Below are 55240 nucleotides of genomic sequence, written 5' to 3' on the forward strand. Positions count from 1 at the left end.
TGATCGTGACCCAGGAGCAGGGCTTCCACGGGGCGGTCGAGTTCACCAACCGCATGCTGACGTACGTGCTCAGCGCGGCCGTCGGCTGGTGCATCATCGCGGCCCGCTCGGCCAAGCCCCTGCGCCGTTCGCTGACGAAGCTCGGCTGGCTCCAGTTCTTCATCGTGATGGGCAACGCGGTCCTCGGCGGCATCACCGTCCTGACGGGGCTCAACCCGTACAGCGTGGCCGGGCACTTCCTGCTCGCCACCGCGCTGATCACCGTCACCACCGTCACCTGGCAGCGCACCCGCGAGGGTGACACCGCTCCCCGGCCGCGCGTGCCCGGCCCCGTGCGCAAGCTGTCGTGGGGCCTGATCGCGACGACCCTGCTGCTGATCGCGGCGGGCACGGTGGTCACCGGTTCCGGTCCGCACGCCGGCGACAGCAGCGAGATCAAGCGGATGCCGTTCGACTGGTCGGCCACCGCCCACGTCCACGCGATCTCCGCCTGGGTGGTGTGCGCGCTCGCCGTGGCCATGTGGCTGGTGCTGCGCGTGGTGGACGCCCCGGCCGACACCCGGGCACGCGCCCGCGACCTGCTGGTCGTCCTGCTCGCCCAGGGCGCCGTCGGCTACGTCCAGTACTTCACCCACGTGCCCGAGGCCCTGGTCGCCACCCACATGCTCGGCTCCTGCCTGGTGTGGATCGCCGTGGTCCGCGTGGCGCTGAGCCTGCGCGAGCGCACGGCGGACGCGGCGGCCCCGGCCCCGGCGCCCGAGGACGCCCGACTCTCGACGGTCTGACCTGAGAAGGGGCGGGCCGGGTGGACCCCGCTCAGCCGCGTTCGTCCAGCCGGTAGACCCGGCGGGCGTTGCCGGCCGCGAGCATCGCCGCCACCCGGTCCGCGTCCCGCCAGGACCACGACCCGTCGGCGACCCAGCCGCCCAGCACCCGGCCCAGCGCCTCCTTGAACACCAGGGCGCCGACCGCGTGCAGCTCCGGCAGCCGCCGGCCGCCGCTGGAGAACAGCAGCTTCCCGAACGGCGCGAGCTCCAGCAGCTCGGCCAGCACCGCCGCCGCCCGCGCCCCGGTGTGCGCGAGGGCCAGGCCGAGATCGGCGTGCACGTGCGGGAAGGCGGCCGCGAGCCGCGCCGCCTGGCGGTGGTGGGGGGATCCGCCGAGCAGCACCAGCCGCGTCCCCAGGCCCGCGGTCGCCCGCACGAACTCCGTCAGCCGCTCCGGATCGCCGCGCTCCGGCCGCGCCCCGAGCCCCGCCTCCCCCGCGCCCGTGTGCAGCTGGAGCGGCAGCCCGGAGGCCACCGCGCTCCACAGCAGGTGCCGCAGCAGGACGGGATCCCGTACCGCCCCGCCCTTGGTCCGCCCGGCCAGCCACCTCCCGGCGGCGCCCCGCACCTCGCCGGGGCCGGGCGGTTCGGGCGCGAGGGCGAGGGCGGCGGCGTATCCCGCGTCGGGACCGCAGGTGAAGGCGACCGCGCCGGTGGCGGCGTGGTGGACGGCCCCGGCGAGGTTGGTGAGGAACGCCGCCACCGTCCCGGAGGTGTCGGCCACCTGCTCGGCCAGTAACTCCAGCCGTACGAGTTCGTGCGCCTCGGCGTCCCCGGCGCGGGCCAGCTCCTTGGGGCCGGTGAGGTCCCCGGGCTCCCCGGTGTCGACCAGGTAGGCGGCGATCCCGGAGCCGCGCAGCAGTCGGCGCCCGGTCTCGACCACGCCGAGCTCGCGCCGCCGGGCCAGATAGCGGGCCGGCGCGCAGTGCGGCTCCAGCCCCAGCAGCGGCGGGCACCAGCGGCGCACGGCGAAGCCGGTCTGGGTGTCGAAGAAGGTGGTCCCGGCGGCGGGCGGGCCCACCGAGGGGATCAGCTGGGCCTCGAAGGTGGCGAGTCCCAGCTCCGTACGGAGCACTCCGTGGCAGTACTGGTCCACCAGGGGCGGCGTTTCGATCATCCGGGCATCCCGTTGCGGACGTGAGGAAGGGGCTTCCACACGTCCTAACGGGTGAGCGGGGTGTGAGGTGTTGCTCGCGCTGTTGACCGAGCAGCACGAACCACGCGGTGCGGCCGGATCAGGCGGCCTTGTCCTGGGTCCCGCCGAGCTGGATGCCCGCCATGCGGTTCCACTCGTACGGGCCCGTCCTCACCTTCGCGGCGAACTCGCCGTCGAACTCATCATGGAGGGTCAGCCCGGCCTTCTCGGCGGCCAGCACGGCGGTCGCGTACTGCGGGGCCACCAGGTCGCCCCAGGCGCCGTCCGTACCGACGAGCACGATCCGGGTGCCGGCCTGGCCGATGTGCGCGAGGTGGCCCTCGACGCCGCCGTGCTCCTTGCCGAACGCGCCGATCTGCTTGGCCAGCTTCGCGGCCTTGCGCTCCTGCTTCTTGGCCGCGGCGCCTGCGGTGCCCTCGGTGTCTGCGGTCTCTGCCGTGGTGTCTGCCATGTACGGCATGCTACCGGCGAGTAATCAGCGGAGGAAGGGATCCACGGCCACGGCGACGAAGAGAAGCGACACATAGGTGATCGACCAGTGGAACAGCCGCATCTCCTTGAGCTTCCCGCCCGTCACGCCGGCCTTGGCCCGCGCGTTCAGCGCGTGCGCCTCCCACAGCCACCAGCCGCCCGACACGAGCGCGACCGCCGTGTAGAACCAGCCCGTGTACCCCAGCGGGGTCAGCAGCAGCGAGACCGCCACCATCACCCAGCTGTAGACGACGATCTGACGCGCCACGGCCTTGTTGCCGGCCACGACGGGCAGCATCGGCACGCCGACGCGCGCGTAGTCGTCCTTCACCTTCATCGACAGCGGCCAGTAGTGCGGCGGCGTCCAGAAGAAGATGACGAGGAAGAGGATGACGGCGGCCCAGGAGACCTCGTTCTTCACCGACGACCAGCCGATGAGCACCGGCATGCAGCCCGCGATGCCGCCCCAGACGATGTTCTGGGTGGTGCGCCGCTTCAGGAGCATCGTGTAGACCACGACGTAGAAGAGGAGCGCGCCGAGCGACAGGGCGGCCGACAGCCAGTTGATGAGCAGGCCGAAGAACAGGGTGGAGACCACGCCGAGGGTGATGCCGAAGACCAGGCACTCGCGCGGGCTGACCATGCCGGTCACCAGCGGCCGCTGTGCGGTCCGGTCCATCAGCGCGTCGATGTCGCGGTCGATGTACATGTTCAGCGCGTTGGCGCCGCCCGCGGACAGGTAGCCGCCGAAGCAGGTCGCGAGAACCAGCCACAGCGAGGGCACGCCCTGCTCGGCGAGGAACATCACCGGCACTGTGGTGATCAGCAGAAGTTCGATGATCCGCGGCTTGGTCAAAGCCACGAAAGCCATGACCCGGGCCCCGAACGGCCGGTGGACGGGGCTCGTCCCGAGCACCCCCGCTGGACGGGATTCGACGGCCGTCACGCACACCCCTGAGAGAGAATCCAGCAAGCTCCGACTCGGACCCCCTCAAACATGAAGGCCCGGTAAAGGCTTGCGCGTACCACGCCACTCTAGACGTTGCGCTTACGTCGCCCCGCGCGGGGGTCGGCTCGTGTTGGGCCGATCGGACACCGCACGTGCGGGGTGTCAGGTGAGAGGGCCGGAGCCCGTATGAGCACTGGGCTCCGACCTGATGAAGCACGTGTCGATCTCGAATGGCCGCACACCTTTGCGGGGGTAGGCTCGGAATCGCGCCGGTGCACCGTTCGTCACCGGGAAACGACATGTGGAGAGGAGCCCTGACTCACGGTGAGCACCAAGCCGACGACCACAGAGCTCGAGTGGACCGAACTGGACCAGCGGGCCGTCGACACGGCCCGCGTCCTGGCCGCGGACGCGGTCCAGAAGGTCGGAAACGGCCACCCCGGTACGGCGATGAGCCTGGCCCCCGCCGCCTACACCCTTTTCCAGAAGGTGATGCGGCACGACCCGTCCGACCCCGAATGGGTCGGCCGTGACCGCTTCGTGCTCTCCGCGGGGCACTCGTCCCTCACGCTGTACACGCAGCTCTACCTGGCCGGTTTCGGCCTGGAGCTCGACGACCTGAAGGCGTTCCGCACCTGGGGCTCCAAGACCCCCGGTCACCCGGAGTACGGCCACACGGCCGGCGTCGAGACCACCACCGGCCCGCTGGGCCAGGGTGTCGCCAACGCGGTGGGCATGGCCATGGCCGCCCGCTACGAGCGCGGTCTCTTCGACCCGGAGGCCGCCCCGGGCGCCTCCCCGTTCGACCACATGATCTACGCGATCGCGGGCGACGGCTGCCTCCAGGAGGGCATCTCCGCCGAGGCGTCCTCGCTGGCCGGCCACCAGAAGCTCGGCAACCTGGTGCTGCTGTGGGACGACAACCACATCTCCATCGAGGGTGACACGGAGACGGCCGTCTCCGAGGACACCATGAAGCGCTACGAGGCGTACGGCTGGCACGTCCAGCGCGTCGAGCAGCAGCCGAACGGCGACCTCGACCCGAAGGCGCTGTTCGCCGCCCTCCAGGCCGCCAAGGCCGAGACGGAGCGCCCGTCCTTCATCGCGATGCGCTCGATCATCGCCTGGCCGGCCCCGCACGCCCAGAACACCGAGGCCGCGCACGGCTCGGCCCTCGGTGACGACGAGGTCGCCGCCACCAAGCGCGTCCTCGGCTTCGACCCGGAGAAGGCCTTCGAGGTCTCCGACGAGGTCATCGGGCACACCCGCAAGGCGCTGGACCGCGGCCGCGAGGCCAAGGGCGCCTGGGAGAAGGAGTTCTCCGCCTGGCGCACCGCCAACCCGGAGCGCGCCGCCGAGTTCGACCGCATCAACGCCAACGAGCTGCCCGCGGGCTGGGAGGACAAGCTCCCCGTCTTCGAGGCCGGCAAGGGTCTCGCCACCCGCGCCGCGTCCGGCAAGGTGCTGGAGGCGCTCGGCGCCGTCATCCCGGAGCTGTGGGGCGGCTCGGCCGACCTCGCCGGCTCCAACAACACGACCATCGACAAGAACTCCTCGTTCCTGCCGAAGGGCAACCCGCTGCCGGAGGCCGACCCGTACGGCCGCACCATCCACTTCGGCATCCGCGAGCACGCCATGGCCGCCGCCATGAACGGCATCGCGCTGCACGGCCACACCCGCATCTACGGCGGCACCTTCCTGGTGTTCTCCGACTACATGCGCAACGCCGTCCGCCTCTCCGCGCTGATGCACGTGCCGGTCACCTACGTGTGGACGCACGACTCCATCGGCCTCGGCGAGGACGGCCCGACCCACCAGCCGGTCGAGCACGTCGCCTCGCTGCGCGCCATCCCGGGCCTGAACGTGGTCCGCCCGGCCGACGCGAACGAGACGGCCGTCGCCTGGCGCGAGATCCTCAAGCGCCACACCAAGGTGTTCGGCAAGGGCGCCCCGCACGGTCTGGCGCTGACCCGCCAGGGCGTGCCGACGTACGAGCGCAACGAGGACGCCGCCAAGGGCGGTTACGTGCTGTTCGAGGCCACGGGCCCCCAGGGCGAGACCGCTGACGCCCAGATCGTCCTGATCGGCACCGGCTCCGAGGTCCAGCTCGCCGTCGCCGCGCGCGAGGCGCTGCAGGCCGAGGGCATCCCGGCGCGCGTCGTCTCGATGCCGTCCGTCGAGTGGTTCGAGGAGCAGGACCAGGCGTACAAGGACAGCGTCCTGCCGCCGGCCGTCAAGGCGCGCGTCGCGGTCGAGGCCGGCATCGGCCTGACCTGGCACCGCTACGTGGGCGACGCCGGCCGGATCGTCTCGCTGGAGCACTTCGGTGCCTCGGCCGACGCCAAGGTGCTGTTCCGCGAGTTCGGCTTCACCCCCGAGGCCGTGACCGCGGCCGCCAAGGAATCGCTCGCCGCCGCCGCGCGCTGACGCCGGTACAGAACCAAAGTAGGAGATGTAACCCCATGACAGACGCACTCAAGCGCCTCTCCGACGAGGGCGTGGCGATCTGGCTGGACGACCTGTCCCGCAAGCGCATCACGTCCGGCAACCTCGCCGAGCTCATCGACCAGTCGCACGTGGTCGGTGTCACCACCAACCCGTCGATCTTCCAGAAGGCGATCAGCAGCGGCGACGGCTACGGCCCGCAGCTCGCCGACCTCGCCGCCCGCAAGGTCACCGTCGACGAGGCCATCCGCATGATCACGACGGCGGACGTCCGCGACGCCGCCGACATCCTGCGCCCGGTCTACGACCGCACCGACGGCCAGGACGGCCGCGTGTCGATCGAGGTCGACCCCCGTCTGGCCCACGACACCACGGCGACCATCGCCGAGGCCAAGCAGCTCGCCTGGCTGGTGGACCGCCCGAACACGCTGATCAAGATCCCGGCGACCAAGGCCGGCCTGCCGGCGATCACCGAGGTCATCGGCAAGGGCATCAGCGTCAACGTCACGCTGATCTTCTCGCTGGAGCGCTACCGCGCGGTCATGGACGCGTACCTGGCGGGTCTGGAGAAGGCCAAGGCCGCGGGCCTGGACCTCTCCCTGATCCACTCGGTCGCCTCCTTCTTCGTGTCCCGCGTGGACTCGGAGATCGACAAGCGCCTGGACGCCGTCGGCACCGACGAGGCGAAGGCCCTGAAGGGCAAGGCGGCGCTCGCCAACGCCCGTCTGGCCTACGAGGCGTACGAAGAGGTCTTCTCCTCGGACCGGTGGAACGCCCTGGAGCGGGTCGGCGCCAACAAGCAGCGTGCGCTGTGGGCCTCGACCGGCGTCAAGGACCCGGCGTACAAGGACACCCTGTACGTGGTGGACCTGGTCGCCCCGAACACGGTGAACACCATGCCGGAGGCCACCCTGGAGGCCACCGCCGACCACGGCGAGGTCGCCGGCGACACCGTCCGCGGCGGCTACGAGCAGGCGCGCGCCGAGCTCGACGCGGTCGCGAAGCTGGGCATCTCGTACGACGATGTGGTGCAGCTGCTCGAGGACGAGGGCGTCGAGAAGTTCGAGGCGTCCTGGAACGACCTGCTGAAGTCGACCGAGGCGGAGCTCGCGCGCCTTGCCCCCACGGAGGCCTGAACACCTTGTCTGTAAACGGAGCGAACCCGCTTCGTGACGCACAGGACCGGCGGCTCCCGCGTATCGCGGGGCCGTCCGGCCTGGTCATTTTCGGCGTTACGGGTGACCTGTCGCGCAAGAAGCTGATGCCTGCCGTCTACGACCTCGCCAACCGCGGGCTGCTCCCGCCGGGCTTTTCGCTGATCGGCTACGCCCGCCGGGAGTGGGAGAACGAAGACTTCGCCAAGGAGGTGTACGAGGCCGTCAAGCAGCACGCCCGTACGCCCTTCCGCGAGGAGGTCTGGCAGCAGCTGGTGCAGGGCTGCCGCTTCGTCCAGGGCGACTTCGACGACGACGCGGCCTTCGAGAACCTGAAGGCGACGATCGACGAGCTCGACAAGGCGCAGGGCACGGGCGGCAACTTCGCCTTCTACCTGTCCGTCCCGCCGAAGTGGTTCCCCAAGGTGGTCCAGCAGCTCAAGGACCACGGTCTGGCGCAGAAGGAAGGCTCCTGGCGGCGCGCCGTCATCGAGAAGCCCTTCGGCCACGACCTGAAGAGCGCCGAGGAACTCAACAAGGTCGTCCACGAGGTCTTCCCGCGTGACGAGGTCTTCCGGATCGACCACTACCTCGGCAAGGAGACCGTCCAGAACATCCTGGCGCTCCGCTTCGCCAACACGATGTTCGAGCCGATCTGGAACCGGTCGTACGTCGACCACGTGCAGATCACCATGGCCGAGGACATCGGCATCGGCGGCCGGGCCGGTTACTACGACGGCATCGGCGCGGCCCGCGACGTCATCCAGAACCACCTGCTCCAGCTGCTCGCGCTGACGGCGATGGAGGAGCCCGGCTCCTTCCACCCCAAGGCGCTGGTGGCGGAGAAGCTCAAGGTGCTCAGCGCCGTCGAGATCCCCGAGGACCTGGGCAAGCACACCGTGCGCGGCCAGTACGCGGCGGCGTGGCAGGGCGGCGAGAAGGTCGTCGGGTACCTCGAAGAGGACGGCATCGACCCCAAGTCGAAGACCGACACCTACGCGGCCATCCGGCTGGAGATCAACAACCGCCGCTGGGCGGGCGTCCCGTTCTACCTGCGGACCGGCAAGCGCCTGGGCCGCCGGGTGACCGAGATCGCGGTGGTCTTCAAGCGGGCCCCGTACCTCCCGTTCGAGTCGGGCGCGACCGAGGAGCTGGGGCAGAACGCCCTGGTCATCCGGGTCCAGCCGGACGAGGGCGTGACGGTGCGGTTCGGCTCCAAGGTGCCGGGCACCTCGATGGAGGTGCGGGACGTCACGATGGACTTCGCGTACGGCGAGTCCTTCACGGAGTCCAGCCCCGAGGCCTACGAGCGGCTCATCCTCGACGTCCTCCTCGGCGACGCGAACCTCTTCCCGCGTCACCAGGAAGTCGAGCTGTCCTGGAACATCCTCGACCCGATCGAGGAGTACTGGGACAAGCACGGCAAGCCCGCGCAGTACCCGGCGGGCACCTGGGGGCCGGTCGAGGCGGACGAGATGCTCGCACGAGACGGACGGAGCTGGCGTCGGCCATGAAGATCGACCTCACGGAGACCACCTCCAGCAAGATCAACGCCGCGTTGGTGCAGGCGCGCCGGGACATCGGCACGCCGGCCATCGGCATGGTCCTCACGCTGGTGATCGTGACCGACGAGGAGAACGCGTACGACGCCCTCAAGTCGGCGAACGACGCGTCCCACGAACACCCCTCGCGGATCGTCGTCGTCGTCAAGCGGGCGGGCCGTTCCGTGCGCAGCCGCCGGGACGCCCGTCTCGACGCGGAAGTCCGCGTCGGGGCGGACGCCGGCAGCGGCGAGACGGTGGTGCTCCGCCTCCACGGTGAACTGGTCGATCACGCCCAGTCCGTGGTTCTCCCGCTCCTGCTGCCGGACGCCCCCGTGGTCGTCTGGTGGCCGGACGGTGCTCCGTCGGACCTGGCGGGCGACCCGCTGGGCACGCTGGGGCAGCGCCGGATCACCGACACGTACGCGTGCGAGGACCCGATCGGGTCCCTCTCCGCGCGTGCGGCGGGGTACGCGCCCGGTGACACGGACCTGGCCTGGACCCGGATCACGCCCTGGCGCTCGATGCTGGCCGCCGCACTGGACCAGCAGACCGTCACGACCGTCACCTCGGCGGTCGTCGAGGGCGAGGACGAGAACCCGAGCTGCGAGCTGCTGGCCATGTGGCTGGCGGACCGCCTCCAGGTCCCGGTCCGGCGGACGCTCTCCGCCGGACCCGGCCTGACCTCGGTGCGGCTGCGCACCAAGGACGGGGAGATCGTCCTGGACCGCCCGGACGGGGCGCTGGCCACGCTGTGCATGCCGGGGCAGCCCGACCGCGCGGTGGCGCTCAAGCGCCGCGACACGGCCGAGCTGCTGGCGGAGGAGCTGCGCCGGCTCGACCCGGACAACACCTACGAGGCCTCGCTGAAGTTCGGCGTGGCCCGGCTGGAGGCCTCGGCGGAGACGGCTCCGGAGGCCGCTCCTGCCGCTGCGGCCAAGGCGGCGGCCGCGGACTCCCCGGAGACCGCGACCGGCCCCAAGGCCGTCGCCGCCCCCGCGAAGCCGGCCCCGAAGCCGGCGAAGAAGGCCTCGACCAAGTAGCCCGCGGCCCGACCCTTCCCGAACCGGGGCTCCGCCCCGGACCCCCGCGCCTCAAACGCCGGCGAGCTGGATGTTGCCGCGCAGCGGCACTTGCCGGCCCGTCCGGCGCTTGAGGACCGGGGGTCCGGGGCAGAGCCCCCGGTTTCGGGAAGGGGCGGGTAGGGGACCAGGCACCGCGCAGCGGCACCCCCACCCACCGCACAACCAAAAAGGCGGCAGCACATGGGTATGACGACTCCCCAGGTCGTCGTCCACCGGGACAAGGAGCTGATGGCGCAAGCCGCGGCGGCCCGGCTCATCACGAAGATCGTCGACGCACAGGCGGCCCGCGGCAGCGCCTCGGTCGTCCTGACCGGCGGCCGCAACGGCAACGGCCTGCTCACGGCCCTCGCCACCGCTCCCGCCCGGGACGCGGTCGACTGGGCGCGCCTCGACCTCTGGTGGGGCGACGAGCGCTACGTCCCCGCCGACGACCCCGAGCGCAACCACGTCCAGGCCCGCGAGGCGCTCCTGGACTCCGTCCCGGTCGACCCGGCCCGCGTCCACGTGATGCCGGCCTCGGACGGCCCGTACGGGGCGGACGTGGACGCGGCCGCCGCGGCGTACGCGGCGGAGCTCGCCAAGGCCGCCGGCCCGGAGGACCACGGCCCGGTCCCCCGCTTCGACGTCCTGATGCTGGGCGTCGGCCCGGACACGCACGTGGCGTCCCTGTTCCCCGAGCACCCGGCCGCACGCGAGACGGAGCGCACGGTGGTCGGCGTACACGGCGCGCCGAAGCCGCCGCCCACCCGGGTCTCGCTGACCCTCCCGGCGATCCGGGCGGCCCGCGAGGTCTGGCTGCTGGCGGCCGGTGAGGACAAGGCCGGCGCGGTGGCGATCGCCCTGGGCGGCGCGGGCAGCGTCCAGGCCCCGGCGGCGGAGGCCTACGGGCGCTCGCGCACCCTGTGGCTCCTGGACCGCGCGGCCGCCGCGAAGCTCCCGGTCGGCCTGTACCCCCCGGCCGCTTCCTGACGAATGCCCCCGCGGGGTCCGGAAGCAATGCTTCCGGACCCCGCGGGGGTTCGGGTCAGTCCCGGCCGCGCAGCGACCGGTACGCGGCGACCAGCGCCTGCGTGGACGGGTCCAGGCCCTCCACCCGCGAGCCCTTCAGCGCCGGCTCGACCCGCTTGGCGAGGACCTTGCCGAGCTCCACGCCCCACTGGTCGAACGAGTCGATGTTCCACACTGCCCCTTGCACGAACACCTTGTGCTCGTAGAGGGCGATCAGCTGGCCCAGGACCGAGGGCGTCAGCTCGGCGGCCAGGATCGTGGTCGTCGGGTGGTTGCCCTGGAAGGTCTTGTGCGGGACCAGCGCCTCGGCCACGCCCTCCGCCCGCACCTCCTCGGCCGTCTTGCCGAAGGCCAGCGCCTGCGTCTGCGCGAAGAAGTTCGCCATCAGCAGGTCGTGCTGGGCCTCCAGGGCGGGCGGCAACTCGCCGACCGGCCGCGCGAAGCCGATGAAGTCGGCCGGGATCACCTTCGTGCCCTGGTGGATCAACTGGTAGTACGCGTGCTGCCCGTTGGTGCCCGGCGTGCCCCAGACGACCGGCCCGGTCTGCCAGTCGACCCGGTTGCCCTGCCGGTCCACGGACTTGCCGTTGGACTCCATGTCCAGCTGCTGCAAGTACGCCGTGAAGCGGGAGAGGTAGTGGCTGTACGGGAGGACCGCGTGCGACTGCGCGTCGAAGAACGCCCCGTACCAGATGCCCAACAGGCCCATCAGCAGTGGCGCGTTCTCCTCCGGCGGCGCCGTGCGGAAGTGCCGGTCCATCTGCGCGAAGCCGTCCAGCATCTCCCGGAAGGAGTCCGGGCCGATCGCGATCATCAGCGAGAGCCCGATCGCGGAGTCGAAGGAGTAGCGGCCTCCGACCCAGTCCCAGAACCCGAACATGTTGGCCGGATCGATCCCGAACTCGGTGACCTTCTCGGCGTTGGTGGACAGCGCCACGAAGTGCCGTGCCACGGCCGCCCGGTCACCGCCCAGACCCGCCAGCAGCCACTCCCGGGCGGAGGTGGCGTTGGTGATGGTCTCGATCGTCGTAAAGGTCTTCGAGGCGATGATGAACAGCGTCTCGGCCGGGTCCATCCCCCGTACCGCCTCGTGCAGGTCCGCGCCGTCCACGTTGGAGACGAAACGCAGCGTCAGGTCCCGGTCGGTGAAGGCGCGCAGCGCCTCGTACGCCATCGCCGGACCCAGGTCGGAGCCGCCGATGCCGATGTTGACGACGTTCCTGATGCGCTTGCCGGTGAAGCCGGTCCACTCCCCCGACCTGACCTGGCGGGAGAAGGCCGCCATTTTGTCGAGGACCGCGTGGACCCCCGGGACGACGTCCTCGCCGTCCACCTCGACGACCGCGTCGCGCGGCGCGCGCAGCGCGGTGTGCAGGACCGCCCGGTCCTCGGTCGTGTTGATCTTCTCCCCGCGGAACATGGCCTCGCGCAGCTCGGCCACGCCCGTCGCCGCGGCCAGTTCGCGCAGCAGTGCCAGCGTCTCGTCGGTCACGAGGTGCTTGGAGTAGTCGATGTGCAGGTCGCCGACCCGCAGGGTGTAGCCGGTGCCCCGGCCCGGATCCGTCTCGAACAGGTCCCGCAGATGCGTCTGCCCCAGCTCGTCCCGGTGCTTTCCGAGTGCCTGCCACTCGGGGGTCCGGTTGAGCCTCGCACGGCTTTCTGCGTTCATCTCGGACATCAGCCCTTCCATCCTGTCGTGCCCCGCCGGTCACCAACCTAAGGGATCAGAAGGGGGGCAACGGACACAAAGAGGCCCGGCCCGCAGGAGGATTCCTGCGGGCCGGGCCTCGCTCACACGCTCATTCGGATGTTCAGATCTCACCGCGGAGTTTGGCGAGCGCCTCGGCGAGGATCGCCTCGCCGTCGGCGTCGGTGCGCCGCTCCCGTACGTACGCCAGGTGCGTCTTGTACGGCTCGGTGCGCGGCGGCGCGGGCGGGTTGTCCCTGTCCTGGCCGGCCGGGAACCCGCAGCGCGGGCAGTCCCAGGTGTCGGGCACCTGCGCGTCGCTGGCGAAGCTCGGCTGCGTCTCGTGCCCGTTAGAGCACCAGAAGGAGATGCGCAGGCGGGGCGCGGACTCGCCGCGCTCGGCCTCACCCATCGGCCCCGCTCCGACCCGGCTACCACGGATCGCGTTGCCACTTGCCACGGTCGTAACTCCCTGCGTGATGGTGCCGCGGAGCGTGAGTGGAATTTCCGCTGCGGGCGCCCCAGTCTACGTAAGGCCCAACGCACGTCCATGGAGCGGAGTTACTCGCTCCGGGGTACGTGCGCCGGTCCCCATGATAGGCAGGGGCGAGCCTGGCGGACGGCCGGAATGGCCAGAACCGTCAGCTTCCCGACTTCATCAGCAGGCCGAGCGCGACGATGCACGCGAACCAGAGCAGACCGATCACGACGGTGATCCGGTCCAGGTTGCGCTCCGCGACCGAGGAACCTCCGACGGACGACTGCATACCGCCGCCGAACATGTCGGAGAGGCCGCCGCCCTTGCCCTTGTGCATCAGCACGAGCAGCATCAGCAGGGCGCTGAACACGATCAGGGCGATCGAGAACCCCATAATCACGGCTGATTCCTACTTTCTGGCTTTCCGGCTCTGCTGGGATGTGCGCGGGGGCCAGTGGCTGGTGGTCCAGCCCCTGGCCCCCGCAAGGGTACGACGGATCCGCCCTACCGCATACTCACTGGTCGCGGAAGCGGACGATCTTGACGAAGTCGTCCACGTCCAGCGCCGCGCCGCCGATCAGGGCGCCGTCGACGTCGGGCTGGGCCATGATCGCGGCGATGTTGCCGGACTTGACCGAGCCGCCGTACTGGATGCGGACCTTGTCGGCCAGCTCCTGCGAGTAGAGCTCGGCGAGGCGGCCGCGGATCGCCCCGCAGACCTCCTGCGCGTCCTCGGGGGTGGCGACCTCGCCGGTCCCGATGGCCCAGACGGGCTCGTACGCGATCACGATGGACTCGGCCTGGTCGGCCGGAAGGTCCTTGAGCCCGCCGTCGACCTGCGCCAGCGTGTAGGGGACCTGCTCGCCGGCCTTGCGGACGTCGAGGCCCTCGCCGACGCACAGGATCGGGGTGACCCCGTGCTTGTAGGCGGCCTTCACCTTGGCGTTGCAGAGCTCGTCGCTCTCGCCGTGGTACTGGCGGCGCTCGCTGTGGCCGACGGCCACGTACGAGCAGCCCAGCTTGGCCAGCATGGCGCCGGAGATCTCGCCGGTGTAGGCGCCGGAGTCCTGCGCCGAGAGGTCCTGGGCGCCGTACTTGATCTTCAGCTTGTCGCCGTCGACCAGGGTCTGGACCGAGCGCAGGTCGACGAAGGGCGGCAGGACCGCGACCTCGACGGCGTCGTAGTCCTTGTCGGCCAGGGCGAAGGAGAGCTTCTGGACGTGCGCGATGGCCTCGAGGTGGTTGAGGTTCATCTTCCAGTTGCCCGCCATCAGCGGGGTACGGCCGTTCACAGTGGTCATAAGGGTTCAGCCCTCCAGGGCGGCGAGGCCGGGGAGCGTCTTGCCTTCGAGGTATTCGAGGCTGGCGCCGCCACCGGTCGAGATGTGGCCGAAGGCATTCTCGTCGAAGCCCAGGATGCGGACGGCGGCGGCACTGTCTCCACCGCCGACGACGGTGAAGGCGCTGCTGTCGACGAGCGCCTGCGCGATGGCCTTGGTGCCGTTCGCGTAGTCGGGGTGCTCGAAGACACCGACCGGGCCGTTCCAGAAGACGGTCTCGGCGTCGGAGATCTTCGAGGCGTACAGCTCACGGGTCTTGGGGCCGATGTCCAGACCCTCCTTGTCGGCGGGGATCTTGTCCGCGTCGACGGTGATGAACTCGGCCGGGGTCTTGCCCTTGAGGTCGGGGAAGTCCGCGGAGGCCAGGATGTCCACCGGGAGGACCAGCTCGACGCCCAGCTTCTCGGCGCGCTCCATGTACTCCAGGACCACCGGGATCTGGTCCTCCTGCAGGAGGGAGATGCCGATCTCGTGGCCCTTGGCCTTCAGGAAGGTGTAAGCCATGCCGCCGCCGATGAGGATGCGGTCGGCCTTGCCGAGCAGCTGGTCGATGACGGCCAGCTTGTCGGAGACCTTGGCGCCGCCGAGGACGACCACGTACGGGCGCTTGACGTCGGCGGTGAGCTTCTTGAGGACGCCGACCTCGGTGGCGATGAGGTAGCCGGCCGCGTGCGGGAGGCGCGCGGGGAGGTCGAAGACCGAGGCGTGCTTGCGGTGCACGGCGCCGAAGCCGTCGCCCACGTAGACGTCGGCCAGCTCGGCCAGCTGGTCCGCGAAGGCGCCGCGCTCGGCGTCGTCCTTCGAGGTCTCACCGGCGTTGAAGCGCAGGTTCTCGATGACGGCGACCTGGCCGTCGGCGAGGGCCGCGACGGTCTCCTTGGCGGAGGAGCCGACGGTGTCGGTCGCGAAGGCGACGTCTTGGCCGAGCAGTTCACCGAGCCGCTTGGCGGCGGGTGCCAGCGAGAAGGCCGGGTCCGGGGCGCCCTTGGGGCGGCCCAGGTGCGAGGCCACGATCACGCGGGCGCCGGCCTCGGCGAGCTTCGCGATGGTCGGCTGCACGGCGCGGATGCGGCCGTCGTCGGTGATGGTGTCGCCCGCGAGCGGCACGTTGAGGTCGGCGCGGACGAAGACCCGCTTGCCGGAGACGCCCTCGGCGAGAAGTTCGTCGATCGTCTTCATTGCTTTTCTCTACTCCTTATACCGGTCCAGGCTGTTGCCCGTCCCGGGCGTGAGGAACGAACAAGCAACAGGGCCCGTGCCGCGCTCCATCGCGCTGCCGGACCCTGTGCTCACATCGTGCTGCCTTGCCCTGGGACTATTAGAGCTGACCGCCGACGAATTCGGTGAGGTCGACCAGACGGTTGGAGTATCCCCACTCGTTGTCGTACCAGCCGACGACCTTCACCTGCGTACCGTCCTGAACCATGGTCAGGGAGGAGTCGAAGGTGCAGGAGGCGGGCCAGTTCACGATGTCGGAGGAGACGATCGCGTCCTCGGTGTAGTCGAGGATGCCCTTGAGCTGGCCCTCCGCGGCCTTCTGGAAGGCGGCGTTGATCTCTTCCTTGGTGGTCTCGCGGGCGAGCTCCAGGACGAGGTCGGTGACCGAGCCGGTCGGGACCGGGACGCGCATCGCGATGCCGTCCAGCTTGCCCTTGAGCTGCGGGAGGACCAGCGCGGTGGCCTTGGCGGCACCCGTGGAGGTCGGGATGATGTTCTCGGCGGCGGCGCGGGCGCGACGCAGGTCCGAGTGCGGGAAGTCCAGGATGCGCTGGTCGTTCGTGTAGGCGTGGACCGTGGTCATCATGCCCTTGACGATGCCGAAGTTCTCGTCGAGGACCTTGGCCATCGGCGCCACGCAGTTGGTGGTGCAGGAGGCGTTGGAGATGACGTGGTGCTTGGCCGCGTCGTACTTGTGCTGGTTGACGCCCATCACGATCGTGATGTCCTCGTCCTTGGCCGGAGCCGAGATGAGGACCTTCTTCGCGCCCGCCGCGATGTGCTTGGCGGCGTCGGCCTTCTTCGTGAAGATGCCGGTCGACTCGATGACGATGTCGGCGCCCAGCTCTCCCCAGGGGAGGTTCGCGGGGTCGCGCTCGGCGAACGTCTTGAAGGTCTTGCCGCCGACGGTGATGGTGTCGTCGGTGTGGGAGACCTCGGCCTTGAGGCGGCCCAGGATGGTGTCGTACTTCAGCAGGTGCACCAGAGTGGCGTTGTCAGTCAGGTCGTTGACACCGACGATCTCGATGCCCGCTCCCTGCTCCAGGAGCGCCCGGAAGTAGTTGCGGCCAATTCGGCCAAAACCGTTGATGCCTACGCGGATCGTCACGAACCGATCTCCTCGTATGTGCGCCGGTAAGTCCGCCGGCGAGCTGTATGGGATGTCCCCGACCGCTTACGACCCTACCTCTCCGTGAGCTTCGGAGTGACATCGGTCGAGGCCTGACACTCCCCCGACTGCCTGGGGGGACCCCGCGACGCCCTGTACCAATCGCTGCGGAACAGGGCGCCCGGAACCTTGGGCCCCGTCACGCTCGGTGAGCAGTGACGGGGCCGGTGCTCAGTGGTTCAGCGAACGGAGGGCCTTACCGACGAGTACGGCTCGATCGGCCGCGGCCGGCACGTGCTCCAGGCCGAAGCCGAGGAGAACCGTGTTACGCGTAGTGATGGACGCGTAGGACGTGAACAGCTCTCCGGTACGGGACCAGTCGCCCGGAACCGCGGGGCTTCCGGCCGGTGCGCCCTGGGCGGACCAGCTTCCGAGGGAGGTCTCGAAGCCCTCCGCCGCCTGGTCGGTGCCGCCGACGGACAGCCGCACGTCGTCCGCGAAGACCCCGCGGCCGCCGGAACCCGGGTCGGTGATGGAGGACAGGGACACCTCCACCTTCTTGCCCGCGTACGCGCTCAGGTCGAAGGAGACCTGCTTCCAGCCGCCGGAGGAACCGGTGAAGCTGTTCCACTTGCCACTGGTGCCCTGCGGGGCGCAGCCGGCGGGGTCGAGCGTGAGGTAGCTGCGCAGGAACGGGTGGCCGGTGACGAAGAACCCGGCCTCGCACTCCTCCGGGACGGTGGTGCTGGTCAGGCCGCCCGCGTCGGGCAGCGTCGTCCAGTCCTCGGCGCCCGTCGTGTGCGCCTCCAGGACGACGTGGTCGTAGCCCTCCTCGGTGTTCCAGTTGAGGGCCGCCTTCAGCTGCGGCTTGTCGGCGGCGGTGACCGCGGTCAGGTCGATCGTCCGGACCAGCCGCTTCCAGTCGTTGTCCTCGTGGAGCGCCGAGGCCATCCCGGTGCCGGCGAAGGGGGCGTACGGGTTCACGACCCCGGCGTACTGGCCCGCCTGCGCGCTCTTGAACTGCGGGAACTGCGCGGCGGCGAGGGTGGCGGAGGTGGCGGTGTAGGAGCCGGGGGCGTTGAGCGGGTTGTCCGCCGCGTCCCCGAGACCGCCCTTGGCCCCGTTCAGGGAGCCCGCGCCGGTGAAGCCGGTGGCTCCCTTGACGCTCGTACGGCTGTAGGCGCCGAGGTAGTACTGGCTGAAGTCGTTGGTCACGGCCCGGCCGACCTGGGCGTTGCCGCCCGCCAGTTCACCGGTCTCGATCAGCTTGCCGCCCTCGTTGAGGAAGTCCCGTACGGCGAGCTGGGTGTCGCCGCCGGGGGTCTTGGCGCCGGTGTAGTGGACGGCCGTACGGAAGTGGGAGAGCACGCCGAGGTGGTGCGGGACGCCCTGGGTGGCCACGTCCCAGACCGCCGCGGACTTGCCGTTGGCGCGCAGGGCGTCGACGTACTCCTTGGCGTGCTGCGCCTTGGCGCCCTCCTCGGCGATCACCAGGACGTCCGCGCGCGGCCGCTCGGCCACCGTGTACGTGAAGTGCTCGCTGGAGACCTCCTTGCCCGAACGGTCGCGGCCGGTGAACCACACCTCGACCTTGTCGCCCGGCTTGGTGCCGTCCACCTTGGCCCGGTACTCGTCGAACCAGTTGTTGTCCTCGCCGCCGTAGACGTCGCCGCCCTTCCAGGCCCTGAGCCCGTCGTCGTGCGTGCGGCCGCCGTTGACGCGGAACTTGAGCTGCTTGTCGCGCAGCGCCTTGCGGGCCGTGACGGAGACCGTCTGGTCCTCGCCCTTGGCCACGTAGGAGGTGGTGAAGGGGTCGGTCGTGAAGTCGGCGGCGCTCAGACCGACGCAGGACTTCGGCTGGTCCGGGTGCGCGGCGCTCTCGCCGACGGACAGCGCGAAGGCGACGTTCTTGGCGAACTCCTCCTGGATCAGCTTCTCGTCGTCCGGGAAGTTGAAGCCGGAAGCGCAGTCCTCGGGCTTCCACCGGTCGTCGGGGTCGGCGGCGGAGGCCGTCTGGCAGGTGGTCATCTCCGGCGTGAACATCATGATGCCGTTGGCGTTGGCGGCGTGGCCGTCGGCTTCGCCGTTGGTGGTGTAGAGCTCGGAGGAGAGCTGCGGGTAGTAGCCCGGGACCGCGGGGTTCTCCGGGGTGCCGGCGAGCGCCTTGTAGGCGACGTCGTCCGGGGTCGGGGTGGCCACCTGCCAGCCCACGCCGTAGAGCAGCAGCTCGGAGGCGGAGTGGTAGTTGATGGCGTACGCGAAGCCGATGCGCTTCTCGAACGTGTCGAGGGCCACGGTCTCGGGCTCGGAGGACGCCTTGGTGCCGCGGTAGGTCTCGTTCGACGGGCTCGGGGAGGAGCCCTCGTTGTCGTAGCCCCACTTGTAGGCGAAGTTGCGGTTGAGGTCGACTCCGTCGCCGGCGGTGATCTTGCCGTCGCCGTTGTTGTCGCGCAGGTTCTTGCGCCAGAGCCGCGCGCCGTCGGGGGCGTGGGTGTAGTCGTACCCGTCGGGGTTCGCGGAGAGCAGGAACCACAGCTCGGTGGAGTCCACCAGCTTGGTGATCCGCTCGTCCTTGCCGTAGTTGTCCAGGGTGTGGTGCATCAGCCGCCGGGTCATCTCGGGGGTGATCCACTCACGGGCGTGCTGGTTGGACATGTAGAGCACGGACGGCTTGTCGCCGTCGCGGGTCTTCTTCGCGTCCTTGGTGACCTTGAGCGCGAGGATGTCCTTGCCCTGGACGGTCTTGCCGATGGAGACGACCTTGGTGAGGCCGGGGTTCTCCTGGCCGGTGCGCAGGATCTCCTCCTGGAGGCCGCCCTTGCCGCTGTACGGGCGGAAGACCCCGTCGCCGGCGGCCTGGGAACGGGCCGTGGCTTTGGCGGGAACCTTGCGCTCCGCGAGCCTCACGCCCTTGGCCGCGAGCTCCTTGGCCTGGACCTTGGTGAGGAAGAGCTCGACCTTGGCCGTCCCGGTCTCCGGGGCCCGCTCGGTGAGCTCGTGGGCGTCCTGGCCGGCGGCGAGGACGAGCGGGACCTGGTCGCGGGTGATGTCGGCGTCGTAGACCCGCACCTCGTCGGCGTCGGACCCGGCTGTGGACGAAGGCTGTGCCTGGGCCGCGACGGGCAGCGCGGCCAGTGTGGTTCCGAAGACGAGTGCGCTTGCGGCGAGGATCGATCTCGCGCGGTGCCTCATGTGCCCCCCTGGGCGTCGTCTGCAACCAAAGCGTTCGCCGACAGGCTCACGATCAGCCCATGCTCATGTCAATGGGGCATGCCGAAAGGGGCCCGCACGAGTGATCGTGCGGGCCCCTGTCCGGCGTACGTCGGCTACGCGCCCGGGCGCGGCGGCTGCTGAGCCGCGGCCGGCGGCTCAGCCGGCCATGTTGTCGGCCAGCTCCTCGCTCAGGTCGAGGTTCGACTCCGTGCCCGGGATGCCGAGGTCCTGGGCCCGCTTGTCGGCCATCGCCAGCAGGCGGCGGATCCGACCCGCGACCGCGTCCTTGGTCAGCGGCGGGTCCGCGAGCGCGCCCAGCTCCTCCAGGGAGGCCTGCTTGTGCTCCATGCGCAGCCGGCCGGCCGCGGCGAGGTGCTCGGGGACCTCCTCGCCGAGGATCTCCAGCGCGCGCTGCACCCGGGCCCCGGCGGCCACCGCGGCCCGCGCCGAGCGGCGCAGGTTGGCGTCGTCGAAGTTGGCCAGGCGGTTGGCGGTGGCGCGCACCTCGCGCCGCATCCGCCGCTCCTCCCAGGCCAGCACCGACTCGTGCGCGCCGAGCCGGGTCAGCAGGGCGCCGATCGCGTCGCCGTCGCGGACGACGACCCGGTCCACGCCTCGCACCTCGCGCGCCTTGGCGGCGATGGAGAGCCTGCGGGCGGCGCCCACCAGGGCCAGGGCGGCCTCCGGACCGGGGCAGGTGACCTCCAGCGAGGAGGACCGGCCCGGCTCGGTGAGCGAGCCGTGGGCCAGGAAGGCGCCGCGCCAGGCCGCCTCGGCGTCACAGGTGGCCCCGGAGACCACCTGCGGGGGAAGACCCCGGATCGGACGGCCCCGGCCGTCCACGAGCCCCGTCTGGCGTGCCAGCTGGTCACCGCCGGCCACGACCCGGACCACGTACCGGCTGCCGCGGCGCAGTCCGCCGGGCGCCATCACCACCAGGTCCGAGGAGTGGCCGAAGATCTCCAGGATGTCCTTGCGCAGGCGCCGGGCCGCGATCCCGGTGTCCAGCTCCGCCTCGATGACGATGCGGCCGCTCACCAGGTGCAGCCCGCCCGCGAACCGAAGAATCGCCGAGACCTCAGCCTTCCTGCAGCAGGTCCGGGTGACGGGGAGGCGGGAAATCTCATCCTTCACCGCGGGCGTCATCGCCATGGGCCGATCCTTCCATGCATCCGAAAAATACGGTCGTACGCGGCGGCCAGCAGCTCCGGATCGTGCTTCGGAGAGCCGTCCTGCCTGGCCACGGGCGCCAGCTCGACCGCGGCACCGAACCGTTTCGCGGCATCGGCGAGGGACTCGCGGTCGGGCACGGCGGCCTCGTCGGCCAGCACCACGTCCAGGGCGAGTTTAGGGGCGTGTCGGGCCAAAACCTCCAAATGACGCTGCGGAGAGAACCCCTCTGTTTCGCCGGGCTGCGGAGCGAGGTTCAGCGAGAGGACCCGCCGGGCCTTCGTCTCCATGAGCGCGTCGAGCAGTTCCGGCACCAGCAGGTGCGGGATCACGGAGGAGAACCACGATCCCGGGCCGAGCACCACCCAGTCGGCGTCCAGGACGGCCGCGACGGCCTCCGGCACGGCCGGCGGGGCGCTGGGCACCACCTGTACGGAGAGCACCTCGCCGGGGGTGAGGGCCACCGTGGCCTGCCCCCGTACGGTGTCGACGTCGTCCGGGCGCGCCGGGTCGTGGCCCTTGACCAGGGCCTGGAGCTCCAGCGGCACGGCGGACATCGGCAGCACCCGGCCCTGCGCGCCGAGCAGCCTGCCGACCAGGTCGAGGGCCTGGACGGGGTCGCCGAGCTGTTCCCACAGGGCGACGATCAGCAGGTTGCCGACCGCGTGCTCGTGCAGGTCACCGGCGGACTGGAAGCGGTGCTGGATGACGCGGGCCCAGGTCTGGCCCCAGTCGTCGTCCCCGCACAGCGCGGCCAGCGCCTTGCGCAGGTCGCCGGGCGGCAGCACGCCGAGCTCCTCCCGGAGCCGGCCGCTGGAGCCGCCGTCGTCGGCGACGGTGACCACGGCGGTGAGGTCACCGGTGATCCGGCGCAGGGCGGTGAGGGAGGCGGAGAGCCCCTGTCCACCGCCGAGCGCCACCACCTTGGGGGTGGCGCCGCGACGCCGGGTGGTGCGGGCGCCGCCGTCCTCGCCCCGGGCCGGGGCGAGCCGACGCAGGCGGCGCAGCCGCAGGGTGCGTCCGGTCACTCGCGCCCCATGTCCCGGTGTACGACGACGGTCTCGACTCCCTCGGAGGCAAGGCGGGCGGCGAGCTTCTCGGACATGGCGACACTGCGGTGCTTGCCGCCGGTGCAGCCGACCGCGATGGTCACGTACCGCTTGCCCTCGCGGCGGTAGCCGGTGGCGATGAGCTGGAGCAGCTCGGTGTAGCGGTCGAGGAACTCCTTGGCGCCGGGCTGGCTGAAGACGTAGCCCGACACCTCCGGGTTGAGCCCGGTGAAGGGGCGCAGCTCGGGGACCCAGTGGGGGTTGGGGATGAACCGGCAGTCGACGACGAGGTCGGCGTCGACGGGCAGACCGTACTTGTAGCCGAAGGACATGACGGTGGCCCGCAGCTCGGGCTCCTCGTCGCCCGCGAACTGGGCGTCCATCTTGGCGCGCAGCTCGTGCACGTTCAGGCTGGAGGTGTCGATCACCAGGTCGGCGTCGCCGCGCAGCTCGCGCAGCAGGTCGCGCTCGGCGGCGATGCCGTCGACGATGCGGCCGTCGCCCTGGAGCGGGTGCGGGCGGCGCACCGACTCGAAGCGGCGCACCAGCGCGTCGTCGGAGGACTCCAGGAAGACGATGCGCCGGGTGACCCCGCGCGCCTCCAGGTCGGCCAGGGACTCGCGCAGCGCGTCGAAGAACTGGCGGCCGCGGACGTCGACGACGACGGCGATGCGCGCCACGTTGCCCTGGGAGCGGGCGCCCAGCTCCACCATGGTGGGGATGAGGGCCGGCGGCAGGTTGTCGACGACGAACCAGCCCAGGTCCTCCAGGCACTTGGCCGCCGTACTGCGGCCGGCTCCGGACATGCCGGAGATGATCACCAGCTCGGGGATGGCCGCCTCGGCGGCCTCGCCGGGCTCCACTGTCGTGCCCGTACTCACCTGTGCTCCGTCTCGGTCGTGCGCGGCGTCTCGGTCGTGCGCGGTCTCGTGCTCGGTCATTGCTCGGTCCCCCGTTCGAACGATGTTCCCGCATGCGCGGGCGTCTCATCCTCAATGATCTCTCCTGTCGCCGTATTGACGGCAGGACCGGCGGGGACCGCCCCGGCGAGGGCCGCGGCCACGGCCTCGGCCGTCTTGCGTCCTATGCCCGGGACCTCGCAGATCTGGTCGATTGTCGCCTGTCTCAGCTTCTTCACCGAACCGAAGTGCTTCACCAGGGCCTGCTTGCGGCTCTCGCCGAGGCCGGGCACCTCGTCGAGCGGGCCGGACTTCAGCCGCTTGCCGCGCTTGTTGCGCTGGTACTGGATGGCGAAGCGGTGGGCTTCGTCACGCACCCGCTGGAGCAGGTAGAGGCCCTCGCTGGTGCGGGGCAGCACGACCGGGTCGTCCTCGCCGGGCAGCCAGACCTCCTCCAGCCGCTTGGCCAGGCCGCACACGGCCACGTCGTCGATGCCGAGCTCCTCCATGGCCCGCTTGGCGGCCGCCACCTGCGGCTGGCCGCCGTCGACGACGACGAGCTGCGGCGGGTACGCGAAGCGCTTCGGGCGCCCGTCGTCCTCGGCGAGGGGGTCCTCGCCCTCCTCCGGGGACCACTCGCCCGTCTTGAGCTTCTCCTGGAGGTAGCGGCGGAAGCGCCGGGAGACCACCTCGTGCATGGAGCGGACGTCGTCCTGCCCCTCGAAGGACTTGATCTGGAAGCGCCGGTACTCGCTCTTGCGGGCCAGCCCGTCCTCGAAGACGACCATCGAGGCCACGACGTCGTCGCCCTGGAGGTGCGAGATGTCGAAGCACTCGATGCGCAGCGGGGCGCTGTCCAGCTCCAGCGCCTCGGCGATCTCCTCCAGGGCCCGGGAGCGGGTGGTGAGGTCGCTGGCGCGCTTCGTCTTGTGCAGGGCCAGCGACTGCTGGGCGTTGCGGTGGACGGTCTCCATGAGGGACTTCTTGTCGCCGCGCTGCGGAATGCGCAGGCTGACCTGGGCGCCGCGGCGCTCGGCGAGCCACTGGCTCAGCGCGGGCGTGTCCTCGGGGAGCGCCGGGACCAGCACCTCCTTGGGGACGGCCTCGCCCTTCTCCTCGCCGTAGAGCTGCTGGAGGGCGTGCTCGACGAGGCCGGCGGTGTCGACGGCCTCGACCTTGTCGGTGACCCAGCCGCGCTGGCCGCGGACGCGGCCGCCGCGTACGTGGAAGATCTGGACGGCGGCTTCGAGCTCGTCCTCGGCGACCGCGATCAGGTCGGCGTCGGTGGCGTCGGCGAGGACGACGGCGTTCTTCTCCATGGCCCGGCGCAGCGCCCCTATGTCGTCGCGCAGCCGGGCGGCCTTCTCGTACTCCATCTCCTCGGCGGCCTCGTGCATCTGGCGTTCGAGGCGGGAGAGGTAGGTGCCGGTGCGGCCGGCCATGAAGTCGCAGAAGTCCTCGGCGAGTTCGCGGTGCTCGTCGGGGGTGACGCGGCCGACGCAGGGCGCGGAGCACTTGCCGATGTAGCCGAGCAGGCAGGGCCGGCCGATCTGGGCGGACCGCTTGAACACCCCGGCGGAGCAGGTCCGGACCGGGAACACCCGGAGCATCAGGTCGACGGTCTCGCGGATCGCCCAGGCGTGCCCGTAGGGGCCGAAGTACCGCACGCCCTTCTTCTTGGGCCCGCGCATGACCTGGACCCTCGGATACTCCTCGTTCATCGTCACGGCGAGGGAGGGGTAGCTCTTGTCGTCCCGGTACTTGACGTTGAACCGGGGGTCGAACTCCTTGATCCAGGAGTATTCGAGCTGGAGCGCCTCGACCTCGGTGGAGACGACGGTCCACTCGACGGAGGCGGCCGTGGTCACCATCGTGGCGGTACGGGGGTGCAGGCTCGCGACGTCCTGGAAGTAGTTGGCCAGGCGCTGGCGCAGGCTCTTGGCCTTCCCGACGTAGATCACCCGGCGGTGCTCGTCGCGGAACTTGTAGACCCCCGGCGAGTCGGGGATCTGGCCCGGCGTGGGGCGGTAGCTGGAAGGGTCGGCCATGCCATCCACCCTACTGGCGCCCTCCGACAACCGAGCCGCACCACAACCCGTCACCTCCCGCCACCGACCCGGCCGTGCCGAGTCCCCCGCGGCGTTCGGGGCGCGGGGTCCGGGGCGGAGCCTCGGGGAGCGAGGGAAGGGCGGGGTGGGGTGGGCCCCGCAGGGTCCGGGCGCCTGGCGGACGGCCGGCGGGGCCTGCGGGGCTCACCCCGGGCTCAGTCCGGGCTCAGTCCGGCCGTCGCGCCCGCGCCACGGCGGCGGCTCCGACCACGAGCGCCCCGGCCAGCACCCCGGCCCCGGCGGTCAGCGGGACGCCCGGCCCGGTCACGGCCCCGGCGGTCAGCGGGCCGGCACCCGATCCGGTCACGGCCCCGGCGGCCGGCGAAACGGCGGAGCCCTCCGCGGCCGAGTACCCCCCGGCCTTGCCGGACTTCGCGTACGCGGACCCCGGCAGCTTGTCCCCGTACGCCTTCACCACGCGGTCGCGGTACGCGGCAAGGCTGACCCCGCCCCCCACCACCCGCCCCGCGTCCTCGTCCAGCGGCAGCACCCGCCCGCCCCCGGCGACGTACCACGCGTCGATCTGCGGCTCGCGGAACACCACCCCGCCGGGAAGTCTCTCCGCGCCGAGCCGCGCGTAGCGGAACTCGTCGTCGCCGGTCGCGATGTTCACGACCTGCCAGCCCGCCCCGGTCTTCGCCGTCCACAGCGCGGCGCGCTGCCCGTCGGACGCCACCGCCTCGCTGGCGAGGAACTCCAGCCGGGCGACGCTCGCGCCAGCCTTCCCCGCCACGAAGTCCGGGGAGAGGTAGTGCACCGGTATCGCCTCCCCCTCCACGCGCGGTCGCGCGGCGGCCGCCGCGACCTTGCCCTCGCGGGCGAAGAAACGGGACAGCGTGGCCAGGGTCTCGGGGGCGGAGGCCGCCCGCGCGGCCTCGGCCCGGGTCTCGTCGGTGGCCACCGACGGCTGCGGCACGGGAGCCGCGGGAACGGCGGCAACCGCCTGCGGCGCCGACACGAGCACGGCGGTCGCGCTCAGAACGGCTGCGGCGAAGGCGCGCGTCTTCATGGCGGTCACGCCCCGATCCGGTAGAGCGAGTGGGTCCAGGAGAAGGTGCCGTTGTCCACGTACCAGGCGTGCGACGCCCAGTTGTAGCGGTCGCTGGAGGGCCAGGGATCGCCCCAGTACACCCAGCTGTCGGCGGTGTCGTACCCGTAGAGGACGTGCATGTGGCCCCCGCCGTTGGACCACTGGATCCGCGTCTCGACGGGCCGGTCGGCGTTGATCTCGCTCTGGACGGTCGGGTAGCGCAGCCATCCGGTGACGTACGAGCCGGGGTTGATGCCGGCCCAGTCCAGGGCGGTCTGGACGTTGCCGAGGGTGGCCTGGTTGTTGGGGCAGTCGGGGCCCTGCTGACGGTTGAAGGCGGCGTTGCAGAACTGGTTCTGCGTGTAGTTCCGGCCGAACCAGGTGGCGATGGTGTTGCCGCCGGCAGCCCAGCACCAGTTGGTCTTCTGCTGCGCCTGCATGGTGACGTTCAGGCGCTTGTACGAGAGCGACAGCGCGGGGTCCGCCCCGGCGTCGGCGGCGGTCGCCGTGCCGGTGGACAGCGCGAGGAGCAGGGTGGCGAGCAAGGCGGCCGGGGAAAGCCGCCGGTGGGGATGGCGCATCGCGTTCCTCCCGAGGTAGGGAGAGTGGGGGTGGAGGACCGCGTCCGGACGCTGCTCAGGAGCATCAGGCAGTTGTCGCGAGCAGGTCAACAGGCTTCAATATCCGGTGACATTGCAGTGTGAATGGTGGGGCCGTGATGTGAACGGCAGCCGTCCTGTCACCTGGGCCCCGGGCGTCACCGGCGAAACCTCCCGCCCCATCGTGCGTGAACGTTCACAGGAGGAGCCGGCATGCGGTCGACCGCGGACACGGCACGGGAACTCCCGCAGCTGCTGCGCGCCGGACCCTTCCACGTCGCGCTGCGCGCCGCCCTCACCGCCCGCGGGCTGCCCCTGCACCGCGTCCAGCACCGGCTCGCCGCCCGCGGCATCAAGGTCGGCGTGACCAGCCTCAGTTACTGGCAGCAGGGCGCCCGGCGGCCGAGCCGTCCCGAGTCCCTGCGGGCCGTACGGGCGCTGGAGCAGATCCTGGAACTCCCCGGGGGAACCCTGTCGCGGCTGCTGGCCGCCCCGGAGGGCCTCGCGCCCGGGACGACGCCGCGCCCGCCGGGCCGCTCGTACCGGGCGCTGGTCAGCGTGGGCGCGGCCGTCGAGGAGCTGCTGGCCGGGATGGAACTCCCCACCGACGGCGGCCTGCACACCGTGGGCCACCACGAGCGGGTGCGGATCGGGCCGGGCGGCGAGCTGCTGGGGCGCGCGTCGCAGCACGTCGTACGGGCCCACCGGGACGGCGTCGACAGGTACCTCGCCGTCCACCACGGCGACCCCGGCTGCGACCCGGCCCGGGTCCGGGTGCGGGCGGAGGAGAACTGCCGGACCGGGCGCGTCCGGTGGCACCGGGAGGCCGAGGTGCTGGTCGCCGAGCTGCTCTTCGACGCCCGGCTGCGCGCCGGGGACACGTACGTCTTCGGCTACGGCTTCGAGGACGGCACCGGCGACCGCTGTACGGAGTACGTCCGCGGCTTCAGCTACAGCGGCGGGCAGTACGTGCTCCAGGTCCGCTTCGACGAGGCGGCGCTGCCGGTGCGCTGCCGGCGCTTCAGCCGGAGCGGGCCGGGAGCGCCGCGCGGCGCCCTCGCCGACCTCACGCCGAGCGGGCGGCACCGGTCGGTGCACCTGGTGGAGCCGGCGGTACGGCGCGGCCTGCTGGGGATCGCCTGGGACTGGGCGTAGGCGAAGGAGGCGGGGTAGGCGGGAGCCGTAGGAGGCGGGGTTCGAGGAGCCGGAAGAAGGACCCCGTCAGCCCGCGATCAGCTTCCCGCCCTCGGCCCTGACCGGGACGGCGGGCAGCGGGGCGGAGGCCGGGCCGCGCAGCACCTTGCCGGTGGCCGCGTCGAAACGGCTGCCGTGGCAGGGGCAGTTGCCCTCCCCCTCGACGATCTTGTCGAGGACGCACCCGGCGTGCGTGCACTGGGCGCTGAACGCCTTGTACTGGCCCTCCGCCGGGCAGCTGACGATCAGCTTCCGCTCCCGGTACAGCTTCGCGCCGCCGACCGGGACCTCGGAGGCGGCACCCAGCTCGACCGGTTCGGCCGGGACCGCCGGGGAGCCCGCGCCGCTGTCGGTGGCGGTGGAGCAGGCCGCGAGGCCCAGCCCCGCGCCCGCGGCCCCGGCGAGGGCGGCGGCGCCCTTGAGCACGGTACGGCGGGCTGCGGACTGCGACGCGGACATGCGGATCTCCTGGCGGGATGGGCTCGGCTCGGCCCACCCGACGATACCCGCGCCCGATGGGGTAGCTTCCCCCGCGTGATCGTCGTCGGTGGAGAAGCCCTGATCGACCTGGTGCCCGTGGCGGCGCCGCCCGGCGCGCTGCTGCCCCGGCCGGGCGGCGGCCCGTACAACACCGCGCTCGCGCTGGGCCGGCTCGGCGCGCGGGTGGCGTTCTGCTCCCGCGTCTCCTCGGACGGCTTCGGCGAGGGCCTGCTGGCCGGGCTGCGGGGCGCCGGGGTGGACCTGTCGCTGGTGCAGCGCGGGCCGGAGCCGACCACGCTGGCCGTGCCCTCGCTGGCCCCGGACGGCTCGGCGGCCTACGGCTTCTACGTCGAGGGCACGGCGGACCGGCTGTTCACGCTGCCGCCCGCGCTGCCCGCAGGGGTACGGGCCCTCGCCCTCGGCACCTGCTCGCTGGTGCTGGAGCCGGGGGCCAGTGCCTACGAGGCCCTGCTGCGCCGGGAGTCGGAGCGCGGGCTGCTGACCCTGCTCGACCCGAACATCCGGCCCGCGCTGATCGCGGACCCGGCGGCGTACCGGTCGCGCTTCCTGGGCTGGCTGCCGTACGTCTCGGTGCTCAAGCTGTCCGAGGAGGACGCGGCCTGGCTCGGCGGGCGGGTCCGCGACTGGCTGGCGGCGGGTCCGTCGGCGGTGGTGCTCACCCGGGGCGCGAAGGGGCTGACGGTGTGGACCCGGGACGGCGCGGAGCACTCGGTGCCGTCCCGCCGGGTCGCCGTGGCGGACACCATCGGCGCGGGCGACACCGTCAACGCGGCGCTGCTGCACCGCCTGGCGGGGCACCGTTCCGGTCCCGTGGACTGGCCCGGCGTGCTGGCGTTCGCCGCCCACGCGGCGGCGCTGACCTGCACCCGGGCGGGCGCGGAGCCGCCGTTCGCGGCCGAGCTCTGACGCCTCGGCCGGGCTTCGACGCCTCAGCGGAGGGCGGCCCAGGTGGTCCGGGCCACGGCGGGGGCGAACTCTTCGACCGGCTGGACCACGTCGGCGCCGGAGAAGTGCAGGAAGAAGGCCCGCTGGAAGCAGGCGCCGAGCAGAAGCGAGGCGGCGGCCCGCGGATCGGCGTCGGGCCGCAGTCGGCCGCGCTCGCGCTCGCGGAGCAGGTGCCCGCTCAGGGCGTCGAGCACGATGTGCGGGCCGGCGCCGATCGTGCGGACGCCGTCGCGGTGGCGGGTGAGCAGGGCGGGATCCGCGAAGAGCGAGGCCGCCATGGGCATGGCGTCGGCGTAGAACAGCGAGGCGTGCCGGGCGATGTCGGTCAGCACCTCCTCGACGGTGCGCTCCGCCGGGTCCTCGGTGAGCACGCTCATCAGCGCACCGGCGTTGGGCCGGCGCTCCATCAGCACCCGCACGAACAGCTCTTCCTTGTTCGTGAAGTACTTGTACAGCGCGGCCTCCGAGCAGCCCGCCTCGCGGGCGATGGCCTTGGTGGTGGCGTTGGCCAGGCCGCTGGTGCGCATCAGGGTCTCGGCGGCGTCCAGCAGCCGCTCGGGGGTGGCGCGCCTTGACTTGGGGGTGAGCATTCACTCACCATAGCCGTAAGGGCAGGTGAGTGAATACTCACCCACCTGCACACCACCCATGAGGACGGAGGGCAGCGGGATGCGACTCACGGTGTTCGGAGCCACGGGCGGAGTCGGCCACGAGGTCGTCCGGCAGGCGCTCGACGCGGGCCACGAGGTGACGGCGGTCGTCCGCGACCCGGCCCGGCTGGACGTCCCGGCGCACGACCGGCTGCGGGTGGCCGTGGTGCGGGACCTGACGGACGAGGCCGCGCTCCTCCCGGTCCTGACGGGACAGGAGGCGGTGATCTCGGCCCTCGGCCCCACGAACAACAAGCAGGCCCGGCTCACGCCGATCGCCGGACCGGCGCTGCGGTCGATCGTCGCGGCGATGGAGCGGGCGGGGGTGAGCCGCCTGACGGCGGTGAGCGCCGCGCCGCTCGGCCCGAAGACACGGGAGGACGGGGCGTTCACCCGGCTGATGGTCTACCCGATCCTGCGCCGGGTGCTGCGCGACCTGTACGCGGACCTGGCCGTCATGGAGGCGGCGATCGCCGCGAGCGACACGCAGTGGACGGTGATCCGGCCGCCGAGGCTGCTGAACAGGCCGCACACGGGCCGGTACCGGCGGGCCCTCGACGCCAACGTCCCGGGCGGCACGGTCATCCCGCGCGCGGACGTCGCGGACGCCCTCCTCACCACCCTCTCCGACCCCACCACCACCCGCCACGCCGTGGGCATCGCCACCTGACCGGACGACGGCGGGTGGCGGCCCCGCGGAGCTCCCCCGCCCGGCCCCTTCTCGAAACCGGGGCGAGCCCCCGGCCCCTCGGGCGGGGCACGGGACGGGTCCGCGCCAGACGAGAGGCCCCCGCCAAACGCCGGCAGGGGCCTCGTCACACCGGGCGGCGGCTAGGCCTTGCGGGCCCGCGCCGACGCAGTCTTCGTCGCCGGCGCCGTCTTCGTAGCCGCTGCCGTCTTCTTGGCCGCCGCCTTCTTGGCAGGGGCCGCCGTCTTCTTCACGGCGGCCTTCTTGCGCGGCGCGGGCACCGCCGCCGCGTCCGAGACCCGGTCCGCCCCCAGGATGTCCCGCAGGAACTTGCCCGTGTGGCTCGCCCCCACCGACGCGACCTGCTCCGGCGTGCCCTCGGCGACGACGAGGCCGCCCCCGTAGCCGCCCTCGGGGCCCATGTCGATGACCCAGTCCGCGGTCTTGATGACGTCCAGGTTGTGCTCGATGACGATCACCGAGTTCCCCTTGTCCACCAGCCCCGACAGCACCTTGATCAGCTTCGAGATGTCCTCGAAGTGCAGACCCGTCGTCGGCTCGTCCAGCACGTACACCGTCCGCCCCGTCGACCGCTTCTGCAGCTCGGAGGCCAGCTTCACGCGCTGCGCCTCACCGCCCGACAGCGTCGGCGCCGACTGCCCGAGCCGGACGTAACCCAGCCCGACCTCGTTCAGCGTCCGCAGGTGGCGCGAGATCGTCGGCACCGCCTCGAAGAAGTCCAGCGCCTCCTCGATCGGCATGTTCAGGACTTCCGCGATGGACTTGCCCTTGTAGTGCACCTCCAGCGTCTCCCGGTTGTACCGGTCGCCGTGGCACACCTCGCACGGGACGTACACGTCCGGCAGGAAGTTCATCTCGATCTTGATCGTGCCGTCACCGGAGCAGTTCTCGCACCGGCCGCCCTTCACGTTGAAGGAGAAGCGGCCCGGCAGATAGCCGCGCACCTTCGCCTCCATGGTCTCCGCGAAGAGCTTCCGCACGTGGTCGAAGACACCGGTGTACGTGGCCGGGTTCGACCGCGGGGTCCGCCCGATCGGCGACTGGTCGACATGCACGACCTTGTCGACCAGGTCGTCCCCGTCCACCCGCGTGTGCCGGCCCGGCACCGACCGGGCGCCGTTCAGCTCGCGCGCCAGGTGCGTGTACAGGATGTCGTTGACCAGCGTCGACTTGCCCGACCCCGATACGCCCGTCACCGCCGTCAGCACGCCCAGCGGGAACGACACGTCGATGTCCTGGAGGTTGTTCTCCCGGGCGCCATGGACGGTCAGCTTCCGCTCCCCGTTCACGGGCCGGCGGACATCCGGGATCGCGATCGAGCGCTTGCCCGACAGGTACTGGCCCGTCATCGACTCGGTGTTCTTCAGCAGCTCCTTCAGCGAGCCGCTGTGCACCACCTTGCCGCCGTGCTCACCGGCGCCGGGGCCGATGTCCACGACCCAGTCGGCCACCTTGATGGTGTCCTCGTCGTGCTCGACGACGATGAGCGTGTTGCCCATGTCCCGCAGCCGCACCAGCGTCTCGATCAGCCGGTGGTTGTCCCGCTGGTGCAGGCCGATGGAGGGCTCGTCCAGGACGTACAGCACGCCGACCAGGCCGGAGCCGATCTGCGTGGCCAGCCGGATGCGCTGCGCCTCGCCGCCCGACAGGGTGCCGGCGGCGCGGTTGAGCGAGAGGTAGTCCAGGCCGACGTCCACGAGGAAGCGCAGCCGCTCGTTGACCTCCTTCAGGACCCGCTCCGCGATCTTCTTGTCGCGGGCGTCGAGCTTGAGGCGGCCCAGGAAGTCCGCGCACTCGCTGATCGACATCGCGGCGACCTCGGCGATGGACCGCTCCATCACCGTGACCGCGAGGACGATCGGCTTGAGGCGGGTGCCCTCGCAGGTCGGGCACGGCACCTCGCGCATGTAGCCCTCGAAGCGCTCGCGGCTGGCGTCGCTCTCGGACTCCGCGTGCCGCCGCTTGACGAACGGCACGGCGCCCTCGAAGGCCGTCGTGTACGCCCGCTCCCGGCCGTACCGGTTGCGGTAGCGGACCTCGATCTGCGTCTTGTGCCCGTAGAGCAGTGCCTTGCGCGCGCGCAGCGGCAGCCCCGCCCAGGGAATGTCCGTACGGAAGCCCAGCTCCCCCGCGAGCGCGCCGATCAGCCGCTGGAAGTAGTCCTTGGTGTGACCCAGGGACCACGGGGAGACCGCGCCCTCGTCCAGGGACTTGTCCTCGTCCGGAATGATCAGCTCCGGGTCCACCTCCATGCGCGTACCGATACCGGTGCACTCGGGGCAGGCGCCGAAGGGCGAGTTGAAGGAGAAGGAGCGCGGCTCCAGCTCCTCGAAGGACAGGTCGTCGTACGGGCAGTAGAGGTGCTCGGAGAACATCCGCTCGCGCTCGGGGTCGTCCTCGGCGAGGTCGACGAAGTCCAGGATCACCATGCCGCCGGAGAGGCCGAGCGCGGTCTCCACCGAGTCGGTGAGGCGGCGCTTGGCGCTGTCCTTCACGGTGAGGCGGTCGATGACCACCTCGATCGTGTGCTTCTCCTGCTTCTTCAGCGTGGGCGGCTCGGAGAGCTGGATGGTCTCCCCGTCCACCCGCGCCCTGCTGTAGCCCTTGGTCTGGAGGTCGGCGAACAGGTCCACGAACTCGCCCTTGCGCTCGCGCACCAGCGGCGAGAGCACCTGGAAGCGGCTGCCCTCGGGCAGCGCGAGCACCTTGTCCACGATCGCCTGCGGCGACTGCCGCGAGATCGGGCGGCGGCACTCGGGGCAGTGCGGCTTGCCGATGCGGGCGAAGAGCAGACGCAGGTAGTCGTAGACCTCGGTGATGGTGCCCACGGTGGAGCGCGGGTTGCGCGAGGTCGACTTCTGGTCGATCGAGACGGCCGGCGAGAGGCCCTCGATGAAGTCGACGTCGGGCTTGTCCATCTGCCCGAGGAACTGACGGGCGTACGAGGAGAGCGACTCGACGTAGCGGCGCTGGCCCTCGGCGAAGATCGTGTCGAAGGCCAGGGAGGACTTGCCCGACCCGGAGAGTCCGGTGAAGACGATGAGTGAGTCGCGGGGCAGGTCGAGCGAGACATTCTTGAGGTTGTGCTCGCGAGCGCCACGAACGATGAGACGGTCGGTCACGCCGGTCCGCACCTTTCTTGAGAGAGCGGGGGCACGGGCCCCCGTCCCAGGGTATGGGGGGCGCCTCTGCGATGGAGAAGAGCTTGGACTTCGAGCGTATAGCACGCGCATTCGATTTACGGCACTCCACAGACGGCTTCACCCGTTCGTGTGGCGGGAGGCCGCGGCGCACTAGGCTCGGATCCATGACTGATCATGTGCACGACCTGCGATCCGTACGTGAGGCCACGGACCGACTGCTGACCGCAGTCGCGAAACTGGACAACGCGGCGCTGGCCGAGGAGTCACACCTCCCGGGCTGGACCCGCGGCCACGTCCTGGCCCACCTCGCCCGCAACGCGGACGCCCTCGTCAACGTCTTCGCCGGCCGCCCGATGTACGAGAGCGCCGAGGCCCGCGACTTCGACATCGAGCGCGACGCCCCGCGCCCGCCGGCCGTCCAGCTCGCCGACCTGCGCGCGACCCACGAGGGCTTCCTCGCCCAGACCGAGCTCGACCAGGACTGGTCGCGCACCGTCGAGCTGCGGGGCGGGGTCACCGACCTCGCCTCGAACGTGCCGTTCCGCCGGCTCATCGAGGTCGAGCTCCACCACGTCGACCTGAACATCGGCTACGCGCTCGAAGACCTCCCCGACGAGTTCACCGGCCGGGAGATCGCCTTCCTCGCCGACCGCTGGTCCGGGCGCCCCGAGGTCCCGCCGACCGCCCTGGTCGCGGCCGACGGGCGCACCTGGCGCACCGGCTCCGCCGGCGACCCGGCCGTCACCGTGTCCGGCACCGCCGCCGGGCTGCTCGGCTGGCTGGCCGGCCGCGCCGACAAGGGTGCCCGCCTGACTACCGCGGGCGGGCCCCTGCCGGCCCTCCCCCCGCTCTAGGATCAGCTCATGACGTACAGCGGAGCGGTCAAGGTCGGCGGTCCGGCCGACGTGCACGAACTCCCGGACCTGATGATTTCCAAGGTCGCGGTGGGCCCCATGAACAACAACGCGTACCTGCTGCGCTGCCGGGCCACCGACGAGCAGCTGCTGATCGACGCGGCCGCGGAGCCGGAGACCCTGCTGCGGCTCATCGGTGACGACGGCATCGCGTCGGTCGTCACCACGCACCGGCACGGCGACCACTGGGGCGCGCTCGCGGACGTCGTCGGGGCGACCGGCGCGCGCACCTACGCGGGCGCCCACGACGCCGAGGGCATCCCGGTGGCGACCGACGTCCTCGTCGCCGACGGGGACACGGTCACGGTCGGACGGGTCACCCTGACCGCCCGCCACCTGGTCGGCCACACCCCGGGCTCGATCGCCCTGATCTACGACGACCCGCACGGGCACCCGCACGTGTTCACCGGCGACTGCCTCTTCCCGGGCGGTCCTGGCCGGACCACACAGCCGGAGGAGTTCAACAGCCTCATGGACGGCCTGGAGGCCAAGCTGTTCGGTGTCCTCCCGGATGAGACGTGGGTCTATCCGGGCCACGGCAACGACACCACGCTTGGCGCCGAGCGCCCCCACCTGGCGGAGTGGCGCGCCCGCGGCTGGTGACCATACCCGGCCCCGGCATGACTGCGCCCCCGCTCCCAGCCTCGGGAACGGGGGCGCAGTCGCGTACAGCACGACCAGCCTTCCCGGCCGGCCTGGGGCGTCAGGGTTTCCGCAGGTTCCGTCAGGGTCGGCGGGTCAGGCCGGGGCGCGGTGCGGCGAGGAGGTCGCGCAGGGCCTGGTGGTCCTCGTGCCCGACGAGCGCGGCGGACAACTGCTGTGCCACCGGGTCGGAGTACGGGTGCTCCCCACGCTCGGCGGCCTGCTGACGGCGGAGGCGGACGACGTCCCACGCCCGGTCATTGGACGCGTTCACGGCGCCCGTGGCGTCCCGTGCGGCGGTGAGGGAGGCGAGGACGTCGCCCAGGGGGTGCCCGGCGACGTGCTCGCGCACCAGGGCCTCCAGGACGGCCGGGGCTGCTGGGGCGTCGTGCCGGTCGTCGTGGTGCCACTCGCACCCGTCGAGCGGGCAGGCGAGGCACGTCCACCACCGTTCGTGTCCGGAGGCGTAGTGCGGGGCCTGCCCGCGGCTGGCCTTCCACCGGCCCGCGTGTTCCGCGGCCGCGCGGGTGCTGGTCATGCGGTGGCTCCCTGCTCGGCGGTGCGGTGGGTGGTCCAGCGGGTGAGGACGTGCCGGTACAGGTCGACGGAGGCGGCCGCGTTGCGGGCCTTGATCCCCTCGTCGTCGCGCTGCCGGATGTATCCGAGGGTGGTGGCCGGGTCGGCGTGGTCGGCGAACTGCTGGATCTCCTCTAGCGGCACGCCGTCGTCGTGCATGTGCGTCAGCTTCGAGGCGCGGAGCACGTGGGGTGTGACGTCCCGGCACCGGGTGCAGGTGCGGAAGGAGTGCCGCGGCTTGTCCTGGTCCTCCTTCCGGCGGCGGCCGCGGCCGGTGTAGGCGGCGCGGCAGGTGAGGACGCGGGCCTGCCGGCCGAGGCGGGTCAGCATCTGGTCCACACTGTCCGGGTCGTACGGGCGGCCGTCGGCGCGGAGCAGCAGGCGCCCGGAGGTCCGGCCGTCAAGCACTTCGTCCAGCAGCTCGCACAGCTCGGGCGGGATGGTGAACACGCGGACCTTCCCGCCCTTGCGGGTGAGGTTCAGTCGGCAGGTGCGGCCGCGGTCCTCCAGCGCGGACAGGGTCGCGGTGCACAGCTCGGCGACGCGGCCGGCGATCGTGTACGCGAGGAGAACGACGAGTGCCTCATGGCGGTCGGCGCAGGCGTCCATGAGCCGCTGGAGCTCGTCCGCCTCCAGTACCGGTGTGGAACGGACGGCGGCGGCGGACCGGTCCACCTTCGGGCGGTCGAACCGGGTCACGAGCTTGACCGGGTGCCGGCCTTCCCGGTGCGCCCGGAAGTCGAAGAGGGATTGCAGCGAGGACAGGCGGCGATTGATGGTGCGGGCGGAGCGGCCCCGCTCCTCCTCCGACAGGCGCCAGGTGGTGAGGATGCCGGGGGTGACCGCGTCGAGGGTGAAGCGGTGCCCGTGCTCGCCGGTGACCCCGGCCCAGTGGCGGACGTCGTCGGCGTAGGCGCGCATGGTGGCCTCGCTGCTCGCCGCCTCGGACGCGAGCCAGTCCATGACGAGCCGGAACGTCTCCTCGTCGCACGCCTCGGCCAGGAGCGTGATCCGGTCGACACGGGCGCCGGTGCGTCCGGTGACGGGGTCGCGCGGGGCGACGGCGCCGAGCTGGGCGCGGATCCTCGCGTACGCGTCCTCGGCGCGGGTCGGGGCCGTCGCGAGCTGCGAACCGGGGCGTCTCGTTGGGTTGTTGACCATGCGTTAGACCGTAGCCGATAACACACGTTATCCGTGTCGTTTAAGAAATCCGACGTTCGTGCTGGCCTCCGTCCCCAGCCGGGCCCCGCGACACGGACGGAGGGCAGGGGGTGGGCTCGGCTGCGCGCGGCCCGCCGGTACGGAACGCTGCGGACTGCTGACGACCCGCCACCCCGAGACCGGAGCCGACCATGCCGCGAACCTTCCCCGTATCCCTCGCCGACGCGTTCCCGACCGTGGCCGCGACGTGGCACCCCACCCGGAACGGCTCCCTCACCCCTGACCGGGTCGGGACGGGCGGCCCGATGATGTGGTGGCTGTGCCCGGCCGGTCACGAGTGGGAGGAGACCGTGATCAGCCGCCGGTCCCTCCCGAAGTGGAAGGCCGGCGACGTCGCCGCGTGCAAGGAATGCGTCGGGTTCAAGACCCGGCGGGTGTTCCCGGGGTGCGGGTGCGTCAAGTCGGTCCGCATCGGCACCCGTGAGGCCGAGCACGCCAAGTGCTTCAACTGCCGGACCCGGGAGTTCGAGGAGAACGCCCCGAGGATCAAGGCGGAGCTGTCCGCCGCCGCGAAGGCGGCCGCCGGCCGGGCCGGGAAGCTCCTCGCCGCGGTGCGCCTGCCGGACGGCATGCCGGAGGGCCTGGCGGTGGAGTGGCGCTACTGGGCGGCGAAGCACCTCCAGTACGCCATCGCCGGGGAAAAGGTCCTCGGGAAGGCCGGCGAGACCGGCCGGGTCCTGGAGCGGGTCACCGCGGCCGCCGAGCATGCCGTCCCGTCGCTGGAAGCCTGCGCGGAGGCCGCCCTCCGGGACGGGGTGCTGAGCATCTTCGGTCGGGCCTACTGGGCCGAGGGCTGGTGGCACGCCCTGGGCGGGGAGCTTGTCCCCCTACAGCCTGCCTCGGAGTTGGAGGAGTTCACCGGGGCGTTCCGGGAGGTGCTGACGGCGTGGGCGGAGCAGTGGCCCGACGACCGCCCCGTGCCGGGCACCACGGCCGCGGTGACCCGGTCCCTGACCGTAATGCTCCGCGGGTTCCTCCAGGAGCTGGCGGAGGAGGACGGCGGGAGGGTGTACGCCGAGCTGCAAGTGCCGGTCGTCCCGGACGGCGCAGGCCGGTACGGGCGCATGGACCTGCTCGGGTGGTCGCCGAAGGGGATCCCCGCCGTGGTGGTGGAGATCGACTCACGGCCGAACCTGTCATCCGTGCAGAAGCTGACGTTCGCCCGGGACCTGGGCGCGGTGCCGGTGTGGGTGCGGTTCGGGGCCGGGCCGGTGGAGGACATCGACGGGGTGGCCGTCGTGGACGCCCGCGAGACCGTCCGGGCCCTGACGGAGCGAGGGTGACCCCGTAGAGCGGGCGGCGGCCGACTCTCGGAGGCCGGCCGCCGAGGGGGTGCCCGTGGTCCTGGTGCTCGTCGACGTCGCCGCGGCCGCGGGCTCCGGTGCTGGTCAGAGCACCCGGGAGGAGCCCGGAGCTACAGGGGGCCGGGCCGTGAGGCGTAGCCGTTGTGCAGCGTCCTGTACCCGTCCAGGTCCGTCCACTGATGTCCATGGATGTCCGCCGACCGTCCGTCACCGGTACCGTGATGGCGCGGGCACTGCCAGAGCGTCGAGGGAGACGCGGACGACTCCATTCCGGCCGAGCGTCGTCGCATTCGCGCCGCAGGTCGTGAAGGGTCCGCCCCGTGCGGGCGGGGCCAGCCCTCCGGTGTCAGCTTCTGACACGGCTCGCGCGATGTCCGCCCCGTGCGGGCGGGGCCAGCCCTGCGCTTGAAGACTTCGTTACGGCCGTTACGAAGTCCGCCCCGTGCGGGCGGGGCCAGCCGAAAAGTGCAACGGTGCTTTTCGGAAGGGCCTCGGTCCGCCCCACATGGACCCCCGCCGCGCCTCCGCGTCGGGGGTCCGGTGCGTCCGGCCCGGTCAGCGGCGGCGCCGGTCCGGTCGGGTGCCGGCCGAAGGGGCCGGGGCGGGGTCGTGGGCCCGGGTCGCCGGGCGCCTTGCGGGGTCGGGGTGGAGACGCTCGATGGTGGCCCAGCCTCCGGCCCGGGTGAAGAACTCGTCAGCGTGCATCCAGCGCCGGGCCGGAGCGGCGGTCACCGGGCGGCCTCGGCGACCGCGGCCACCTGGTCCGTGACGTCGTCGCCCACGGTGAGGGCGGCGAGGACCTGACCGACGACCGTCCCCGGCTCGTACACCAGGACGCGGAGCGCCCCAGACGGGATGGAGGGTCCGGGGAACACGGCCAGGCCGACGTCTTCGAGCACCTGGAGGTGCGTACGCACCTGGTGCCCGGCCTCGGGGTCCCGCTGTGCGGCGGCGGCGTCCTGCCGCATCGTCTCCCCGACGCGGCGCCGTACCACGTCGGCGCCCAGGGTCAGGAAGCCGCCGTGCGCGTCGACCTCCTCGGCGAGCAGCTGCGCGGGGTCGGCCGTGTTGCGGGTGCCGACGCTGGAGCGGCGCCCGCATCGCTGCTGGAGCACGACGGCGGTGTCTGTCAGGGCACCCGCGTTGACGCCGCCCTGTTCGGGCCGGGCCGTCGCGAGGAGGTCGGCGAGGAGGTCCGCCGTGCTGGCGGACTGGCGGGCCTGCTGCGCGGTCTGGGTCTTGGTCGACATGTGGGGTGTCCTCTCGGGTGGGGGTGATCAGGTTCGGGGGGAGTCGGCGGTGAGGCAGTGGTCACAGGTGCGGAGCAGGATCTCCAAGCCGCCCGCGCGGGCCTGCGTGATGCCGGGGCGCGCTATGCCGTCGCACAGCAGGCACCAGGGCGTCAGCAGGAGGTCCCCGAGCGGGCGGTGTCCGCAGTCCACGCACCACGTGCCGGCCGACGGGGCGGCGGCCGACACGTAGATGGCTCCGACGTGCCCGCAGCACCCGGCGGTGCGTGCCTCCGCGGCGGCCTGCACGGCTCGCTCGCGCACGGCCGCGCCGAGGATGACGGTCCAGATGCGTTCACCGGCCACGGCGCCGCCCGGCCTGGTGCTCCTCGGCGCGCGCGAGGAGCTCGGCGGCCGTCGTGCCGGGGTGCACCCAGTCCTCTGCCTCCATCGCGAACGACTCGGCGGCGGCGGACCGGTGCGGGGTGTGGAACTCGCGGAGCCACGCGGCGTACGTCGAGGCGTCGCGCAGGCGCACGGTCTCGTCCCCCAGGTGCGCCAACTCGTGCCGCATGATCGCGTCGAGGTCCTGTGCAGCCTCGACGGGGTCGACGGTGATCCGGGCCCACAGCTCCCCCGCCGGACTCCGGAGGATCTCCGTACGGCCGCGGTCGCCGCCGCAGGCACCGGGCCTGACGTCGAGGCAGACGAGCGGCCCGGCCGCGGTCAGCGCCCGCGCGAGGCGCTCCCACCGATGCGAGTTCAGGCCGGGGTGCAGGTTCGCCCACCGCCAGCCGCCGGACGCCGCGAACCGGAGGGCACCCGGCGGGGCGTCAGGGGGCGTCAGGGCAGCGCGCGCGGTCTCCCGGGCCTTCCGGACCGCCCCCACGTTCAACGGCCGCGTACGGGCCGCCTCCGGCCGTGTGCGGGGCGCCGGGGCCTTCGGGGCCGGGGTGCCGGTGCGGGCGGCCTGGAGGGCAGCACGGGCCGCGCGGAGGTCCAGCGGCGGCCGGTCCCGCTCGCGCTCGGCGGCCTGCGCCTGGAGGACGTTCTCGAAGCGGCGGGAGTCGGCTCCGTCCCGCATCCACATCCGGGTTCGGCCGGACCCGCGCCATGCCGGGTCGATGCGGGCGAGGTGCGCCGCGTGGTCGCGGTCGGCTGGGTTGCGGGTCGCGTAGTCCCGGGCCGCGGCGAGGAACTCCGCGTTCACCGGGGACCGTCCGGGGTCCGGGCGATCATGCGCATGAGGTCCTCGGCGGTGACCTCGCCGTGGCCGGTGTCCTTCGCCGACGACGTCAGGCCGAGCAGGTCGGCTTGACGGTCGAGGAGCCGGACCGCGATGCCGGCCGAAGCGGTGTCACCCGCCATGGCGCGTGGCCAGACCCGGGCGAGGAGGAGTTCGAGCCGGGCGTTCATCAGGGTTCGCCGTTCCGCCTCCGTGGTGTCGGCGGCGTCCATGAGCGCGCCGAGGGTGGCCAGCTCGGGGAGCGGGGGGAGGTCGGTCGAGGAGGCGCACGCCTCCAGGCGGGACAGTCGGGCCGGGATCTTGGACATCATCGGTTCCTCTCGGGAGGGGTGGGGAACAGCAGGGGGCCGACGAGCGCGGCGGCCTCCTCGGGGGTCAGGGTGGCGAGGAGCGCGAGCACCTCGGCTCCGAGCCGGGCGGCTTCGGCGCGGCGCCGCTCCAGGTGCTCCAGGCGGGTGCGGAAGCGGGTCACGTCAGGGCCGTCCCGTCGACACCGGGCAGCACGTACGTGACGGCCCCGGCCGGAGTGATGGCGGTGAGCGTGAACTCCGTGCCGGCCTGCCGGGCGTAGGTCCGGTGCGGGCCGCTGTCGGAGCCGGGGGCGACGGGCTCGCCGTAGCGGCGCCGCTCCTCGGCGGAGTCGTACGGGGGCCGGGTCGAGGCGACGACGCGTTCCAGCCGGGCGAGGCGGGCGAGGAGGCGCCGGGTCACCGCTGCGCCCCGTCCACGCACGCGGCGGCGGCCTCCAGGATCGCGAGGCGCTCCTCCAACTCGACGTGCTCGGCGATGCGCGGGAGCGCAGCGAGGATGCCCAGGGCGGCGCGGACGCGGACCGGCTCCGGGGCGTTGACGTCCCGGATCGTGGCGGCGAGGTAGGCGACGGCGGAGCGGGCGGTGACCTCCAGGGCGCGCAGGGTCTCCGTCAGCGCGGTGCGCCGGGCGTCCTGGACCTCCTCGGCGAAGGCGGGGTCATCGAGCCAGCGGCGGACGGTCCGGCCGGTCACGCCGATGTCCCGGCCCACGGCCTCCGTCGGGACGCCCCGGGCGAGGAGCTCGACGGCGCGCACGCGTTGCCCAGCTAGGACACGTTTGGACATTGCTGTGCCTCCGGGTGCTGGTCGGTGGTGCCGGTCATGGCGTTGGTCCTGGTCAATGGCGTGTGGTCATCGGCGGGTTCTGGCGGGCGTGCCGGGCGACGGTGTCCGGGTGCTCCCCCGGGCTGGACATTGCGGCGGCGGATTGGGCCGGTTTGGGCCGGTGTTGGCTGGGAGGTGCTGGACGTTCCCGGACGCTGGTGGACGCTCCTGGACATTCCGGGGGCGTGGTCTACAGGTCGGGGTACCGGTCGATGACTCCCTCCGTCTCCAGCACGTGGATGTGGTCGAGGGCCTGGAGGCGCTCCCCGTGGGTCATCCGTGCCACGGCGTCCCAGACGTACAGCGGTGCGCCGTCGTCCTCCTCGCCGGTGAGGTAGGGGCGGGTCAGCACCTCCAGGTGCTCCAGGGCGGCCCGTACGCGGGCGGTCGCCTCCTGCTCCGCGGCGAGGGTGTCGAGGACGGCCTCCACGGTCTCCAGGGAGTAGGAGGTCAGGGCGTCGGCGGTGAAGGCGTCGGCGGTCAGTCGGTCGGTCATCGGGTGCTCCTGGTCGGGTCGGTGAGGGTTCGGCCGGCACGGATCGCGGCGCGGACGATGGCGGCCTGCGCAGCGGGGTCAGTGGCCGGAGGTGCGGCCTGCCGGTAGGCGCAGGCGGCGCACATCGGCAGGCGTAGCCGGTCGTGGAGGTGGACGACCGTGCCGGCCTCCTGTCCGCGGGCGCCGCAGACGTAGCAGGGGGTGCGCAGGGCGCGGCGGGGTAGCCGGCGGATCCGGGCGCTAAGGACGGCCGGGTACGAGCGGACCGGTATCACCGGGGCCTCGGTGAGGCGGGCGGCGAGGGCGTCGTCCAGGAGCCAGCCGCGGGTTCGGGCGCGGTGGGTCAGGAGCGGGGCGAGGCCCTGCGCGGCGGCCGGGTCGGGTGTCCAGGGGGCGGGCAGCGAGAGGAGGAACCCGGCGGGGTCGGCGGGGCGGCTGGAGGGACGTCGGGCAGCGGACGGCACTCTGACCTCCTTAGGTCGGTGCTCTGTCCGTCCGGCCCATAACCAGCGACGGGGCGCCGGGCTGTACCGCCCGGCGGTGAATCGATTCTGCGGTGGGGTCAGATGGCGGGGGCGTCGTCGGAGGCCGGCGCGGGGGTCTCGGTGTCGAGGATGGAGCGGTGGACGCGGATCGCGGTCCCGGTCGGGCCGATCCTCTTCACGCGGAGTTCGGGGTGCGTGGCGGCCCAGCGGCGGACCGTGCGCGGCGACACCTGGAGCTCGGCGGCGACTTGACTGCACGTGAGCCACTCGGGGCCGAGGGCGGCGGGGGGTTGGGGCACGGGGTCCTCCGGAGGGTGCTGCCGGACATGGCGCACCATTGTGGCACGTGGTGACCTGACGGTGACGGTCCGTGATCCGGGGAAGGTGGTTCGACCGAAACGCCTTCCCGGTCGAACCGTTCCGTCCCGGAACGCAAAAAGGCCCCGGCCGCCTCCTCCCGGGGTGGGAGAGGGCGGCCGGGGCCTGGCCGTGCTGGTGGTGCGGGAAGGGCCGCCGCGGGGCCGGCGGCCCGGGAGTGGGTCAGGTCACCAGACGGCGGCGTCGTAGGACGCGCGGACGTACGCTCGCAACTCCTCGTGCGTCGCCTGGACGCCAGGCACCGTCAGCCCGGCCGGAACAAGCCAGGGGTGCGCGCGGTCGTGGCCGGCGAGGAGCCAGAACGACTCCTCCGCCTGCGCCCGGGATGTTGCCGCGCCGAACAGGCCGCCGGCCGCCACGCGATCCGCCTGAGCTGCGCGGCGCAGCAGATATGCGCGCAGCTCCTCGGGGTCGTTCTGCTCCCCGGCGAGGGTCTGAGCCAGGAACCGGGAGGACAGCGTCAGGAGTTCGTGGGCCTCGGTAAGGAGGTCGGGGGCGTAGCGGTAGATGCGGGCGGGGTCGAGGGCGGAGAGGTCACTCACGGGCGCTCCTGGTGGGCGGTGACGGGCGGGTGCGGGTGAGGGGCGATCATCGGCCGGGCCCGGCGGTGACGACTGCGGCCGCCGCGATCCATGCCCGGTGCCATGCCTGGTCGAGGAGCGGCCCGGCGCCCGGGTCCCGCTTCAACCACTTCGTCTTGCCGGAGCGGTGGGCGAAGCGGACCAGGGCCGGGGCCTCGTCGCCGTCCTCGCGCCAGTGGCCGGCGCACCTGTCGGCGACGTAGTGCGTGACGGCGGAGACGGCGAGGCCGGCCGCCGCGCGCCGCCAGTCGAGGCGCAGCCCGAGGTACCTCCCGGCGACCCCGAGGGCCAGGGCCTGCGTCGCGGTGTACGAGGCGACATGGCGGAGGCACGCGGCCCTCCCTGCGTGGCCCGCGTGGCCCTTGGCGCCTGCATCGGCGTCCTGCTGCACCCAGTAGTCCCCGGCCTCGTGAGCGGCCGTCAGGGGGGCGTACGCGGCGGCGAAGCGGGCGGCGGCGTCGGTGGTCGTGCTGGTCATGGCTTGCTCCTCGTGGTCGTGTGCAAGGCAAAGGGCGGGCCCGTGATGCCGGGCCCGCCCTCGGGGTGGGGTTGTGCGGTGCGGGGTCAGTCCGGGGACCGCCGGGATTTCCACAGGTTTTGGACAGCGCCGAGCTGGAACACCCAGGAACCCGATTCCGGGTTCTGCCACTCGTGCTCGATGTAGACGTAATAGCTGGTGCGCAGCACGCCGATTGCCTGGAGGCATCCCGAGCGGTCGCCTGTCACCTCGATCTGCACGATCGAGCTGTGGTTGCAGGCCGTGGTGCGCTCGTGGTCGCCCAGGGCGCCGCAGTTGCACGGCGCCTCGATGCTGATCGGCTCGTCCATGGCCTCATGAAAGCGCAGACGGGCCCGCCAGCACAGGAGTTGGCGGGCCGTCCGTGTCAGTGGGCGGCGCGTAGCAGGAGGTCCAGGACCGGCCCGGCCCACGTCTGGGCGTTGTTGAAGCGGGGCAGGTCGTGCGGGTCGCGGGTGCCGAGCGTGGTCATGAGCTGTGCCTCGGCGGCGCGGACTTCGCGTTTCCAGACGGCCGGGTCGTAGGGGAGGGCCGCGGCCTGGACGGATCCGAGGAGGCACAGGCCGTTGCGGTCGCAGAGCGTGCCGCGGGTCCACCCGTACCGGATGATCAGCTCGCGGGCGGTGCGCAGCGTACGGCGGACGGTCGGCTCCGGGTAGCCGGTGGGGCCGGCGGCGTACACCGCCTCGACCTCCGCGGCCAGGGCCTGAACCGCCCGGGGGTCCGGCCGGAGGGAGCCCGGCCGGAGGGGCGCCGTACGGGGCACGGCACCCTCCAGGTTTCTGATCATGACTGCTGTTCCCCCCTACGAGTTCTTGCGGTAGACGCCGGGCTTGACGCGCTCGATGGCGCCGGCCTTCACGAGGACGGTCAGGACGTTCGACAGCGTCTTCTCGTTGATGCCGGTCAGGGTGCGGATGTCGTCCTTGGTGACCTCCAGCCCGAGCATGGTGTCCATGTAGGCCAGGACCGCGGCGTCTGCGCCCGCGTCGGCCTGTGCCTTGGTGAACCCGCCGCCGGCCGGAGGCGCGTAGTCCCCGCCCCAGCCCGAGCCGCCTCCGGACGGGCCGTCGCCGTCGCCGGGCATCAGGGACGTCTCGGCGACCGTGTGCCGCTCGTCCCACCCCGGCCAGTCCTTCGGCCAGGTGATGAGTCCGGGGCTGACGTAGGGGGCGGCGGACTCCAGGATCCAGCTGCGCATCATCTGGACGGGCTCGCCGGGCGAGCCGACGTAGCCGAGGCCGTACGTCCTCTTGGGGTCGTTCAGCGGGATGTCGTCCGACCACACGAGGGGTTCGTCCTCGGCGGACCAGGCGGCCGGGATGGCGCCGGGGTCGATGCCCTCGAAGCCGTCCACGGTGACCAGGTTCGACTGGGCGGAGTCGGTGCGGAGCATGACCATGGCGCCGCCCTGGATCACGTTGGTCCGCAGGGCCGTGGACCCGCCGAGCTTGTCGGCGTTGACGGCCTGGTTCACGATCAGCAGCGTCATCCCGAGGTTCCGGCCGAGCGCGGCGATCTTGTCCAGGATGAACACCGCCTCCTTGCCCTCCTCGGTGGACGAGTCGGTGATCATGTGGGTCTCGTCCACGATGACCATGACCCACGGGCAGTCCGGGGTGGCTTTGAAGTTCTTCCGGCCGAGGCGCGCGGACTCCGCTACGCGGTACTGGAGCAGGGCGTACGCGACGCGCAACGCCTTGATGGAGCCGGGGCCGGTCGCCGAGTACGCGGCCATGTCCGCAACGTCGGGGTTGCTGGATCCCTTCGGGTCGGCGTAGATGATCGCCGTCCCCGCCAAGTGAGCGGCGAGCGCGATGATCTGGACGACGCCGCCCTTGCCGGACCCGGTGACCCCGGCAATGAACACGTGCTGTGCGCCGAGCTTGGGGTCGAAGAGCTGGAGGCGGGCGACCCGCCCGGAGATGCCGCGGCCGATAGCGATGTATCCGCCAGGCGAGGGCTCCAGGGCCTGCGGGCCGGGGAAGGGCACCCCGTCCTCCAGCGGGTTCCGGTCCATGATGCGGATCTTGCCCCGGCGCGGGTCGGACGCGTGAGGCTGGTAGTCGACCAGGGTCATGCTGCTGCGGAGGGCGCCGACCAGCTGCTTGCGGTCGGGGACGGGGAGGGAGGGCGTGTCATCGTCGGCGACGACCCACGCGACCCACCCGCCGGTCGCCGGGTCGACCTGGGCGTCCTTGAGGTGGGTACCCGGCATCACCTTGGGCCGGACCAGCCGGGCCCACATGCCCTCCATGGTGGTCGGGTCGACTTCCGCCGGCGGGGTCCGGCGGACGGTCACGTACTGCTCACCGGGGTGGGCGCCGGGGGCGAAGGTGACGCACGCGGAGGGGACCCGGTACGCGGAGCCGACGGACTCGGCGGACACGTTGACGGCCTTGCCCTGGGGGGCCTCGATGATGCCCTCCCACAGGTCGCCGGCGTCGGTCACGCCCACGAGGTGCTGCCCGGGGTGCGCACCGTCCTCGCCCGAGATGTGGTCGGCCCAGATCCGGTAAAGGCCGCCCGGGCCGGGGAGGTTGCCCGGGGCCGCGCCCGGCTCGGGGGCGGGGACGCGGACCTTACGGGCGGCGAGGGCGGGGCGCAGCTTGTAGGTGAGGCCGCCCCACACCGACCACCAGGCGGCGGAGACGATGCCGGACACGGTGGCCGGGTCGAGGAACCCGACCATGAGCGCGTCGGCGTACGCGGGGCCGAGGAATGCCCCGGGCACGACGGCCATGGACGTGAGGAGGCTGGACCCGAGCAGGGTCGCGCGCTGGGCCGTCAGGACGTCGGGGATGCCGGTGGAGTTGACGATGCCGACGGGGAGGCGGCCTACGTAGTGCGCGGCGAACGCCGCCGACCCGCACACCGTGGCGGCGGCGGTGAGGGCGGCGAGGCCGGGTTCCAGGAGCGGGGCGAGGGCTCCGAGGGCGGGCGGTGCGATCACCGAGACCAGCGCGGGGACCTGGTCGGCGATGGCGGGGCGGCGGGTCACGGTGATCTCAGACATGAGTGGTTACTCCTCGGTGTAGAAGACGGCGCGGGCCATACGGACGGGCATGGCGTTGACCTGCTCGTCAATGCCTTCGTGGGACTGCTGGGCCTGGGCGTCGGCGGCGCGGGCCGCGCCGTGCACGGTGTCGGACGCGGACGCGGTGGCGATGGCGGCCGTGGACAGGCCGCGCATGATCCGCGCCACGTCCTTCGCCTCGCCCGTGGTGAGCGTGTCCACTTCGAGGTTGGCGAGGCTGTCGGCGACCCGGGCGACGTCCGTCGCGTTCTCGTCGGCCCGCCGGCCGATCTGCCGGATCCGCTCGCCGTCGGCGGCCACCGATCGGGCCAGTTGCTGAACCCGGGCGCGCAGCTCGCGGTACGTGGTCTCTGACACGGGGTCTCCTAGCGTGCGTAAAAGGCGCGTTCGGCGGGGCTGGTCTCCGGGCTGTCCACGACGGCCCGGTACACGCCGCCGTGCCGGGCCTCCGCGTTGTGGCTGAGGGTGCGCAGCGCCTCGATCCCGCGCTGCGCGCTGACGTGCATCTGCTCTGCCTCGCGGGCCTGCACTGAGGTGGCCTCGTGGAGCTTCTGGAGCGAGGCGATCAGGAGCTTTCCGCCCTTGATCTTCGGGTCCTGGCACCGCTCGATGAGCTCCTGGATCTCCTTGACCCGGTCGGCTGACACGGTCTTGGCCTCCTGGCACTCGTCGGCGATCTGGTGGGACTCGCGCTGCTTGCCGCCCAGGTACCGGGTGAAGCCGCGGAGGCTGCGGACCTCGCCGCGGGTGAGGGTCTTGCCGTTGGAGAGCTGCACAGTGTCGCCGGACACCCTCGCCCCCAGCGGCACGACCGCCGCCGGCGGCCCGGGCGGCACGGGGGGCGTGGCCGGGCGGGGCGGGGCAGTCGACTGGGGCGGGACGGGGGGCTTGGGGGACACGGGCGGGACTCCTCGGGTGCGGTCGCGGGTGGCGTCCATCTGCGCTTTGTCGCGGGCGGCCTTGTCGCGGATGGCCTGCTGGCCGTCCTCGTAGCCGTCCCGCCACGCGGCCTTGTCCGCCTCGTCGGCGGCCTGCTGCGCCCCCGCCTTGAACCCCTCCTCGCGGGCGGGCTGCGCGGTGTACGGGCCTTTGCGGGGCTTGGCCTTGCCCTCCTTCTCCTTCGGGGACTGACCGGCGGGGGCCGGGCCGGTCGGTCCGGCCGGCCCGGGCGCGGGCTGGCCCTCCGGCTTCGTGGTGGCAGGGTCCGGCTTCGCCGCCGTGGGCTTGTCGCCGGCCTTCGCCGGGTCGGGCGCCTTCGACGGCTGAGGCGCGGCGGACGGCTTGCCCTCCGGCTGCTTCGCGGCGGTGTCGTCCGTCTTGCGGCTGGTCTTGTCGTCGCGGCCCGTACGGTCCTGCCGGTCGGTGGCCGTCTTGTCCGCCGAGCTGCGGGTGTCGTGGTCCTTGCGGTCCGATGCCGCCTTGGCGTCCCGGCTGTTCTTGTCGGCGGCGCTGCGGGTGTCGGACGTCTTGGCGTCCCTCGTGTCGGCGGTCTTCGCGTCCCGGCTGCTCTTGTCCGCCGAGCTGCGGGTGTCGTGGTCCTTGCGGTCGGATGCCGCCTTGACGTCGCGGCTGTTCTTGTCGGCCGCGCTGCGGGTGTCGGACGTCTTGGCGTCCTTCATGTCGGCGGTCTTCGCGTCCCGGCTGCTCTTGTCCGCCGAGCTGCGCATGTCCGACGTCTTGGCGTCGCGGGAGTCAGCCGTCTTGGCGTCCCTCGTGTCGGCGGTCTTGGCGGACTTGTCGCTCTTGCTGGCGTGAGCGGTGGTCGCCGTCCGGTTCGACTTGGTGTCGGAGGTGGCGCCGCGCTTCTCCGCCACCTGGTGATTGATCTTGCGATCGGTGGACGAGCCTCGGATCTCACTGATCGTGTGCTGCACCTTGATCTGCTGCTGCGGGCGGTTCGCGATGTAGGCGGCGAGGCCCTTCCACATGCCGGGGTTGGACCGGTTCTTTTCAGCCTTGCCGGGCTTGCCGTCCGGGCCTCCGCCCTCCTCCTGGGAGGCGTAGGCGGCGGACCCGCCGGAGGCGTCCCGGGTGGGGCGCGCGAGCGTAACCGGAGTGAGTAGCCCGCCCCCGGCCGGGGCGGGCACGGGGGGCGTTGCGGGCGCCGCGGCCGGGGCGCCCACGGTGGGCGGCTGGCTGGGCACCGGAGGCACTGCGGGGGGAGTCGTCAACGAACAATCCTCACTGTGTGTGACTTCCCTCCTTCCTTCCTTCCCGACGAAAGGGCCTGCTCGCGGACTCATGGGAACCGGGAACAGGCCCTTCGGTGGGAGGGAAGGAAGGAAGGAAACTACTCGGCGTTACCGGCCTTGTTGCTCTTGCGGACCATGAAGACGACCCCGGCGACCGCGAGACCGGCCACGATCAGGCCGCCGCTGACACCGATCCCGCCGCCCTGGCTGCTGTCCGAAGCGGAACCCACGTTCACCGTGCCGAGGGTGCGGGCGGGCGGTGCGCCGGCGGACGCCGGGAACGCCTGCGCGCAGACATCCGAGTTCATGCCGGCTTTCTCGATGCATGCCTGAAAACCAGCCATGCGCCGCTCCTCCGCCTGCGCGTCCGGGGCGCTGGCCTTGGCCCGCTCCACCTCCAGCTGCTGGGCCTGGAGGGCGATCTCCTGGGCCCGCACATCGGCCTCCCCGGAGGCGGCGTTGAACGCGGCGATGCCCACGGCGCTGCTGCCGACGATGACCAGCCCGGCGATGGCGATCACCGCTTTGGCCTGTCCGCTCATGGGGGCCTTGACGGGCGGCCCGTAGGGGGTGGGGGCGGGCTGCTCCCACCCGACACCCGAGGTCAGGTTGGCGAACCTCTGGTCGATGTACTCACGCTCGTTCACGGGGGGCTCTCCTCAGGTGCTGCGCTGGAGGGGTCGTGCTGGTGGTCACGCAACCGGACCCGGCGAGGCCGGGGCCGGCAGGGCGAGCGCCAGAACGCGGTACGGTCAACGCCAGGCCCGCCCCCTCGTTTCCGTCGAGGGGGCGGGCCGTCGCTGTCGGGTCAGCCGGTGATGCCGGCCCGGATGTTCTTCGCGGTCGACGCGCTGACCGCGCCGAGGCCGGCGGCGGCGATGGCGTCGGCGAACTCGGGGCCGCTGGGCTGGCGGCCGAGTCGCTCGGTCTCGGCGTGGAGGACAGGCGCCGCCAGCTCCACCCATTCCGTCATCGGGCGCCGGGTCTTGGCGGCCGTGCTGGCGGGCTTCCTGGCGGCCCTCTTGGCGGGCTGCTGGCGGGCGCTGCTGGCGGCTTCCTGGCGGCCCGTGCTGGCGGGTGCTGGGGCCGCCTCCTGGCGGGTCGTGCTGGCGGTCAGGACCGCCCCGAACCCGAAGGCGGAACCGGCCGCCGGGACCGTCGGGGCGATCGGGTATTCGGTCTCCGTGGAGTCGACCGCCCACTCCGTCACGGGGTCCTCCTGGCGGGCCGTGTTGGCGGCTTCCTGGCGGTCGTCATGGCGGGTGTCCGGGGCCGCCAGGACGGGCGCGCTGGCGGCCGCCGGTTCCAGCTCCAGCGGGCGCCTGAGGTCTAGCTCCGCCTGCTTGTTCAGGCGGGCCAACTGGACGTCGAAGATGACTTCCGTCCGGACGATCGCCACCTTGCCCTGCGCCTGGATTCGGGCGATCTCGGCGGCGGTCTCCCGGTCGATCTCGGCGGCCGTCTTGCGGGCGATGTACTCCGACTCGCGGATGACGTCGTTGATCTCCGCCTCCTGGTCGGGCGCCAGCGCGGCCGGGTCCCGGCGCAGCCGGATGTCCCCGATCCACGACAGCTTGGCGACGATCGGCGGGAGCGCTCCGGCCACCGCGGCCGCCGGGTTGATCGTCCACCCGTGGTAGCCGAGGAGGCCGCACGCGGCGGCGAGGGTGATCCACCCGGCGACCTGGACCGCCCGCCCGCCGATGCCTTTCGCGTCGAGGTACTGCACGACGCCCCACAGGCCGTCGACGCTGACCGCGGCGAGGAGGCCCCACGCGCCGGCCTCCATCAGGTCCGTGATGCTGTAGCCGGTCCAGGCCAGGGACACCGCCGTGAAGAACGCGGCGACGTAGGTCAGGGGGTTCATGGGGTACCCGTTGATCTCTTTCACTTGCTCTCCTCCTGGTGGTGCGGGTGGGTCAGCGGCTGGCGGTGATCGCCGGGCAGCCGAGGCAGATCGCGCCGCGGTCGAAGTCGGCGAGGGGGCGGCGGGTGGAGCAGGCGGCGCAGACCTGAGTGCCGGCCGGGGCGGCCTCCTCGCGGACCGGCGCGGCGGCGTCCTCGTCGGCCTGGCCGTCGTCGAGGCCGAGGACCAGGGCGACGACGTCGAGCGGGCGGGGCAGGTGGGCCTCCTCGCCGGCCTCCGCCCGCTCCTGCCGCACCCGGCCGATCAGGTCCCGCAGGACCCCGTACGCGAGCGCGCCGCGCAGGGCGTTCCCGTTGACGGGGCCGGCGGCGTGTTCGCGGAGGCGGATCAGGTCGGCGCGGACGTCGGCGAGGCCGGGCTCCATCCCTTGCCGCGCGGCGTCCCTCGCGGCGTCCCGCTCGGCGCGGGCGTCGTCCCGCTCCCGGGTGATCTGCTTCACGAGGGCCTGCATGCCGGTGTCGGCCGCGATGACGTCGGCGCGGGCCTGCCCCAACTGCGTCAGCAGGCTCTGCCCGGTGGCCCGGTCCTTCGCGAGGTCGGTCAGCGCCCGGTCCCGGGCGGCGGTGACGGTGTCGACCTCGGCGAGGGCCTCCGTCAGGGCGGCGCGGTCGGCGAGCAGGGCGGCGTATGTGCTGGCGGTGACGATGCGGATCACGGGGTGTCTCCTCGGGTCAGGTGGTGAACAGGGCGAGCTGGTCGGAGGTGAGGGCGGCCGCGGCGGCCTCCTCGCGGATGCGGCGCCCGGCTCGGTCCGCGTCGGCGGCGTGCGGGGCGCAGACGGCCGTCAGGGCGTCCGTCGGGAGGTGGACGGCGTCGACCAGGCGCACGGCCGGGTCCGCCGGGGTCAGGACGGTCGCCAGCTCCCAGCACTCCGGGGCGGCGCGGCAGAGGCGGCCGTCCCGGCGGGTGACCGCCCGGAACACGGGGTTTGCGTGCGCCGGGGCGGTCGAGGCCGGGTGCGGGGTAGCGGTCACCGGGGGTCCGGGGCGCCGGCCTGCCAGCGGTCGAACCCCTCGACCTGGGAGTGGACCCACGCCAGGGGGCCGCGGCCGATGACGCCCTCCGCCCAGTCGAGGGCGGCCGTGATGTCGGCGTTGGAGTCGGCCGGGTCGAAGGTGTCGTGCGTGTCGTAGTGGTCGCCCTCCAGCTCCCACCCCCACACGTCGATGTCGATGTGGCAGGCCGTCAGGGTCCAGCGCACGGGCGCCTCCTCCGGGGTCGTGGCGTTGCCGGGGCCGTTCAGGCCGGGGCGCAGGAACAGGCGGCCGTTCGGGCCGCCCGGGGTGGTGCTGACGGCGGCGGTGCGCCGCTGTTGGGGGATGGACACCGGCCGCCCGCCCGGACCCGTCAGCGGGCCGGTGAGGGGCGGGGGTGAGGGGACCGACCCGGAGGTCGGGGCCGGGGCCTTCGCTGCGTCCCGGGCGTCCTGGCGGCGGCCGAGCCGTTCGCTCGCCCATGTGCCGGTCAGGCCGGCCGCGGTCATCAGCGCGGCCGCGCCGTCGAGGTGGCGGCCGGTGGCCAGGCAGCCGACGGCGATGACGGCCGCGACGGCCGGAGGCACCGGGGAGGTCAGGGCGGCGGTGAGGCCGTTCTCCACGCGGGCGGTGGCGGTGCGGAGCGCGGCCCGCACGGGGTGCTGCTGCGCCTCGCCGGTCGGGGCCGGCGTGTTGGTCGGATCCATGCGTCGTATCCCGTTCTCGAGAACGCTCCGCCGCGCGGGGCGGGGCGGGTGACTGGTGGTCGGGACGCAGCAGGGCCGCCGCCCCCGGGGAGGGGCGGCGGCCGGTACTGCGGTGCGTGCTCGGGAGGGTCAGGGGCGGAGCAGGGCGCGGAGGCGCCGGAGGTCGACCGCGAAGGCGTCAACGCGGTCCAGGAGCGCGTCTACGCCGGGGCCGTCCAACTCGGCGTCCAGGCCGGCGGACCAGACCGAGACGACCGCCGGGGAACCGGGGGTGCCGAGGTCGCGGAACCACTCGGCCGTCAGCCCGCCCGCCTCGGCGACGGGGAGCCAGGCCGGGGCGGGGAGGAACGCGGCCAGGAGGCCGGAGGAGGTGCCGGTGCCGTACACCGTGGCGGCCGTCACCGGCCGGACCGGATCCGGCGCAGCATCTCGTCCGCCGACGGGTCGGCGGGGTAGGCGACGGCGGCGGGCCGGGGCCGGGACGGGGTGGTGACGGTGAAGGCCGGCCGGTTGCAGCGGCACGCCCAGTACTCACACAGCGGGCACACGTCGTTGGGAAGGACGGCCGCCGCGGCCGGGGCGGGGGTGGTGAGGGGACGGGCGAGGGTGTTGGTACGGTCGCTCATGCTGGTGCGTTCCTCTCGTCAGGTGATCTCTGCTGAGGGGGCGTGCTGCGTGCGAAGGACGGCCCGTCCGGGCTTACGGCGTTGGTAGCGCCGCCGGACGGGCCGTCCTGTTGTGCGGTGGGGCTCTGGAGGGTCAGGGGGCCGGGCAGTGCAGCGGGCACCGGCACGGCGGGTACTGAGAGGTGATCTCGGGGACCACGTCGCGGTCGGGGTCGACCGTGACCGGCGGCCCGTACGTACGGCCGCCGTCCCTGCTGATCCGAATGGTGAGGACGGGCCGCTGCTCCTGGCCGTCGTTCCCGCCGAGGGCGGGCCGGGCGGCCGTCACGCCGCCACGTCCACGTCAGCGCCGGTGACGGCCGCAACCGGGAGGTCGACGGGGGCCGGGACCGTCACCGGGGCGATGTCCGTCACGCGGAGGCTCGCCGCGACCTCCTTCATGGGCACCTCGCCGAGCCCGTGCCGCTTGTACGTGGCGCGGATCGCGTCGAGGTCCGGAGTCTGACGGGTTGACACGACCCGCTCGATCAGCCAGCGGCCGCCGTACAGGCCGGCGGGGAGTCGGGAGATCAGCTTCTTCGCGGCCCTCTTGTTCCGCTCCGCGGCGCGGGCCTGGTCGGCCGCCTTCGCGTAGGCGGCGGCGGAGGCGCTGATCTCCTCCTCGGTGGGGACCTCGTCGGCGTTGAACACGTCGGCCGGGTCCGGGGCGAGGAGGTCACGGTCATCGGTGCCGCCGGTGAGGGCGGTCACGGTGCCGGACACGACACCGGTGACGGTGCCGGTGACTGCGGCGGTGGCGATGCGGGCGAGCTGGAGAGCGGTACGGAACATTCGGGCCTCCGTGCTGTGCGGTTGCTCTGTGCCTGGTGCGTGCGAAGGCCCCGGGCCGTTGGTAGCGGCGTCCGGGGCCTGGTGGCCGAGGGGCCGACGACCGGCACCCCCGCGTCATGTCGGGGGTGCCGGAGGTCGACGGCTCGGAGCCGTCAGCAAAGGTTGAGATGCGATGTTCGCCTCACCACCCGAGGGCGGTGGGGCCGGCTTGTCGCCGGTGCCGTTTCTCGTGCACGCCGTCCCCCCTACTGGCTGGCTGGGGCTGCACGCATATCCAGTTCTCAAGTACCGCCGGGCGCTCTCTTTCGGCGTGATCCGTGCGTGGTCCTCCGCGCGGTGCCGTCCGGGCCGTGACGTGCAGTCAAGTCGCCTTGGGAGCGGCTTGACTGATGGACCGTCAATGACCAAGGTAGGGGCTCCAACACGGAGAGTCAAGTCTCTTGCTAACTGTCTTGAGTCTCGTCAAGATGGAAGCTGCACCGGCTTGACGCTCCGGTAGCCTGGGAGTCAGTCGACGGAAGGACACACGCCATGAGTGAGAGTC

60 protein-coding genes (2 of these 60 running past the window's edge) are annotated in these 55240 nt (G+C 72.4%); 13 read left to right on the forward strand and 47 right to left on the reverse strand.

Annotation, left to right across the window (positions count from 1 at the left end; translation table 11 throughout):
• A protein-coding gene (locus OG982_RS05905) for a heme A synthase (protein WP_266948032.1) crosses the window boundary here: on the forward strand, positions 1–785 show its 3' portion. It extends 208 nt beyond the left edge of the window; the window shows 785 of its 993 coding nt (coding positions 209–993); its start codon lies off the left edge, out of view; its stop codon occupies positions 783–785.
• Positions 786–816: 31 nt separating this feature from the next.
• Here the strand turns inward: OG982_RS05905 and OG982_RS05910 are convergent, their stop codons facing one another.
• The 3 genes from OG982_RS05910 to OG982_RS05920 all read right to left on the reverse strand — a co-directional run bounded on the left by OG982_RS05910 (position 817) and on the right by OG982_RS05920 (position 3400).
• Entirely contained in the window at positions 817–1944 is a 1128-nt protein-coding gene (locus OG982_RS05910) for an amidohydrolase family protein (protein WP_266948033.1), read from the reverse strand.
• Positions 1945–2062: 118 nt separating this feature from the next.
• Positions 2063–2434, reverse strand: a complete 372-nt coding sequence (locus OG982_RS05915) for a hypothetical protein (protein ID WP_266789079.1) — start codon at positions 2432–2434, stop codon at positions 2063–2065.
• A gap of 24 nt (positions 2435–2458) precedes the next feature.
• Positions 2459–3400 carry a heme o synthase gene (locus tag OG982_RS05920; RefSeq protein ID WP_266789078.1) on the reverse strand — a complete coding sequence of 314 codons (942 nt, stop codon included), beginning with the start codon at positions 3398–3400 and terminating at the stop codon, positions 2459–2461.
• Between the two features lie 327 nt (positions 3401–3727).
• Here OG982_RS05920 and tkt point away from each other — a divergent pair, with 327 nt between their 5' ends.
• From tkt to pgl, 5 genes are all read left to right on the forward strand, one after another.
• Positions 3728–5830 carry a transketolase gene (gene tkt, locus OG982_RS05925; RefSeq protein ID WP_266789076.1) on the forward strand — a complete coding sequence of 701 codons (2103 nt, stop codon included), beginning with the start codon at positions 3728–3730 and terminating at the stop codon, positions 5828–5830.
• A 35-nt stretch (positions 5831–5865) separates the two neighbouring features.
• Positions 5866–6984, forward strand: a complete 1119-nt coding sequence (gene tal, locus OG982_RS05930; protein WP_266789074.1) for a transaldolase — start codon at positions 5866–5868, stop codon at positions 6982–6984.
• A 5-nt stretch (positions 6985–6989) separates the two neighbouring features.
• Positions 6990–8516: a glucose-6-phosphate dehydrogenase gene (zwf, locus tag OG982_RS05935; RefSeq protein WP_266789072.1), complete on the forward strand. Its 1527-nt coding sequence runs from the start codon at positions 6990–6992 to the stop codon at positions 8514–8516.
• Positions 8513–9586 (forward strand): glucose-6-phosphate dehydrogenase assembly protein OpcA, encoded by a 1074-nt coding sequence (gene opcA / locus OG982_RS05940; protein ID WP_266789070.1) that lies wholly within the window; start codon positions 8513–8515, stop codon positions 9584–9586. Before zwf ends, opcA begins: the two co-directional genes overlap by 4 nt.
• Before the next feature lie 228 nt (positions 9587–9814).
• The gene (pgl, locus tag OG982_RS05945; protein WP_266948034.1) at positions 9815–10597 is read left to right on the forward strand and encodes a 6-phosphogluconolactonase; all 783 of its coding nucleotides are present in this window, start codon (positions 9815–9817) and stop codon (positions 10595–10597) included.
• Between the two features lie 55 nt (positions 10598–10652).
• Here the strand turns inward: pgl and pgi are convergent, their stop codons facing one another.
• The 13 genes from pgi to OG982_RS06010 all read right to left on the reverse strand — a co-directional run bounded on the left by pgi (position 10653) and on the right by OG982_RS06010 (position 26517).
• Positions 10653–12305: a glucose-6-phosphate isomerase gene (gene pgi / locus OG982_RS05950; protein WP_266792174.1), complete on the reverse strand. Its 1653-nt coding sequence runs from the start codon at positions 12303–12305 to the stop codon at positions 10653–10655.
• A 142-nt stretch (positions 12306–12447) separates the two neighbouring features.
• Complete coding sequence (locus OG982_RS05955; protein WP_007263454.1) at positions 12448–12783, reverse strand: RNA polymerase-binding protein RbpA; 336 nt, start codon at positions 12781–12783, stop codon at positions 12448–12450.
• A gap of 181 nt (positions 12784–12964) precedes the next feature.
• On the reverse strand, positions 12965–13195 hold the full coding sequence (gene secG, locus OG982_RS05960; protein ID WP_123077529.1) for a preprotein translocase subunit SecG: 231 nt from the start codon (positions 13193–13195) through the stop codon (positions 12965–12967).
• Positions 13196–13316: 121 nt separating this feature from the next.
• Positions 13317–14102, reverse strand: coding sequence for a triose-phosphate isomerase (gene tpiA / locus OG982_RS05965; RefSeq protein WP_266789066.1), 786 nt, complete (start codon positions 14100–14102; stop codon positions 13317–13319).
• A 6-nt stretch (positions 14103–14108) separates the two neighbouring features.
• Positions 14109–15320 carry a phosphoglycerate kinase gene (pgk, locus tag OG982_RS05970; protein ID WP_266789064.1) on the reverse strand — a complete coding sequence of 404 codons (1212 nt, stop codon included), beginning with the start codon at positions 15318–15320 and terminating at the stop codon, positions 14109–14111.
• Positions 15321–15459: 139 nt separating this feature from the next.
• A complete protein-coding gene (gene gap, locus OG982_RS05975; protein WP_266789062.1) occupies positions 15460–16467 on the reverse strand; it encodes a type I glyceraldehyde-3-phosphate dehydrogenase in 1008 nt (335 codons plus the stop codon).
• A 231-nt stretch (positions 16468–16698) separates the two neighbouring features.
• On the reverse strand, positions 16699–19659 hold the full coding sequence (locus tag OG982_RS05980) for a M14 family metallopeptidase (RefSeq protein WP_266948035.1): 2961 nt from the start codon (positions 19657–19659) through the stop codon (positions 16699–16701).
• A 177-nt stretch (positions 19660–19836) separates the two neighbouring features.
• Positions 19837–20832, reverse strand: a complete 996-nt coding sequence (gene whiA, locus OG982_RS05985; protein ID WP_037792880.1) for a DNA-binding protein WhiA — start codon at positions 20830–20832, stop codon at positions 19837–19839.
• On the reverse strand, positions 20823–21848 hold the full coding sequence (yvcK, locus tag OG982_RS05990) for a uridine diphosphate-N-acetylglucosamine-binding protein YvcK (protein WP_266792170.1): 1026 nt from the start codon (positions 21846–21848) through the stop codon (positions 20823–20825). The genes whiA and yvcK overlap by 10 nt, the downstream gene beginning before the upstream one ends.
• Positions 21849–21874: 26 nt before the next feature.
• Positions 21875–22840, reverse strand: coding sequence for an RNase adapter RapZ (gene rapZ, locus OG982_RS05995; RefSeq protein WP_266789056.1), 966 nt, complete (start codon positions 22838–22840; stop codon positions 21875–21877).
• Complete coding sequence (uvrC, locus tag OG982_RS06000; protein WP_266789054.1) at positions 22837–24846, reverse strand: excinuclease ABC subunit UvrC; 2010 nt, start codon at positions 24844–24846, stop codon at positions 22837–22839. Before uvrC ends, rapZ begins: the two co-directional genes overlap by 4 nt.
• A 226-nt stretch (positions 24847–25072) precedes the next feature.
• Positions 25073–25915, reverse strand: coding sequence for a hypothetical protein (locus OG982_RS06005; RefSeq protein ID WP_266949860.1), 843 nt, complete (start codon positions 25913–25915; stop codon positions 25073–25075).
• Between the two features lie 5 nt (positions 25916–25920).
• Positions 25921–26517 carry a papain-like cysteine protease family protein gene (locus tag OG982_RS06010; protein ID WP_266789052.1) on the reverse strand — a complete coding sequence of 199 codons (597 nt, stop codon included), beginning with the start codon at positions 26515–26517 and terminating at the stop codon, positions 25921–25923.
• Positions 26518–26748: 231 nt separating this feature from the next.
• Between OG982_RS06010 and OG982_RS06015 the strand changes: the two genes are divergently transcribed.
• A complete protein-coding gene (locus OG982_RS06015) occupies positions 26749–27690 on the forward strand; it encodes a hypothetical protein (protein WP_266948036.1) in 942 nt (313 codons plus the stop codon).
• A 66-nt stretch (positions 27691–27756) separates the two neighbouring features.
• Here OG982_RS06015 and OG982_RS06020 read toward each other — a convergent pair whose 3' ends face one another.
• Positions 27757–28188: a Rieske (2Fe-2S) protein gene (locus tag OG982_RS06020; protein ID WP_266789049.1), complete on the reverse strand. Its 432-nt coding sequence runs from the start codon at positions 28186–28188 to the stop codon at positions 27757–27759.
• A 75-nt stretch (positions 28189–28263) separates the two neighbouring features.
• Here OG982_RS06020 and OG982_RS06025 point away from each other — a divergent pair, with 75 nt between their 5' ends.
• Positions 28264–29136 carry a carbohydrate kinase gene (locus OG982_RS06025; RefSeq protein ID WP_266948037.1) on the forward strand — a complete coding sequence of 291 codons (873 nt, stop codon included), beginning with the start codon at positions 28264–28266 and terminating at the stop codon, positions 29134–29136.
• 23 nt (positions 29137–29159) lie between these two features.
• On the opposite strand, the gene OG982_RS06030 is transcribed toward OG982_RS06025, so the two are convergent.
• Positions 29160–29765, reverse strand: a complete 606-nt coding sequence (locus OG982_RS06030; protein WP_266789045.1) for a TetR/AcrR family transcriptional regulator — start codon at positions 29763–29765, stop codon at positions 29160–29162.
• A 79-nt stretch (positions 29766–29844) separates the two neighbouring features.
• Between OG982_RS06030 and OG982_RS06035 the strand changes: the two genes are divergently transcribed.
• Complete coding sequence (locus OG982_RS06035) at positions 29845–30495, forward strand: NAD(P)-dependent oxidoreductase (RefSeq protein ID WP_266789043.1); 651 nt, start codon at positions 29845–29847, stop codon at positions 30493–30495.
• Between the two features lie 161 nt (positions 30496–30656).
• On the opposite strand, the gene uvrA is transcribed toward OG982_RS06035, so the two are convergent.
• Complete coding sequence (gene uvrA, locus OG982_RS06040; protein ID WP_266789041.1) at positions 30657–33656, reverse strand: excinuclease ABC subunit UvrA; 3000 nt, start codon at positions 33654–33656, stop codon at positions 30657–30659.
• A gap of 185 nt (positions 33657–33841) precedes the next feature.
• On the opposite strand from uvrA, the gene OG982_RS06045 reads away from it, so the two are divergent.
• Together OG982_RS06045 and OG982_RS06050 are read left to right on the forward strand one after the other, a co-directional pair.
• Positions 33842–34531, forward strand: coding sequence for a maleylpyruvate isomerase family mycothiol-dependent enzyme (locus OG982_RS06045; RefSeq protein WP_266789039.1), 690 nt, complete (start codon positions 33842–33844; stop codon positions 34529–34531).
• A gap of 9 nt (positions 34532–34540) precedes the next feature.
• Positions 34541–35194 carry an MBL fold metallo-hydrolase gene (locus tag OG982_RS06050; protein WP_266948038.1) on the forward strand — a complete coding sequence of 218 codons (654 nt, stop codon included), beginning with the start codon at positions 34541–34543 and terminating at the stop codon, positions 35192–35194.
• 121 nt (positions 35195–35315) lie between these two features.
• Here the strand turns inward: OG982_RS06050 and OG982_RS06055 are convergent, their stop codons facing one another.
• Both OG982_RS06055 and OG982_RS06060 read right to left on the reverse strand, forming a co-directional pair.
• Positions 35316–35771, reverse strand: coding sequence for a hypothetical protein (locus OG982_RS06055; RefSeq protein ID WP_266948040.1), 456 nt, complete (start codon positions 35769–35771; stop codon positions 35316–35318).
• The gene (locus OG982_RS06060) at positions 35768–36970 is read right to left on the reverse strand and encodes a tyrosine-type recombinase/integrase (protein ID WP_266948041.1); all 1203 of its coding nucleotides are present in this window, start codon (positions 36968–36970) and stop codon (positions 35768–35770) included. The genes OG982_RS06055 and OG982_RS06060 overlap by 4 nt, the downstream gene beginning before the upstream one ends.
• A 191-nt stretch (positions 36971–37161) precedes the next feature.
• On the opposite strand from OG982_RS06060, the gene OG982_RS06065 reads away from it, so the two are divergent.
• Entirely contained in the window at positions 37162–38313 is a 1152-nt protein-coding gene (locus OG982_RS06065; RefSeq protein WP_266948043.1) for a zinc-ribbon domain-containing protein, read from the forward strand.
• Positions 38314–39062: 749 nt separating this feature from the next.
• On the opposite strand, the gene OG982_RS06070 is transcribed toward OG982_RS06065, so the two are convergent.
• From OG982_RS06070 to OG982_RS06195, 26 genes are all read right to left on the reverse strand, one after another.
• Complete coding sequence (locus OG982_RS06070; protein WP_266948045.1) at positions 39063–39584, reverse strand: hypothetical protein; 522 nt, start codon at positions 39582–39584, stop codon at positions 39063–39065.
• A gap of 27 nt (positions 39585–39611) precedes the next feature.
• Positions 39612–39929, reverse strand: a complete 318-nt coding sequence (locus tag OG982_RS06075; protein WP_266948046.1) for a hypothetical protein — start codon at positions 39927–39929, stop codon at positions 39612–39614.
• Positions 39919–40773, reverse strand: coding sequence for a hypothetical protein (locus OG982_RS06080; protein WP_266948047.1), 855 nt, complete (start codon positions 40771–40773; stop codon positions 39919–39921). Before OG982_RS06080 ends, OG982_RS06075 begins: the two co-directional genes overlap by 11 nt.
• Positions 40770–41117, reverse strand: coding sequence for a hypothetical protein (locus tag OG982_RS06085; RefSeq protein ID WP_266948048.1), 348 nt, complete (start codon positions 41115–41117; stop codon positions 40770–40772). The genes OG982_RS06080 and OG982_RS06085 overlap by 4 nt, the downstream gene beginning before the upstream one ends.
• Positions 41117–41281: a hypothetical protein gene (locus OG982_RS06090; protein ID WP_266948049.1), complete on the reverse strand. Its 165-nt coding sequence runs from the start codon at positions 41279–41281 to the stop codon at positions 41117–41119. Before OG982_RS06090 ends, OG982_RS06085 begins: the two co-directional genes overlap by 1 nt.
• Positions 41278–41520 (reverse strand): hypothetical protein, encoded by a 243-nt coding sequence (locus OG982_RS06095; protein WP_266948050.1) that lies wholly within the window; start codon positions 41518–41520, stop codon positions 41278–41280. Before OG982_RS06095 ends, OG982_RS06090 begins: the two co-directional genes overlap by 4 nt.
• A complete protein-coding gene (locus tag OG982_RS06100) occupies positions 41517–41876 on the reverse strand; it encodes a helix-turn-helix domain-containing protein (protein WP_266948051.1) in 360 nt (119 codons plus the stop codon). The genes OG982_RS06095 and OG982_RS06100 overlap by 4 nt, the downstream gene beginning before the upstream one ends.
• A gap of 259 nt (positions 41877–42135) precedes the next feature.
• Complete coding sequence (locus OG982_RS06105) at positions 42136–42441, reverse strand: hypothetical protein (protein WP_266948052.1); 306 nt, start codon at positions 42439–42441, stop codon at positions 42136–42138.
• Positions 42438–42905: a hypothetical protein gene (locus tag OG982_RS06110; RefSeq protein WP_266948054.1), complete on the reverse strand. Its 468-nt coding sequence runs from the start codon at positions 42903–42905 to the stop codon at positions 42438–42440. The genes OG982_RS06105 and OG982_RS06110 overlap by 4 nt, the downstream gene beginning before the upstream one ends.
• Positions 42906–43003: 98 nt before the next feature.
• Positions 43004–43225 (reverse strand): helix-turn-helix domain-containing protein, encoded by a 222-nt coding sequence (locus OG982_RS06115; RefSeq protein WP_266948056.1) that lies wholly within the window; start codon positions 43223–43225, stop codon positions 43004–43006.
• Positions 43226–43471: 246 nt separating this feature from the next.
• On the reverse strand, positions 43472–43846 hold the full coding sequence (locus OG982_RS06120) for a hypothetical protein (protein ID WP_266948057.1): 375 nt from the start codon (positions 43844–43846) through the stop codon (positions 43472–43474).
• Positions 43847–43892: 46 nt separating this feature from the next.
• Complete coding sequence (locus OG982_RS06125) at positions 43893–44363, reverse strand: hypothetical protein (protein ID WP_266948058.1); 471 nt, start codon at positions 44361–44363, stop codon at positions 43893–43895.
• An 86-nt stretch (positions 44364–44449) separates the two neighbouring features.
• Positions 44450–44713: a hypothetical protein gene (locus tag OG982_RS06130; RefSeq protein WP_266948059.1), complete on the reverse strand. Its 264-nt coding sequence runs from the start codon at positions 44711–44713 to the stop codon at positions 44450–44452.
• A 56-nt stretch (positions 44714–44769) separates the two neighbouring features.
• Positions 44770–45192, reverse strand: coding sequence for a hypothetical protein (locus OG982_RS06135; RefSeq protein WP_266948060.1), 423 nt, complete (start codon positions 45190–45192; stop codon positions 44770–44772).
• 15 nt (positions 45193–45207) lie between these two features.
• Positions 45208–47418 carry a hypothetical protein gene (locus tag OG982_RS06140; RefSeq protein WP_266948061.1) on the reverse strand — a complete coding sequence of 737 codons (2211 nt, stop codon included), beginning with the start codon at positions 47416–47418 and terminating at the stop codon, positions 45208–45210.
• Positions 47419–47424: 6 nt separating this feature from the next.
• Positions 47425–47796 (reverse strand): hypothetical protein, encoded by a 372-nt coding sequence (locus OG982_RS06145; RefSeq protein ID WP_266948062.1) that lies wholly within the window; start codon positions 47794–47796, stop codon positions 47425–47427.
• A gap of 8 nt (positions 47797–47804) precedes the next feature.
• Positions 47805–49583: a hypothetical protein gene (locus OG982_RS06150; protein WP_266948063.1), complete on the reverse strand. Its 1779-nt coding sequence runs from the start codon at positions 49581–49583 to the stop codon at positions 47805–47807.
• A gap of 146 nt (positions 49584–49729) precedes the next feature.
• Positions 49730–50278 carry a hypothetical protein gene (locus OG982_RS06155; RefSeq protein WP_266948064.1) on the reverse strand — a complete coding sequence of 183 codons (549 nt, stop codon included), beginning with the start codon at positions 50276–50278 and terminating at the stop codon, positions 49730–49732.
• 161 nt (positions 50279–50439) lie between these two features.
• Positions 50440–51522: a hypothetical protein gene (locus OG982_RS06160; protein WP_266948065.1), complete on the reverse strand. Its 1083-nt coding sequence runs from the start codon at positions 51520–51522 to the stop codon at positions 50440–50442.
• A 28-nt stretch (positions 51523–51550) separates the two neighbouring features.
• Positions 51551–52213, reverse strand: coding sequence for a hypothetical protein (locus OG982_RS06165; protein WP_266948066.1), 663 nt, complete (start codon positions 52211–52213; stop codon positions 51551–51553).
• Between the two features lie 16 nt (positions 52214–52229).
• Positions 52230–52532, reverse strand: a complete 303-nt coding sequence (locus tag OG982_RS06170) for a hypothetical protein (protein ID WP_266948067.1) — start codon at positions 52530–52532, stop codon at positions 52230–52232.
• The gene (locus OG982_RS06175; protein WP_266948069.1) at positions 52529–53239 is read right to left on the reverse strand and encodes a hypothetical protein; all 711 of its coding nucleotides are present in this window, start codon (positions 53237–53239) and stop codon (positions 52529–52531) included. Before OG982_RS06175 ends, OG982_RS06170 begins: the two co-directional genes overlap by 4 nt.
• A 129-nt stretch (positions 53240–53368) precedes the next feature.
• Complete coding sequence (locus OG982_RS06180) at positions 53369–53641, reverse strand: hypothetical protein (protein WP_266948071.1); 273 nt, start codon at positions 53639–53641, stop codon at positions 53369–53371.
• The gene (locus tag OG982_RS06185) at positions 53638–53865 is read right to left on the reverse strand and encodes a hypothetical protein (RefSeq protein ID WP_266948072.1); all 228 of its coding nucleotides are present in this window, start codon (positions 53863–53865) and stop codon (positions 53638–53640) included. The genes OG982_RS06180 and OG982_RS06185 overlap by 4 nt, the downstream gene beginning before the upstream one ends.
• 133 nt (positions 53866–53998) lie before the next feature.
• A complete protein-coding gene (locus tag OG982_RS06190) occupies positions 53999–54193 on the reverse strand; it encodes an exo-alpha-sialidase (protein ID WP_266948074.1) in 195 nt (64 codons plus the stop codon).
• Entirely contained in the window at positions 54190–54696 is a 507-nt protein-coding gene (locus OG982_RS06195) for a hypothetical protein (RefSeq protein WP_266948075.1), read from the reverse strand. Before OG982_RS06195 ends, OG982_RS06190 begins: the two co-directional genes overlap by 4 nt.
• A gap of 531 nt (positions 54697–55227) precedes the next feature.
• On the opposite strand from OG982_RS06195, the gene OG982_RS06200 reads away from it, so the two are divergent.
• On the forward strand, positions 55228–55240 hold the beginning of the coding sequence (locus OG982_RS06200) for a GntR family transcriptional regulator (RefSeq protein ID WP_266948076.1). The gene runs 758 nt beyond the window's last position; only the first 13 of its 771 coding nucleotides appear in the window; the start codon lies at positions 55228–55230; its stop codon lies beyond the right edge, outside the window.

The sequence above is a fragment of the Streptomyces sp. NBC_01551 genome, from assembly GCF_026339935.1.
GTDB lineage: Bacteria > Actinomycetota > Actinomycetes > Streptomycetales > Streptomycetaceae > Streptomyces.

What these genes read in the sequence shown, in the direction of transcription:
- OG982_RS06140 (WP_266948061.1), bottom strand. Translation starts at nt 47,418, where the DNA reads ATGTCTGAGATCACCGTGACCCGCCGCCCCGCCATCGCCGACCAGGTC.
- OG982_RS06060 (WP_266948041.1), bottom strand. Translation starts at nt 36,970, where the DNA reads ATGGTCAACAACCCAACGAGACGCCCCGGTTCGCAGCTCGCGACGGCC.
- OG982_RS06065 (WP_266948043.1), top strand. Translation starts at nt 37,162, where the DNA reads ATGCCGCGAACCTTCCCCGTATCCCTCGCCGACGCGTTCCCGACCGTG.
- OG982_RS06085 (WP_266948048.1), bottom strand. Translation starts at nt 41,117, where the DNA reads ATGTCCAAGATCCCGGCCCGACTGTCCCGCCTGGAGGCGTGCGCCTCC.
- OG982_RS06185 (WP_266948072.1), bottom strand. Translation starts at nt 53,865, where the DNA reads ATGAGCGACCGTACCAACACCCTCGCCCGTCCCCTCACCACCCCCGCC.
- OG982_RS06175 (WP_266948069.1), bottom strand. Translation starts at nt 53,239, where the DNA reads ATGGATCCGACCAACACGCCGGCCCCGACCGGCGAGGCGCAGCAGCAC.
- OG982_RS05915 (WP_266789079.1), bottom strand. Translation starts at nt 2,434, where the DNA reads ATGGCAGACACCACGGCAGAGACCGCAGACACCGAGGGCACCGCAGGC.
- OG982_RS06070 (WP_266948045.1), bottom strand. Translation starts at nt 39,584, where the DNA reads ATGTCGACCAAGACCCAGACCGCGCAGCAGGCCCGCCAGTCCGCCAGC.
- OG982_RS05980 (WP_266948035.1), bottom strand. Translation starts at nt 19,659, where the DNA reads ATGAGGCACCGCGCGAGATCGATCCTCGCCGCAAGCGCACTCGTCTTC.
- OG982_RS06125 (WP_266948058.1), bottom strand. Translation starts at nt 44,363, where the DNA reads ATGACCAGCACGACCACCGACGCCGCCGCCCGCTTCGCCGCCGCGTAC.
- OG982_RS05910 (WP_266948033.1), bottom strand. Translation starts at nt 1,944, where the DNA reads ATGATCGAAACGCCGCCCCTGGTGGACCAGTACTGCCACGGAGTGCTC.
- tpiA (WP_266789066.1), bottom strand. Translation starts at nt 14,102, where the DNA reads ATGACCACTGTGAACGGCCGTACCCCGCTGATGGCGGGCAACTGGAAG.
- OG982_RS06105 (WP_266948052.1), bottom strand. Translation starts at nt 42,441, where the DNA reads ATGACCGACCGACTGACCGCCGACGCCTTCACCGCCGACGCCCTGACC.
- secG (WP_123077529.1), bottom strand. Translation starts at nt 13,195, where the DNA reads ATGGGGTTCTCGATCGCCCTGATCGTGTTCAGCGCCCTGCTGATGCTG.
- OG982_RS06005 (WP_266949860.1), bottom strand. Translation starts at nt 25,915, where the DNA reads ATGAAGACGCGCGCCTTCGCCGCAGCCGTTCTGAGCGCGACCGCCGTG.
- OG982_RS06015 (WP_266948036.1), top strand. Translation starts at nt 26,749, where the DNA reads ATGCGGTCGACCGCGGACACGGCACGGGAACTCCCGCAGCTGCTGCGC.
- OG982_RS06020 (WP_266789049.1), bottom strand. Translation starts at nt 28,188, where the DNA reads ATGTCCGCGTCGCAGTCCGCAGCCCGCCGTACCGTGCTCAAGGGCGCC.
- OG982_RS06010 (WP_266789052.1), bottom strand. Translation starts at nt 26,517, where the DNA reads ATGCGCCATCCCCACCGGCGGCTTTCCCCGGCCGCCTTGCTCGCCACC.
- uvrC (WP_266789054.1), bottom strand. Translation starts at nt 24,846, where the DNA reads ATGGCCGACCCTTCCAGCTACCGCCCCACGCCGGGCCAGATCCCCGAC.
- OG982_RS06195 (WP_266948075.1), bottom strand. Translation starts at nt 54,696, where the DNA reads ATGTTCCGTACCGCTCTCCAGCTCGCCCGCATCGCCACCGCCGCAGTC.
- opcA (WP_266789070.1), top strand. Translation starts at nt 8,513, where the DNA reads ATGAAGATCGACCTCACGGAGACCACCTCCAGCAAGATCAACGCCGCG.
- pgi (WP_266792174.1), bottom strand. Translation starts at nt 12,305, where the DNA reads ATGAACGCAGAAAGCCGTGCGAGGCTCAACCGGACCCCCGAGTGGCAG.
- rapZ (WP_266789056.1), bottom strand. Translation starts at nt 22,840, where the DNA reads ATGACCGAGCACGAGACCGCGCACGACCGAGACGCCGCGCACGACCGA.
- OG982_RS06035 (WP_266789043.1), top strand. Translation starts at nt 29,845, where the DNA reads ATGCGACTCACGGTGTTCGGAGCCACGGGCGGAGTCGGCCACGAGGTC.
- pgl (WP_266948034.1), top strand. Translation starts at nt 9,815, where the DNA reads ATGACGACTCCCCAGGTCGTCGTCCACCGGGACAAGGAGCTGATGGCG.
- OG982_RS06055 (WP_266948040.1), bottom strand. Translation starts at nt 35,771, where the DNA reads ATGACCAGCACCCGCGCGGCCGCGGAACACGCGGGCCGGTGGAAGGCC.
- OG982_RS06130 (WP_266948059.1), bottom strand. Translation starts at nt 44,713, where the DNA reads ATGGACGAGCCGATCAGCATCGAGGCGCCGTGCAACTGCGGCGCCCTG.
- OG982_RS06135 (WP_266948060.1), bottom strand. Translation starts at nt 45,192, where the DNA reads ATGATCAGAAACCTGGAGGGTGCCGTGCCCCGTACGGCGCCCCTCCGG.
- OG982_RS06030 (WP_266789045.1), bottom strand. Translation starts at nt 29,765, where the DNA reads ATGCTCACCCCCAAGTCAAGGCGCGCCACCCCCGAGCGGCTGCTGGAC.
- pgk (WP_266789064.1), bottom strand. Translation starts at nt 15,320, where the DNA reads ATGAAGACGATCGACGAACTTCTCGCCGAGGGCGTCTCCGGCAAGCGG.
- whiA (WP_037792880.1), bottom strand. Translation starts at nt 20,832, where the DNA reads ATGGCGATGACGCCCGCGGTGAAGGATGAGATTTCCCGCCTCCCCGTC.
- OG982_RS06050 (WP_266948038.1), top strand. Translation starts at nt 34,541, where the DNA reads ATGACGTACAGCGGAGCGGTCAAGGTCGGCGGTCCGGCCGACGTGCAC.
- tal (WP_266789074.1), top strand. Translation starts at nt 5,866, where the DNA reads ATGACAGACGCACTCAAGCGCCTCTCCGACGAGGGCGTGGCGATCTGG.
- OG982_RS06045 (WP_266789039.1), top strand. Translation starts at nt 33,842, where the DNA reads ATGACTGATCATGTGCACGACCTGCGATCCGTACGTGAGGCCACGGAC.